Source organism: Streptomyces bugieae (assembly GCF_036352915.1).
GTDB classification, from domain to species: Bacteria; Actinomycetota; Actinomycetes; order Streptomycetales; family Streptomycetaceae; genus Streptomyces; species Streptomyces endophytica.
Window position 1 is genome coordinate 114,462 of sequence record NZ_JAZBJP010000004.1, and the last position, 56,306, is coordinate 170,767.

51 protein-coding genes (2 of these 51 cut by a window edge) are annotated in these 56,306 nt (G+C 73.8%); 29 read left to right on the top strand and 22 right to left on the bottom strand.

The annotated features are described in order from the left end of the window. Nucleotides 1-1,388, top strand: the end of a protein-coding gene (locus V2J85_RS12300; RefSeq protein ID WP_330821588.1) for a cytochrome P450. The gene continues 1,801 nt to the left of window position 1, outside the view; 1,388 of the gene's 3,189 nt are visible here — the last part of the coding sequence; its start codon lies off the left edge, out of view; its stop codon occupies nt 1,386-1,388. A 72-nt stretch (nt 1,389-1,460) separates the two neighbouring features. Further along, nucleotides 1,461-2,699, top strand: a complete 1,239-nt coding sequence (locus tag V2J85_RS12305) for an FAD-dependent monooxygenase (protein WP_330821589.1) — start codon at nt 1,461-1,463, stop codon at nt 2,697-2,699. Between the two features lie 30 nt (nt 2,700-2,729). On the opposite strand, the gene V2J85_RS12310 is transcribed toward V2J85_RS12305, so the two are convergent. Next, on the bottom strand, nt 2,730-3,248 hold the full coding sequence (locus V2J85_RS12310) for a DUF2165 domain-containing protein (protein WP_261954649.1): 519 nt from the start codon (nt 3,246-3,248) through the stop codon (nt 2,730-2,732). Between the two features lie 174 nt (nt 3,249-3,422). Here V2J85_RS12310 and V2J85_RS12315 point away from each other — a divergent pair, with 174 nt between their 5' ends. Next, a complete protein-coding gene (locus V2J85_RS12315; RefSeq protein WP_330821590.1) occupies nt 3,423-4,457 on the top strand; it encodes a phosphatidylinositol-specific phospholipase C domain-containing protein in 1,035 nt (344 codons plus the stop codon). Here V2J85_RS12315 and V2J85_RS12320 read toward each other — a convergent pair. From V2J85_RS12320 to V2J85_RS12350, 7 genes are all read right to left on the bottom strand, one after another. Further along, nucleotides 4,429-5,427 (bottom strand): trypsin-like serine peptidase, encoded by a 999-nt coding sequence (locus V2J85_RS12320; RefSeq protein ID WP_330821591.1) that lies wholly within the window; start codon nt 5,425-5,427, stop codon nt 4,429-4,431. The genes V2J85_RS12315 and V2J85_RS12320 overlap by 29 nt on opposite strands. Nucleotides 5,428-5,463: 36 nt before the next feature. Further along, nucleotides 5,464-6,405: a phosphatidylinositol-specific phospholipase C gene (locus tag V2J85_RS12325; RefSeq protein ID WP_330821592.1), complete on the bottom strand. Its 942-nt coding sequence runs from the start codon at nt 6,403-6,405 to the stop codon at nt 5,464-5,466. A 141-nt stretch (nt 6,406-6,546) separates the two neighbouring features. Further along, nucleotides 6,547-7,509 carry an L-histidine N(alpha)-methyltransferase gene (egtD, locus tag V2J85_RS12330; protein ID WP_261954645.1) on the bottom strand — a complete coding sequence of 321 codons (963 nt, stop codon included), beginning with the start codon at nt 7,507-7,509 and terminating at the stop codon, nt 6,547-6,549. Continuing rightward, entirely contained in the window at nt 7,506-8,261 is a 756-nt protein-coding gene (gene egtC, locus V2J85_RS12335) for an ergothioneine biosynthesis protein EgtC (RefSeq protein WP_330821593.1), read from the bottom strand. The genes egtD and egtC overlap by 4 nt, the downstream gene beginning before the upstream one ends. Before the next feature lie 37 nt (nt 8,262-8,298). After that, a complete protein-coding gene (egtB, locus tag V2J85_RS12340) occupies nt 8,299-9,618 on the bottom strand; it encodes an ergothioneine biosynthesis protein EgtB (protein WP_261954643.1) in 1,320 nt (439 codons plus the stop codon). Next, a complete protein-coding gene (gene egtA, locus V2J85_RS12345) occupies nt 9,615-10,895 on the bottom strand; it encodes an ergothioneine biosynthesis glutamate--cysteine ligase EgtA (RefSeq protein WP_261954642.1) in 1,281 nt (426 codons plus the stop codon). The genes egtB and egtA overlap by 4 nt, the downstream gene beginning before the upstream one ends. Before the next feature lie 303 nt (nt 10,896-11,198). After that, nucleotides 11,199-12,410, bottom strand: a complete 1,212-nt coding sequence (locus V2J85_RS12350) for a pyridoxal phosphate-dependent aminotransferase (RefSeq protein ID WP_261954641.1) — start codon at nt 12,408-12,410, stop codon at nt 11,199-11,201. Between the two features lie 118 nt (nt 12,411-12,528). Here V2J85_RS12350 and V2J85_RS12355 point away from each other — a divergent pair, with 118 nt between their 5' ends. From V2J85_RS12355 to V2J85_RS12365, 3 genes are all read left to right on the top strand, one after another. Further along, nucleotides 12,529-13,191 (top strand): winged helix-turn-helix transcriptional regulator, encoded by a 663-nt coding sequence (locus V2J85_RS12355; RefSeq protein ID WP_261954640.1) that lies wholly within the window; start codon nt 12,529-12,531, stop codon nt 13,189-13,191. Then, on the top strand, nt 13,188-13,670 hold the full coding sequence (locus tag V2J85_RS12360; RefSeq protein ID WP_261954639.1) for a phosphatase domain-containing protein: 483 nt from the start codon (nt 13,188-13,190) through the stop codon (nt 13,668-13,670). Before V2J85_RS12355 ends, V2J85_RS12360 begins: the two co-directional genes overlap by 4 nt. A 147-nt stretch (nt 13,671-13,817) precedes the next feature. After that, entirely contained in the window at nt 13,818-14,891 is a 1,074-nt protein-coding gene (locus tag V2J85_RS12365; RefSeq protein WP_330821594.1) for a glycosyl hydrolase family 18 protein, read from the top strand. Here V2J85_RS12365 and V2J85_RS12370 read toward each other — a convergent pair. After that, a complete protein-coding gene (locus V2J85_RS12370) occupies nt 14,835-15,746 on the bottom strand; it encodes a helix-turn-helix transcriptional regulator (RefSeq protein ID WP_410011235.1) in 912 nt (303 codons plus the stop codon). The genes V2J85_RS12365 and V2J85_RS12370 overlap by 57 nt on opposite strands. Nucleotides 15,747-15,931: 185 nt before the next feature. Here V2J85_RS12370 and V2J85_RS12375 point away from each other — a divergent pair, with 185 nt between their 5' ends. From V2J85_RS12375 to V2J85_RS12385, 3 genes are read left to right on the top strand one after another with little or no spacing between them, the layout of a single operon-like run. Beyond that, complete coding sequence (locus tag V2J85_RS12375) at nt 15,932-16,930, top strand: NADPH:quinone oxidoreductase family protein (protein ID WP_330821595.1); 999 nt, start codon at nt 15,932-15,934, stop codon at nt 16,928-16,930. Continuing rightward, nucleotides 16,927-18,108 (top strand): acyl-CoA dehydrogenase family protein, encoded by a 1,182-nt coding sequence (locus tag V2J85_RS12380; RefSeq protein ID WP_330821596.1) that lies wholly within the window; start codon nt 16,927-16,929, stop codon nt 18,106-18,108. Before V2J85_RS12375 ends, V2J85_RS12380 begins: the two co-directional genes overlap by 4 nt. Next, on the top strand, nt 18,105-19,301 hold the full coding sequence (locus V2J85_RS12385) for an acyl-CoA dehydrogenase family protein (protein WP_330821597.1): 1,197 nt from the start codon (nt 18,105-18,107) through the stop codon (nt 19,299-19,301). The genes V2J85_RS12380 and V2J85_RS12385 overlap by 4 nt, the downstream gene beginning before the upstream one ends. Before the next feature lie 241 nt (nt 19,302-19,542). Here V2J85_RS12385 and V2J85_RS12390 read toward each other — a convergent pair whose 3' ends face one another. Next, a complete protein-coding gene (locus V2J85_RS12390; RefSeq protein WP_261954634.1) occupies nt 19,543-20,154 on the bottom strand; it encodes a hypothetical protein in 612 nt (203 codons plus the stop codon). Nucleotides 20,155-20,392: 238 nt separating this feature from the next. On the opposite strand from V2J85_RS12390, the gene V2J85_RS12395 reads away from it, so the two are divergent. Then, nucleotides 20,393-20,548, top strand: coding sequence for a hypothetical protein (locus tag V2J85_RS12395; protein ID WP_261954633.1), 156 nt, complete (start codon nt 20,393-20,395; stop codon nt 20,546-20,548). A 10-nt stretch (nt 20,549-20,558) separates the two neighbouring features. Next, nucleotides 20,559-21,911 (top strand): hypothetical protein, encoded by a 1,353-nt coding sequence (locus tag V2J85_RS12400; RefSeq protein ID WP_330821598.1) that lies wholly within the window; start codon nt 20,559-20,561, stop codon nt 21,909-21,911. 99 nt (nt 21,912-22,010) lie between these two features. Here V2J85_RS12400 and V2J85_RS12405 read toward each other — a convergent pair whose 3' ends face one another. Continuing rightward, nucleotides 22,011-22,583 (bottom strand): cell wall hydrolase, encoded by a 573-nt coding sequence (locus tag V2J85_RS12405; RefSeq protein WP_330821599.1) that lies wholly within the window; start codon nt 22,581-22,583, stop codon nt 22,011-22,013. A gap of 102 nt (nt 22,584-22,685) precedes the next feature. On the opposite strand from V2J85_RS12405, the gene V2J85_RS12410 reads away from it, so the two are divergent. The 8 genes from V2J85_RS12410 to V2J85_RS12445 all read left to right on the top strand — a co-directional run bounded on the left by V2J85_RS12410 (nt 22,686) and on the right by V2J85_RS12445 (nt 30,860). Beyond that, the gene (locus V2J85_RS12410; protein WP_261954630.1) at nt 22,686-23,915 is read left to right on the top strand and encodes a S1 family peptidase; all 1,230 of its coding nucleotides are present in this window, start codon (nt 22,686-22,688) and stop codon (nt 23,913-23,915) included. Between the two features lie 141 nt (nt 23,916-24,056). Then, a complete protein-coding gene (locus tag V2J85_RS12415; RefSeq protein ID WP_330821600.1) occupies nt 24,057-24,575 on the top strand; it encodes an acyl-CoA thioesterase in 519 nt (172 codons plus the stop codon). An 80-nt stretch (nt 24,576-24,655) separates the two neighbouring features. Further along, complete coding sequence (locus V2J85_RS12420) at nt 24,656-25,561, top strand: LysR family transcriptional regulator (protein WP_261957328.1); 906 nt, start codon at nt 24,656-24,658, stop codon at nt 25,559-25,561. A 194-nt stretch (nt 25,562-25,755) separates the two neighbouring features. Beyond that, nucleotides 25,756-26,925: a CaiB/BaiF CoA transferase family protein gene (locus tag V2J85_RS12425; protein WP_330821601.1), complete on the top strand. Its 1,170-nt coding sequence runs from the start codon at nt 25,756-25,758 to the stop codon at nt 26,923-26,925. 106 nt (nt 26,926-27,031) lie between these two features. Then, nucleotides 27,032-27,817, top strand: coding sequence for a crotonase/enoyl-CoA hydratase family protein (locus V2J85_RS12430; protein ID WP_330821602.1), 786 nt, complete (start codon nt 27,032-27,034; stop codon nt 27,815-27,817). A 37-nt stretch (nt 27,818-27,854) separates the two neighbouring features. Next, a complete protein-coding gene (locus tag V2J85_RS12435; RefSeq protein WP_261954626.1) occupies nt 27,855-28,592 on the top strand; it encodes an acetoacetate decarboxylase in 738 nt (245 codons plus the stop codon). Nucleotides 28,593-28,713: 121 nt separating this feature from the next. Beyond that, entirely contained in the window at nt 28,714-29,682 is a 969-nt protein-coding gene (locus V2J85_RS12440; RefSeq protein ID WP_261954625.1) for a 3-hydroxyacyl-CoA dehydrogenase NAD-binding domain-containing protein, read from the top strand. Continuing rightward, nucleotides 29,679-30,860, top strand: a complete 1,182-nt coding sequence (locus tag V2J85_RS12445) for an acyl-CoA dehydrogenase family protein (RefSeq protein ID WP_261954624.1) — start codon at nt 29,679-29,681, stop codon at nt 30,858-30,860. The genes V2J85_RS12440 and V2J85_RS12445 overlap by 4 nt, the downstream gene beginning before the upstream one ends. An 83-nt stretch (nt 30,861-30,943) precedes the next feature. Here the strand turns inward: V2J85_RS12445 and V2J85_RS12450 are convergent, their stop codons facing one another. Then, nucleotides 30,944-31,726: a DeoR/GlpR family DNA-binding transcription regulator gene (locus V2J85_RS12450; protein ID WP_261954623.1), complete on the bottom strand. Its 783-nt coding sequence runs from the start codon at nt 31,724-31,726 to the stop codon at nt 30,944-30,946. Nucleotides 31,727-31,983: 257 nt separating this feature from the next. On the opposite strand from V2J85_RS12450, the gene V2J85_RS12455 reads away from it, so the two are divergent. From V2J85_RS12455 to V2J85_RS12475, 5 genes are all read left to right on the top strand, one after another. Next, on the top strand, nt 31,984-33,282 hold the full coding sequence (locus V2J85_RS12455) for an MFS transporter (protein WP_261954622.1): 1,299 nt from the start codon (nt 31,984-31,986) through the stop codon (nt 33,280-33,282). Between the two features lie 13 nt (nt 33,283-33,295). Then, nucleotides 33,296-34,879, top strand: coding sequence for an FGGY-family carbohydrate kinase (locus V2J85_RS12460; RefSeq protein ID WP_261954621.1), 1,584 nt, complete (start codon nt 33,296-33,298; stop codon nt 34,877-34,879). After that, nucleotides 34,872-36,401 (top strand): FGGY-family carbohydrate kinase, encoded by a 1,530-nt coding sequence (locus tag V2J85_RS12465; RefSeq protein WP_330821603.1) that lies wholly within the window; start codon nt 34,872-34,874, stop codon nt 36,399-36,401. Before V2J85_RS12460 ends, V2J85_RS12465 begins: the two co-directional genes overlap by 8 nt. After that, on the top strand, nt 36,398-37,024 hold the full coding sequence (locus tag V2J85_RS12470) for a histidine phosphatase family protein (RefSeq protein WP_261954619.1): 627 nt from the start codon (nt 36,398-36,400) through the stop codon (nt 37,022-37,024). The genes V2J85_RS12465 and V2J85_RS12470 overlap by 4 nt, the downstream gene beginning before the upstream one ends. Before the next feature lie 71 nt (nt 37,025-37,095). Next, on the top strand, nt 37,096-38,139 hold the full coding sequence (locus tag V2J85_RS12475) for a 2-hydroxyacid dehydrogenase (protein WP_261954618.1): 1,044 nt from the start codon (nt 37,096-37,098) through the stop codon (nt 38,137-38,139). 77 nt (nt 38,140-38,216) lie between these two features. Here V2J85_RS12475 and lysX read toward each other — a convergent pair whose 3' ends face one another. Beyond that, nucleotides 38,217-41,534 (bottom strand): bifunctional lysylphosphatidylglycerol synthetase/lysine--tRNA ligase LysX, encoded by a 3,318-nt coding sequence (lysX, locus tag V2J85_RS12480; protein WP_261954617.1) that lies wholly within the window; start codon nt 41,532-41,534, stop codon nt 38,217-38,219. A 4-nt stretch (nt 41,535-41,538) separates the two neighbouring features. Further along, nucleotides 41,539-42,231, bottom strand: a complete 693-nt coding sequence (locus V2J85_RS12485; RefSeq protein ID WP_330821604.1) for an Ig-like domain-containing protein — start codon at nt 42,229-42,231, stop codon at nt 41,539-41,541. Nucleotides 42,232-42,471: 240 nt separating this feature from the next. Here V2J85_RS12485 and V2J85_RS12490 point away from each other — a divergent pair, with 240 nt between their 5' ends. Next, on the top strand, nt 42,472-42,666 hold the full coding sequence (locus tag V2J85_RS12490; protein WP_261954615.1) for a hypothetical protein: 195 nt from the start codon (nt 42,472-42,474) through the stop codon (nt 42,664-42,666). Next, complete coding sequence (locus V2J85_RS12495; RefSeq protein WP_330821605.1) at nt 42,663-43,844, top strand: MFS transporter; 1,182 nt, start codon at nt 42,663-42,665, stop codon at nt 43,842-43,844. Before V2J85_RS12490 ends, V2J85_RS12495 begins: the two co-directional genes overlap by 4 nt. A 27-nt stretch (nt 43,845-43,871) precedes the next feature. On the opposite strand, the gene V2J85_RS12500 is transcribed toward V2J85_RS12495, so the two are convergent. After that, nucleotides 43,872-45,110: a phosphodiester glycosidase family protein gene (locus V2J85_RS12500; RefSeq protein ID WP_330821606.1), complete on the bottom strand. Its 1,239-nt coding sequence runs from the start codon at nt 45,108-45,110 to the stop codon at nt 43,872-43,874. 108 nt (nt 45,111-45,218) lie between these two features. On the opposite strand from V2J85_RS12500, the gene V2J85_RS12505 reads away from it, so the two are divergent. Continuing rightward, nucleotides 45,219-46,088 carry a phosphatidylinositol-specific phospholipase C/glycerophosphodiester phosphodiesterase family protein gene (locus V2J85_RS12505; protein WP_261954612.1) on the top strand — a complete coding sequence of 290 codons (870 nt, stop codon included), beginning with the start codon at nt 45,219-45,221 and terminating at the stop codon, nt 46,086-46,088. Nucleotides 46,089-46,099: 11 nt separating this feature from the next. Here V2J85_RS12505 and V2J85_RS12510 read toward each other — a convergent pair whose 3' ends face one another. The 5 genes from V2J85_RS12510 to xylB all read right to left on the bottom strand — a co-directional run bounded on the left by V2J85_RS12510 (nt 46,100) and on the right by xylB (nt 52,893). Next, on the bottom strand, nt 46,100-46,741 hold the full coding sequence (locus V2J85_RS12510) for an N-acetylmuramoyl-L-alanine amidase (RefSeq protein ID WP_261954611.1): 642 nt from the start codon (nt 46,739-46,741) through the stop codon (nt 46,100-46,102). A 241-nt stretch (nt 46,742-46,982) separates the two neighbouring features. Beyond that, nucleotides 46,983-48,398 carry a family 2B encapsulin nanocompartment shell protein gene (locus V2J85_RS12515; protein ID WP_261954610.1) on the bottom strand — a complete coding sequence of 472 codons (1,416 nt, stop codon included), beginning with the start codon at nt 48,396-48,398 and terminating at the stop codon, nt 46,983-46,985. A gap of 96 nt (nt 48,399-48,494) precedes the next feature. Further along, a complete protein-coding gene (locus tag V2J85_RS12520) occupies nt 48,495-49,907 on the bottom strand; it encodes a family 2B encapsulin nanocompartment shell protein (RefSeq protein WP_261957327.1) in 1,413 nt (470 codons plus the stop codon). A 154-nt stretch (nt 49,908-50,061) separates the two neighbouring features. Further along, on the bottom strand, nt 50,062-51,333 hold the full coding sequence (locus V2J85_RS12525) for an ROK family transcriptional regulator (RefSeq protein ID WP_330821607.1): 1,272 nt from the start codon (nt 51,331-51,333) through the stop codon (nt 50,062-50,064). 129 nt (nt 51,334-51,462) lie between these two features. Beyond that, a complete protein-coding gene (gene xylB, locus V2J85_RS12530) occupies nt 51,463-52,893 on the bottom strand; it encodes a xylulokinase (protein WP_261954608.1) in 1,431 nt (476 codons plus the stop codon). A gap of 152 nt (nt 52,894-53,045) precedes the next feature. Here xylB and xylA point away from each other — a divergent pair, with 152 nt between their 5' ends. Next, nucleotides 53,046-54,209, top strand: a complete 1,164-nt coding sequence (gene xylA / locus V2J85_RS12535; RefSeq protein ID WP_330821608.1) for a xylose isomerase — start codon at nt 53,046-53,048, stop codon at nt 54,207-54,209. A gap of 12 nt (nt 54,210-54,221) precedes the next feature. Here the strand turns inward: xylA and V2J85_RS12540 are convergent, their stop codons facing one another. Beyond that, nucleotides 54,222-55,187, bottom strand: a complete 966-nt coding sequence (locus tag V2J85_RS12540; protein WP_330821609.1) for an acetylxylan esterase — start codon at nt 55,185-55,187, stop codon at nt 54,222-54,224. 135 nt (nt 55,188-55,322) lie between these two features. Here V2J85_RS12540 and V2J85_RS12545 point away from each other — a divergent pair, with 135 nt between their 5' ends. After that, entirely contained in the window at nt 55,323-56,165 is an 843-nt protein-coding gene (locus V2J85_RS12545) for a septum formation family protein (RefSeq protein WP_261954605.1), read from the top strand. Between the two features lie 21 nt (nt 56,166-56,186). Here V2J85_RS12545 and mmuM read toward each other — a convergent pair whose 3' ends face one another. Next, nucleotides 56,187-56,306: the end of a homocysteine S-methyltransferase gene (mmuM, locus tag V2J85_RS12550; protein WP_330821610.1), read on the bottom strand. Its footprint extends 801 nt past the window's final position; 120 of the gene's 921 nt are visible here — the last part of the coding sequence; the start codon falls outside the window, past its right edge; the stop codon is at nt 56,187-56,189.

Genomic DNA, 56,306 nt, shown 5'->3' on the forward strand with positions numbered 1-56,306 from the left:
ACTGGGCCGCCACCTACCAGCACGTCCCCACCCTCATCGACGACCGGCTGGCCGCGCTCGGCGGTGACCGGATGCTGCCGCGCGCCGAGGCCGACGCCTCCGGCGATCTCAGCGGCACCGTCAAGGAGTTCACTGCCGCGCTGCGCACCGAACTGCTGGCCCGCTACGGCGACCCCGCCAGCATCGGCGCGGGCGCCCCGGCCGCCGAGGACACCGGCTACACCGTCACCGAGCTCACCGGCGGACCGCTCGACGCCCTCGCCGCCCGGCACGAGCTGACCGAACTGACCGTCACCGAGGCGCACGACCTCACCGCGGCGGGCTGGCCGCGCCCCAAGCGGTTCCTGCGGCTCGCCCTGCCGGACGGCGTCAGCTACCGCACCGCCGACCACCTCGCCGTGCTGCCGGCCAACGCCCCGGCCGCCGTCGAGCGGGCCGCCCGCGCCCTCGGCGCCGACCTCGACACCGTGCTCGCCCTGCACCCCGGCCGCCGCCCGGCCCGCGACACCCTGCCCGTCGACCGGCCCCTGACCGTACGCCAACTCCTCACCCACCACGTGGAGTTGGGGACCCGGCCGACCTCCGGGCAACTCGCGGTGCTGGCCGCGCACAACCCGTGCCCGCCCGAGCGGCAGGCCCTGGAACACCTCGCCGAGGACGACCCGCGCACCCTGATCGAGCTGATCGAGGCCCACCCCGCGCTGCGCGGCCGGCTGCCCTGGCCGGTGGTCCTCGACCTGCTGCCGGCGCTGCGCACCCGGCACTACTCGATCTCGTCCTCGCCCGCCGCCGACGCCCGGCACGCCGAGCTGATGGTCTCGCTGCTGCCCGGCGGCACCGGCTCGACGTATCTGCACGGCCTGCGCCCCGGCGACACGGTCCTGGCCCGGGTCCAGCCCTGCCGGGAGGCCTTCCGCCTCGACCCGGCCGACGGCACCCCGGTCATCCTGGTCGCCGCCGGCACCGGCCTCGCCCCCTTCCGGGGTGCCGTGGCCGACCGGGTCGCGGCCGGCCAAACGGCGCCCGCCCGGCTGTACTTCGGCTGCGACGATCCCACGGCCGACTTCCTGCACGCCGCGGAGTTCGCCGCCGCCGAAGCGGCCGGGGCGCTCTCGGTACGACCCGTCTTCAGCGAGCGCCCCGAGAACGGCCACCGCTTCGTCCAGCACCGCATCGCCGCCGAGGCCGCCGAGGTCTGGGAACTCCTCCAGGCCGGCGCCCGGGTGTACGTCTGCGGCGACGGCAGCCGGATGGCCCCCGGCGTACGGGCCGCCTTCCGCGAGGTGCACGCCGTGCACACCGGCGCCTCGGCCCAGGAGTCCGAGGCCTGGCTGCGCGAACTCACCGCCTCCGGCCGGTACATCGAGGACGTGTACGCGGCGGGCTGAGAACGCCCGGCGGCACGGCCGTACGTCCCCCGGCGGGCTGGATCTTCCGGCCCGCCGGAGGCAAGGTGGACGGTGCGGCCACAGGGCCGCACCGCCGGCCACGACCCGGCCGGCGGCACCGAGCGGGGGCACACCCGGGGGGACCACGGCATGAGCAAGGCCCTGATCATCGGCGGCGGCATCGCGGGCACGGTGACCGCCATGGCGCTGCACAAGGCGGGCATCGAGGCGGAGGTCTTCGAGGCGTACCCGACCGGCGCGGACGACGTCGGCGCCTTCCTCGTCGTCTTCGCCAACGGCCTCGAAGCGCTCCGGGTTGTCGACGCCCACGACCCGGTCGCCGCACACTCCTTCCCGGCCCGGCGGATCGCGGTGTTCGGCCACGACGGCACCAAGGTCGCCGAGCGGCCCATCGCCGGCAGCGGCACCGGGCCCGGCCCGCGCACCCTCCGGCGAGCCACCCTCTACCAGGTGCTGCACGCCGAGGCCGCCCGCCGGGGGATCCCCGTGCACCACGGGAAACGGCTGGTCGGCGCCGAGACGGTGGCCTCGGCCGGCGGGAAGCGGGTGGTCGCCGCGTTCGCCGACGGCAGCCGCGCCGAGGGAGACCTGCTGATCGGCGCGGACGGACTGCACTCCGTCACCCGCACCCTCATCGACCCGGCCGCGCCCCGGCCACGCCACACCGGCCAGCACACGGTCTGCGGCTACACCCGCGCCACCGGCGCCGAGCCGGCCGCGGAGACCTACACCATGATCCGCGGCGACCGCGCCGTCTTCGGCTGCACCCGCGCCCCCGACGATGAGATCTGGTGGTTCGCCAACATCCCCGGCGCCGAGAGCGACCGCACCGCCCTGCAGGCCGTCGGCCCCGGCGAGTGGCGCGACCGGGTCGCCGCGCGGTTCCCCGGCGACGCCACCCCGGCCGCCGCCCTCGTCCGCGCCACCGGCGACCGGGTCATCGTCTCCAGCGCCTACGACATCGCCACCACGCCCACCTGGTACGACGACACCAAGGTCGTCCTCGGCGACGCCGCCCACGCGGCCGCGCCCAACGCCGCCCAGGGCGCCTCGATGGCCATCGAGGACGGCATCGTGCTGGCCCGCTGCCTGCGCGACCACACCGACCCGCGCACCGCCTTCGCGGCCTACGAGAAGCTGCGCCGGGAACGGGTGGAGAAGGTCGTCGCGGCCAGCGCCGGCCTCGCCGCCCGCACCGGCCCGCAAGGCCCCGGCCGCCCCGCCACCGGCCCCGCGGGCGGCGGCGCGGACGGCAGCGACTGGCTCACGGACTACCGGATCGAGTGGTGACCCACCGGCGTCCGCCGCGCGCGGGACGGCTCAGGGCGCCGACGGCAGCCGGACGGCCAGCAGCGCGACTCCCGCGAGCGTGACGTTGCGGGTCGCCGCCTCCAGGCCGTTCCAGGTCTTCGACTGCCACATCGAGAACCACTCCCCGCCGATCGCCAGGAAGCCCGCGCCGAACAGCAGCAGCATCATCAGCAGACCGACGGTGCTCAGCATCCGCGCGCGGGCCACGTCGCCGCGCCGCAGACCGAGCGGCCAGAGCACGGTGGCCACTATCAGCACCAGCGCGGTGACGCTCTCCCAGGCGATGATCGCCACGTACGCGGCGTCCTGGAGCCCCTGCGAGGTGATGGCCCGCCACATCAGGTCCGGGTCCTTGAAGGTGGTGTCCATCGCCAGGACGTGCCGGACGAACTGCTGATTGGTGCCGAAGTCGGTGATGTTGCCGAAGGCGACGAGCGCCAGATAGAGCGCGACCGTGCCCGTGAGCACCGTCGCGACGAGTGGCTGTCCGGTACGCGGCAGCCGGCCGGTTGCGTGATTGTCGGCCATGGGCCCTCCCCAAGTCGGTCAAGTAAGGGGAGTTTCCCCTATCGTCACCGACCCCGTGGTCCCCACCCGTCCCAACTCCCCGTACGCTGCTCCCCGATCGACCGGCCGCCCGGCCGGCCGAACGGCGTCCGGGCTGACCGGCCGGGCGCCGCGGGACCACGGAAAGCGGGGAACATGAACGGGAAGCGGTGTGTGGGGACGGTCGCCGCGGCGGCGGCCGCGGTGGTGGCGGTGTCCGCGCCGGCGGGCGCCGAGCCGGCCGGTCTGACGTACGGCACCAGCACGTCCGTGGGCGTCCACAACGCCTACGACAAGGAGAAGTACCCCTACTTCGCGGACGCGTTGGACTCCGGCGCCGCACTGGTCGAACTCGACCTCTGGACCAACGGGCTGGGCCGGTCCTGGCGGGTCAGCCACAGCAACCCGTTCGGCAGCAACAGCAACTGCGAGGGCGCGGCCAGCGCTTCCGAGCTGCGGACCAAGGACGTCAACAAGGACTTCGCCGGCTGCCTCGCGGACATGAAGGCCTGGCACGACGCGCACCCCGGCCACCGCCCCATCCTCGTCAAGGTCGAGCTGAAGGACGGCTTCAACGCCAAGGGCGGGCGCGGCCCGGCCGAGTTCGACGCGCTGGTGCGGCAGAAGCTCGGCGACGCCGTCTACGGCCCCGGCGACCTCACCGCGGGCCACGCCACGCCCGACGAGGCGGTCCGGGCCGGCGGCTGGCCCGCGCGCGCCGCCCTGGCCGGAAAGTTCCTGTTCGAGCTGATACCGGGCACCGTCGAGGAGAACAACCCGCTCGACAAGCTCTGGACCGACGTCGAGTACGCCGGCCACCTCAAGGACCTCGCCGCGCAGGGGAAGCTCGCGCAGTCGGTGGCCTTCCCCGCGGTGCACGGCGCGGCCGCCGGCGACCCCCGCGACCGCTACCAGGACCCGGCGCTGCGCCCCTGGTTCGTGGTCTTCGACGGTGACGCCGCGACCTACCTGAACGGCACCATCGACACCGCCTGGTACGACCGCCGGCACTACCTCCTCATCATGACCGACGCGCACAACGTGCCGCCGGCCATCGACGCCACCCACCCCACCGAGGCACAGGCGCTCGCCCGGGTCGGCCAACTCGCCGCCGCGCACGCCAGTTTCGCCACCGCCGACTGGTACCCGCTGCCGTCCGTCCTCAAGACCGTGGTGTCGCGCGGGGCCTGACGCCCGGCGTCGGACCCGGCTCCGCGGTGGCCCGCCGGTACAGCGCGGCCACGTCCGCACCGAACCGGCTGCTGTACGAGACGAAGTCGTCACCGCCCTCGTCGAGCCCGCCGATCACCCCGATCAGCGCCCCGGTGCCGGTGGCCGGATCGACATCGGTGAGCAGCGGGCCACCGCTGGTGCCGTTCGGGAACCCGGGGCAGTCGAAGCGCAGTTGGGACGGGCCCTGGGCCGTCGCGGTGTGCCGGCAGCTGACCGGGGCGTCCCGGTCGGCGGGGTAGCCGGTCAGTAGCGCCGGGCGCCCGGCCGGCGCGCCGAACCGGATCCGTTCGGCGCCGGTGAGGTCCGCTATCCGGCCGCCGCCCTGCCCGGCCCTGCGCACCCGCAGGAACGCCACGTCGTGGTCCGGGTCCCGGTCGCTGATCCACCGCGGATCGACGTGGATGCGGGTGGGCACCCACAGCCCGTACGGCGCGATCCCGTCGTGCAGGCCGGGCACGAACACCAGCCGGGTGCGGAACCCGCCGTCGTGCACGCAGTGCGCGGCGGTGACGACCAGGTCGGCGGCGGGGGAGCGCACCACGCTCGCCGTGCAGTGGTGAGCCGGGTCTCCGTCGTCGCCGGGCGAGAAGAGCGCGCCGATCGCCGGGGACGGGGCCGCCGGGGCGGCCACCAGCGGCCGGGACTCCGGCAGCGCGGCCGTCGCCCCGCCGCCGGTCCGGCCGCCGCGCGGTAGGGCCGCCGGCGGGCCCGGCCGCTCCCGGTACGGACCGGCGAGCAGCGCGGCGGCGGCCAGGTCCCCGTCCGCGCGGGTGGCCAGGTACGAGCCGGTGGCGCTGTCCCCCGCGGCCAGATACGGATCGCGGGCGGGCAGGCCCAGCGTCAGCGCCGTACTGCCCACGACCACGGTGAGCAGCCCGAGAGCCACCGGCAGCCGCTGCGGGACACCGGGCAGTCCGGAACGGGGCATGCACCCCAGTCTGCGGCAGGACCGCCGGCCGGACGCCTACCGCGGGGCCGGTCGGGTGAACCGCGGGCCCGGGTTGTGCCGGATCAGCGTTTCGGCCAGGCCGAACTCGTTCGGGAAGTCCATCGGGACGATGCCCAGGCCCGTCCAGCCGCTGCCCTCCGTACCCTCCAGCAGCGTCTTGACCTGCGGGTTGAGGCGGTCGGCGTTGGAGCGCGGCGGGAGCAGCGCGGCGGTGCTGACGTAGTTGACGAAGAGCTTGCCGGGCTGCGCGACGGCCTTGCGGAACTGCGCCTCGATCTTCGGGTACTTCCCGAACGGCTCGGCCATGTAGTCGTCCTGGATGTCGAAGACCTGGGGGTCGCCGTAGCGGACCCCGCCGAGGCCGTCGGAGTCCGCCAGCAGGACGACCCTGCCCCGTGCCTCGCCCAGCGCGGGCAGCGCGGCGTCCAGCCGGAACAGCGGGCGGTAGCCCTTGTCGTCCAGGTAGCTGCCGAAGATCCGGCGGAACTCCTCGGCGGAGACCTCCGAGTACTCCTGCTTGACCCGCATCAGCACCGTCTCGGACGGGTGGGCCGTGAGGAAGGCCCGGCAGGCGTTGAGCACGTCGCCGAACATCAGCTGCTGGTAGAACGCGCCGTGATGGATCGCGAAGACGTTGTCGACCGCCCGGCAGCGGACGTCCAGGAAGCGGATCCCGGCGGCCAGCTGGGCGTCGACCGCGGTGTTCTGGCAGGCCACCCAGGGGCCGCCGATCCGGGCCCCGGAGTCGTGCGTGCCCGGGATCGTCAGGCGCGTCAGGGGAGTGGCGTCGGGGAGCGCGGACATCCAGTCCTGCACGGAGAACGCACGGCTCCTGGCCGGCCTCCGCTCGGCCGCCCCGGCCGTGAACCGTCCGCTGCCGGCGCCCGCCAGGACCCCGGCGGCCGACAGCCCGGCCGCGCCCCTGAGAAACCCCCGCCGATCGAGCCCCAGCCCCATGCCGCCACCCCTGCCCGTCGAATACGCACGTGCGTCCGGGGCATGGAACCACACCGCCCGCGCGGACGGCACCCGGCCGGCGCGCCCAGGGGCACACCGGCCGGATGTGTCCTCGTACGTATCCGTCCCTACCGGGCGGTATCAGGCACGGAACGCGAGCGACAGCGCGAAGCGATCCGCGCTGTCCGTCCACCAGTTGGTCAACTCCAGCCGGGCGGCGGCGAGTTCGGCCCGCACCCCCTCCTGGCGGAACTTGGCCGAGATCTCGGTGCGGATGTCCTCACCGGCCGCGAACGGCACGGCCAGGTCCACGCCGGGGATCTTCACGGTCACGTCCCGGCGCGCCCGCAGCCGCATCTCGATCCACTCCTCCGCGGCGTTCCACACCGCGACGTGGTCGAAGTCCGCCGGATCGAAGTCGCCGTCGAGCTCGCGGTTGATGACCTGGAGGACGTTCTTGTTGAACGCGGCCGTGACGCCCTGCGGATCGTCGTACGCGGCGACCAGCGTCGCCTCGTCCTTGACCAGGTCGGTGCCGAGCAGCAGGGCGTCGCCCGGGGACAGCAGGTCGTGCACGGAGGTGAGGAACGCGGCCCGCTCCTCGGGGAGGAGGTTGCCGATGGTGCCGCCGAGGAACGCCAGCAGCCGCGGGCCGGGCGTCTCGGGCAGCGTCATGTCCTGCTGGAAGTCGGCGACCAGGGCGTGCACGGTCAGGCCGGGGTGCCCGGCGAGCAGCGCCTCGCCGGCCGCGGTCAGCGCCGACTCGCTGACGTCGATCGGCACGTAGGTGTGCAGGCCGGTCAGCGCTCCGATCAGGTGGCGGGTCTTGTCGGACGACCCGGAGCCCAGCTCGATCAGGGTGCGGGCGTTGGTGGCCGCGGCGATGTGGTCGGCGCGGGTGAGCAGGATCTCCCGTTCGGCGCGGGTCGGGTAGTAGTCGGGCAGGGTGGTGATCTCTTCGAAGAGTTCGCTGCCGCGGGCGTCGTAGAACCACTTGGGCGGCAGCGCTTTGGGCGTGGCGGACAGGCCCTGGGCGACATCGGCGCGCAGCGCGGCCGTGGTGGCGTCGGCAGGGAGGTTGCGGGTGATGCGATGCGGGCTCACGTGGCGGGCTCCTTGAGCGGGGTGAGGTGGACGTCGGTCCGGGTGGCGCGCAGCAGGGTGCGGTCGGGGACCTCGGTCCAGTGGGGGGAATCGTCGTAGGGTTCGGCGGCGACCACCCGGCCGCCGCCCGGAAGGGCCAGGTGGTAGAGGGTGTCGCCCCAGGAGGTGGCGGCGATGGTGGTGCCGTCGGTCAGCAGCAGGTTGAGCCGGGAGCCGGGCGCGGCCCCGGCGACGGCCGTGACGGTGTCGGCCAGCGCGTCCCCGAGTTCGTCGCCGCGGGTCAGCCGGTGCCGCACCAGCGCCCAGACGAACGCCGCGTCACAGCGGGCCTGGAGGCGCAGCAGCTCCTCCGGCGGCAGCGCGGCGGCGAGCGGCGCGAGCGAGTCCGGCCAGCCGGCCACCGCGCCGTTGTGGCTGAACAGATGGCCCTCCCCGGCGAACGGCGCGGCCGCCGCCTCGGCGTCCGGCCCGGCCACGGTGGCGTCGCGTACCGCCGCCAGCAGCGCGCCGGTGCGCACCACCCGGGCCAGGTCGGGCAGTTGGTCGTCGGCCCAGATCGGCCCGGCCCGGCGGTAGCGCGCCGGGACCGGGTCGTCCGGTGCGTACCAGCCGACGCCGAAGCCGTCCGCGTTGACCGTGCCGTGCTTCTGGTGGCGCGGCGCCCACGACTGCCGGTACAGGCCGTGCGGCGGTTCCAGCACGATCTGCCCGAAGGGCACCGGCGGCCCCACGTAAGCGATATGACGGCACATCAGGCGTTCGCCTCCCCGGCCGTTCGCGGTGCCGGCCTCATGCGTCCCCCTCCGGGCCGGCGTCCCGGGCGGTGCGGAACCCGGAGAAGATCTGCCGCCGGACCGGCAGGTCCCAGTTGCGGAAGGTGCCCCGGCAGGCGACCGGGTCGACGGCGAAGGAACCGCCGCGCAGCACCTTGTGCCCGTCGCCGAAGAACACCTCCGAGTACTCCCGGTAGGGGAAGGCGGCGAAGCCCGGGTACGGCAGGAAGTCGCTCGCCGTCCACTCCCACACGTCGCCGATCAACTGCCGCACGCCGAGCGGGGACGCGCCCTCGGGATAGCTGCCGATGGCCGCGGGGCGCAGATGCCGCTGGCCGAGGTTGGCGCGCTCCGGCGTGGGGTCCTCGTCGCCCCACGGGTAGCGCATCGACCGGCCGGTGGCCGGGTCGAACCGGGCGGCCTTCTCCCACTCCGCCTCGGTCGGCAGCCGCCGGCCGGCCCAGCGGGCGTAGGCGTCCGCCTCGTACCAGCTGACGTGCAGCACCGGCTCGTCCGGCGGGACCGGTTCGGTCACCCCGAACCTGCGGCGCAGCCACTGGCCGCCGTCCCGCTTCCAGAACAGCGGGGCCCGCAGCTTGTGCTGCTGGACCTGCGCCCAGCCCTCGGCGGCCCACCAGCGCGGCTCCTGATAGCCGCCGTCCTCGATGAACCGCTGGTAGGCGCCGTTGCTGACCGGTGTGGTGTCGATCAGGAACGCCGGCACGAGGCGGCGGTGCGCGGGCCGCTCGTTGTCCAGCGCCCAGGGTTCGGCGGAGGTCCCCATGCTGAACGGCCCGCCGGGCACCAGGACTTCGGACGGCAGCAGGTCATCGGGGGCGGGCGGCGGTTCGGGCGCGGTGAGCACGGCGGGGCCGCGCCGCAGCTGGTGCGTGATCAGCATGGTCTCGTCGTGCTGCTGCTCGTGCTGGGCGATCATGCCGAATGCGAAACCCGCGTCCAGCAGCGGACCGCCGTGCAGCGGGGTGCGCTCCAGGACGTCCAGCACCCGGCCGCGGACCTCGGCGACATAGCCGTGCGCCTCGTCGGGCGGCAGCAGCGGCAGGGAGGGGCGTTCGGCCCGCGGATGCTCGAAGGCGTCGTAGACGGAGTCGATGTCCGGGCGCAGCGCCTCCCGGCCGCCGACGGTGCGCAGCAGCCACTGCTCCTCCTGGTTGCCGATGTGGGCCAGGTCCCACACCAGCGGGGACATCAGCGGGGAGTGCTGGGCGACGAGGTCGGGGTGCTCGACGCAGGTGGTGAGCAGACGGGTGCGGTCGCGGGCGGCGAGCAGCGCCGCGGCCGCGCGTTCACGAAGGAGCTCCGGATCGGTGGTCACTGCTGGCCTTCCTTCCCCAGGAGGAGTTCGCCCTCCGCGGCGTACAGGGCGTCGAGATGGTCGTCCGCGGGGCACCGTCCGCGTGCCACGTACCGCTCGGTGAACGCCGCGACCGCGGCGCACACCTCGGGCGGGGCGCCGATCCGGGGCAGCGCCTCCTGCGCGGCGGCGAAGCAGGCCACCGCCGCGGCGTGCAGCTCCGGGTCGGTCAGTCCCGCGCGGGCGGCCCGCCGCCACAGCGGATTGCGCGGCGCGGGCCGCGAACCGGCCGTCTCGGCCAGTGGTTTGACGATGCGGTAGGCGCGCTCGGCGGCCTCCGGGTCGTCGAACAGCGCGACCGTGACGGCCAGCGGGACGGTCCACCCGGTCTCCCCGGGCTGGGCGTCGATCATGCGCAGCTCCAGATGGCCGCGCGGCCGGACGGGCGGGAAGAGGGTGGTGACGTGGTAGTCGAGGTCCTCCTGTGTCGGGGGTCTGGGGACCCCGGTGCGGACCCATTCGCGGAAGGTGAGCCCCGCCGGTGCGTCCCAGGGCCCGTGCTCGGCGCGGATGCACATCACCGGCGCGTCCAGGACGTACGCCGCCCACGCGGTGCGCGGGTCGGGGCCCGGCGGCGGGGCGAGGGTGCGGGCCGGGTCGAGCTGGGACCACACGACCTGGCGGGTGGTGCGGTAGCCCGTGGGACACCCTTCGCTGGTCGGCGAGTTGGCGAACGCCGCGGTGAGCACGGCGCCCAGCAGATGGGCCAGCAGCCAGCGCCGGCCGAGCCCCAGCGGGCCCGGCTCCTCGTGGCCGGCGTCCACGCACACCTGCACGGAGGCGGTGCCGCACATCATCGAGCGCCCGGCCGGGCCCCAGCGGTCGAAGTACGCCTCCATGGCGTTGTAGCGGGGGTCGGTCAGGATCCGGCGCGGGGGGTGCCAGGGGTTGTGGCCGTGGCCGGCCAGCCCCAGGCCCAGGGCCCGCACGGCCGGGCGGACCAGCGCGAGATCGGCCGACACGGCCTCGATGCAGGCGCGCAGGGAGGTGGCGGGCAGCGAGCTGAGCTCCAGCTGGCCGCCGGGTTCGAAGGTCAGGAGCGAGGAGAGGGGGAGTTGGCGCAGGACGGTGGCCGCGTGCCGCAGCCGGTCGGGTTCGACCGGACATCGGGGGTGGTACGCGTCGTGGACCAGCCACTCCAGCTCCACGCCTATCCGGCGAGGTGGACCCGTCTTGAAGCAAATGCCGTGCAGATGCGCTTCAAGCTCCGCTTCCGAGAGTGCGGGCCGAACGGGCATGGAATCCCCTCCCTTGTCGGGTGGCGGCGTGATTGCCGCCCTCCACCTAATCGGCTGCGGCCGACGGGCTCAAGGGCGCGTTCGATTCCGTGCGGTGGTCCCGCGGGGCAGGACGGCCCGTCGCCGGGCGTCCGGGCCGTCCGGACCGAGGGGCCGTCGGACGGTGCCGGGCCGCCCGGGGGGCGCCGGGAGGCCCTTCCTGCCGCTGGCCACGGCCGCGCGCCGGACCGGCGGGCGGTGGACGGCGGCGGGGGAGGGGTGCCGCCGTTCGGGTGAACCGGGGGCCGCTGCCGGCCCCGGGCGTCACTGGCGGTATCCGGCCAGGAATCGGCCGATCCGGCGGATCGCGGCGTCGAGGTCGTCGGCGTGCGGCAGGGTGAGGATGCGGAAGTGGTCCGGGCGCGGCCAGTTGAAGCCGGTGCCCTGGACGACCTGGATCTTCTCCCGCAGCAGGAGGTCCAGCACGAACTTCTCGTCGTCGTGGATCTTGTGGACGGCCGGGTCGAGGCGCGGGAAGGCGTAGAGCGCGCCCCGGGGCTTGACGCAGGAGACGCCCGGGATCTCGTTGAGCCGCTCCCAGGCCACGTCGCGCTGCTCGCGCAGCCGGCCGCCCGGCAGCACCAGGTCCTTGATGGACTGCCGGCCGCCCAGCGCCGCCTGGATGGCGTACTGCGCGGGCGCGTTCGGGCACAGCCGCATCGAGGCGAGGGTGCCCAGGCCCTCCAGGTAGTCGGCGGCGTGCTGCTTGGGGCCGGAGACCACCAGCCAGCCGGAGCGGAAGCCGGCCACCCGGTAGGACTTGGACAGACCGCTGAAGGTCAGGCAGACCAGGTCGGGGGCGAGCACCGCGGCGTGGTGGTGGACCTCGTCGTCGTAGAGGATCCGGTCGTAGATCTCGTCGGCGAAGACCATCAGCTGGTGGCGCCGGGCGAGGTCGAGCATGCCCTCCAGCAGCTCGCGCGGATAGACCGCGCCGGTCGGGTTGTTGGGGTTGATGATGACCATCGCCCGGGTCCGGTCGGTGATCTTCGAGGCGAGGTCGTCGAGGTCCGGCAGCCAGTCCGCGGACTCGTCGCAGAGGTAGTGCACGGCCTTGCCGCCGGCGAGGGTGGTGACGGCCGTCCAGAGCGGGAAGTCGGGGGCCGGGATGAGGACCTCGTCACCGTCGTCGAGCAGCGCCTGGACCGCCATCGAGACGAGCTCGGAGACGCCGTTGCCGAGGTAGATGTCGTCGACGTCGACGTCCGGCAGGCCGTTCTGCTGGTAGTGCTGGGCCACCGCGCGGCGGGCCGAGAGGATGCCCCGGGACTCGGTGTAGCCGTGTGCGCGGGAGAGGTTGCGCATCACGTCCTGCAGGATCTCCTCGGGGCACTCGAAGCCGAACAGCGCCGGATTGCCGGTGTTCAGCCGCAGCACGCTGTGCCCGGCCTCCTCCAGCGCGTCCGCGTGCTCGATCACCGGTCCGCGGATCTCGTAGCAGACGTCGGCCATCTTGCTGGACTGCTTGAACTGCATGCGGCGGCCTCCCGGTCCTCGCCCGCCGCGCGGCGCGGCAGCACTCGTCGTCATCACACCGTACTTGGTTTTACCAAGTCGCGACTTGGAAAGTCCAACCTCTGTCTATGCTGGAGCCATGCCGCGCCGAAGCTATGACCAGTACTGTGCCGTCGCCCGGGCCCTGGACGCCGTGGGCGACCGCTGGACGCTCCTGATCGTCCGGGAACTCCTGGGCGGCTCCCGGCGCTACACCGACCTGCACGCCGACCTGCCCGGCGTCAGCACGGACATGCTCGCCTCCCGCCTGAAGGACATGGAACGCGACGGCCTGGTCACCCGCCGCCGGCTCGCCCCGCCCGGCGCCGCCTCCGTCTACGCCCTCACCGACCGCGGTCGCGCCCTGCTGCCCGCCCTCACCGCCCTCGCCGACTGGGGCGCCCCCGCCCTCGACGAGAAGCGGCCCACCGACGCGGTCCGCGCCCACTGGTTCGCGGTCCCCCTCCTGGCCCGGCTCGCCGCACACTTCACCGACGGCACCGACGTCGTCGACATCACCCTCGACGAGGGCCGGTTCCATGTCCTGCTCTCCGGCGACACCGGCCCCGGCTACGCCGACGGCCCCGCCGAGCACCCCGACGTCCGGCTCCGGACGGACGCCGCGACCTGCGCCGACCTCGCCCACGACCGCCTCTCCGTCGCCCAGGCCATCGCCGCCGGCCGGATCGCGGTCACCCGCCCCGAAACCGGCGAAACCCACGGGACCGCCGCGGCCCACCGACCGAAGGCACCGACGGCATGACGCATCGCCCCCTGGCCCTCTTCGACCTCGACAACACTCTCGCCGACACCGCCCACCGCCAGCACTGGCTGCGGCGCACCCCGCGCGACTGGCCGGCCTTCTTCGCCGCGGCCACCGACGACCCGCCGCTCGGCGAGGGCGTGGCGCTGGCGCTGCGCAGCGCCGAGGACGGCGACGTCGGCTACCTCACCGGCCGCCCCGAGCGCTGCCGCCGCGACACCCTGGACTGGCTGGCCCGGCACGGCCTGCCGCCGGGCGAGGTGTGGATGCGGCCCGACCACGACCGTCGCCCGGCCCGGCACACCAAGCTGGAGACCCTGCGCCGGATCGCCCGGCACCGCGAGATCCGCCATGTCGTCGACGACGACGAGCAGGTCTGCGACGCCTTCGAAGCGGCCGGCTTCACGGTCGTCCGGGCCCGGTGGGCCACCCCGTCCGCCACCCTCCGCGACGCCCAGCAGCGCGCGGGACGCACCTGACCGGCGGCGGGGCCGCGCGTCACGACAGCGGGGCGGACCCAACCCGGCCCCGCCCCGCTCCCGTTCGCCACCCGGCCGGGCCCCGCCCCGCTCCCGTTCGGCCGCGCTGACGGTGCGTCAGCAGTCCCGCGGGGTGACGCTCGGGGCATGGACCATGTCTCCGGAAACCGGGCGCGCGGCTGGCTCGCGCTCCTGCTCGCGGCGGTGACGCTCACCGGCCCGCTCACCCCCGCGGCCGCCGCCACCCCGGACACCACCGAGGCCCGCCGCCGCACCGTCTCGGCCTGGCTGCCCTACTGGGGCGACACCGACGCCGCCTACCGCGACGCCCTCCGGCACGCCTCCCAGCTCCACACCGTCAGCCCCTTCTGGTACCAGGCGTCCGACGACACCACCCTCACCGGACACCACGGCGCCGGCCGCCGCCGCATCATCGACGGACTGCACCGCGCCGGCATCAAGGTCGTACCCACGGTCACCGAAACCCTCGGCGCCGACCGGATGGCCGCCCTGCTGCACGACCCCGAGCGGCGGCGGGCACACCTCGACACCCTGCTCGACCTCGTGGCGAGCCGTTCGTACGACGGGATCGACCTGGACTACGAGGCCATGGCGGTCACCGGCGACCGGCACGCCCGGGACCGGGTGCGCACCGGATACCGCACCCTGGTCCGGGAGTTGTGCGCGCGGCTGCACGCCAGCGACAAGGAATGCGTGGTCACCGTCCTCGCCCGGGCCCGCGGCACCGGCACCGCCTTCGACTACGCGCACCTCGGCCGCTCCGCCGACCGCATCCGCATCATGGGCTACGACCTGCACTGGTCGGGCGGCGACGCGGGACCGCTGTCCTCCACCGACTGGTACGACGAGTTCCTGCGCTACGCCACCGACACCATCCCGCCCCACAAGATCGAGGTGGCCTTCCCCGGCTACGGCTGGGACTGGGTCACCGGCACCACCGGCCACGCCGCCCACCTGACCTGGAAGGAGGCCGAGGCGCTGCGCGCACGCGAGGGTGCCGACTACCTCTTCGACACCGCCTCCGGCACCCCGCACTTCACCTACCGCAAGGACGGCGAGGAACACCAGGTCTGGTACCAGGACGCCCGCGGCGTCCGCGCCCACCTGCCGCTCCTGCGCGCCTACGGGGTGCGGGGCACCGGCCTATGGGCGCTCGGGTTCGAGGACCCGGACGTCTGGGCCGCACTCCGCGGCGAGTAGCCGCAGCGCCGCCTCGGACGGCGACCCCTCCTCGGCCGTGTACATCAGCACGCCCTGCCCGGAACCGTCCGGCGTCTGCATCATCTCGAAGTCCAGCACCAGCTCACCCACCAGCGGATGGTGGAACCGCTTGGTGCCGAAGGTGCAGTTGCCCACGCCGTGCCGGGACCACAGCGCACTGAACTCCGTGCTCTTCATCGACAACTCACCGATCAGCGCGGTCAGTTGCGGATCGTCCGGTCGCTGCCCGGCGGCCACCCGCAGCGAGGACACCGCGTGCCGCAGCGCCTCCTCGCGGTCCGGGTACAGCTCACGGGTGTGCGGGTCGAGGAAGAGCATCCGCTGCGCGTTGGGGCGGTCCAGCGGGCGGTCGGGGCTGTCGACGTCCAGATGCCCGGCGATCAGTGCGTGCCCGAGGCGGTTCCAGGCCAGGATCTCGAAGCGCGGGCCGAGCGCCACCGCCGGCACGTCCGCCACGGCCGCGAGCAGCCGCCGCACCCCCGGACGGACCTTGTCGTGGCGGACCGCCGGCCGCCGGCGCACCCGGGCCGGCCGGGCCAGCTCCCGCAGATACGCCTGCTCGTCGGCGGACAGCCGCAGCGCACGGGCCAGCGCGTCCAGCACCCCCTCCGAGGCCTGATGGCTCTGCCCCTGCTCCAGCCGCGTGTAGTACGCCACGCTGACACCGGCCAGCTGCGCCAGCTCCTCACGGCGCAGCCCCGGCACCCGGCGCCGCCCTCCGTAGGACACCAGGCCGACGTCCTCCGGGCGGAGCCGGGCGCGGCGGGTGCGCAGGAAACCGCCCAACTCGGCGGGCTGGTCCATCGCGGGGGTGTCGCTCGCGGGTATGTCCATGCCCGCCAGTCTCCGCCCTCGCACGGGCCGCAGCCTGACCCTGCGAGTACCAGGCTGAGACCGTTCCCTCACCGGGCCGATTTCCTGTTCCCCCGGCGTATACCGACCGCTTAGTATGCCCGTGGCGAGGGGGCCGGTGCGTTCCCCCGCCCCACCCGCGTACCCACATCTTTCGGAGGCACCAGGTGAAGGCATGGCGCGTACACGCGAACGGCGAGCCGCGTGAAGTGATGCGGCTGGAGGAAGTGCCGGACCCCCAACCGGGACCGGGGCAGCTGCTGCTGCGGGTACGGGCCGCCAACGTCAACTTCCCCGACGCACTGCTCTGCCGGGGCCGCTACCAGGTGCGGCCGCCGCTGCCGTTCACCCCCGGCGTGGAGATCTGCGGCGAGGTGCTCGCCGCCGGCGAGGGGGCCGAGGCGGAACCCGGCACGCGGGTGCTGGCCCAGCCGCCGCTGCCGGCCGGCGGCTTCGCCGAACTCGCGGTGGCCGACGCCGCGAGCGTACGCCCCGCACCCGAGGCACTGGACGACGCCGAGGCCGCCGCACTGCACATCGGCTACCAGACCGGCTGGTTCGGCCTGCACCGCCGCGCCCGCCTCCAGGCCGGCGAAACCCTGCTGGTGCACGCCGCGGCCGGCGGCGTCGGCAGCGCCGCCGTACAGCTCGGCAAGGCCGCCGGCGCCCGGGTCATCGGCGTGGTCGGTGGCGCCGACAAGGCCCGCACCGCCCGGGAACTCGGCTGCGACCTGGTCCTCGACCGGCACACGGACGACATCGTCGCCGCCGTGAAGGACGCCACCGGAGGCCGCGGCGCCGACGTCGTCTACGACCCCGTCGGCGGCGACGCCTACACCAAGTCCACCAAGTGCATCGCCTTCGAGGGCCGCATCCTCGTCGTCGGCTTCGCCGGCGGCACCATCCCCTCCCCGGCCCTCAACCACGCCCTGGTCAAGAACTACGCCATCCTCGGCCTGCACTGGGGCCTCTACAACACCAAAGACCCGGCCGCCGTCGACGCCTGCCACAAGGAACTCACCGAACTCGCCGCCCAGGGCGCCGTCAAGCCGCTGATCGGCGACCGGGTCCCGCTGGCGGACGCCGCCGACGCCGTCCAGCGGGTCGCCGACGGCACCTCCGTCGGCCGCCTCGTCGTCGTCCCCACCACCGAGGAGGCACGATGACCGACGCCGCAGACCTCCGCCGCCGCACCGCCGACCTCCTCGCCGCGCACCCGCCCGCCACCACCGACCGGCTGGACTTCCTGCGCGCCCGCTTCGACGCCGGACTCGCCTGGGTGCACTTCCCCGAGGGCCTCGGCGGCCTGGACGCGCCCCGCTCGCTGCAGGCCGTCGTGGACGCCGAACTCGCCGCCGCCGGCGCCCCCGGCAACGACCCCGGCCGGATCGGCATCGGCCTGGGCATGGCCGCCCCGACCATCCTCCGCTTCGGCACCGACGAACAGAAACAGCGCTTCCTGCGCCCCCTGTGGACCGGCGAAGAGGTCTGGTGCCAGCTGTTCAGCGAACCCGGAGCCGGCTCCGACCTCGCGGCACTCGCCACCCGCGCGGTACGGGACGGCGAGGACTGGGTGGTCGACGGCCAGAAGGTGTGGACCTCCAGCGCCCACCTGGCCCGCTGGGCGATCCTCATCGCCCGCACCGACCCCGACCTGCCCAAACACCGCGGCATCACATACTTCGTCTGCGACATGACCGACCCCGGCGTCGAGGTGCGGCCGCTGCGCCAGATCACCGGCGAGGCCGAATTCAACGAGGTCTTCCTCACCGGCGTCCGCATCCCCGACGCCCACCGCCTCGGCGAGGTGGGCGAGGGCTGGAAGGTCGCCCAGACCACGCTGATGAACGAACGGGTCGCCATCGGCGGCAACCGCATCCCCCGCGAGGGTGGCATGATCGGCGTCGCCGCCGCCGACTGGCGCGCCCGCCCCGAACTGCGCACCCACGACCTGCACCAGCGGCTGCTGACCCTGTGGGTGGACGCCGAGGTCGCCCGGCTCACCGGCGAACGGCTGCGCCAGCAGCTCACCAAGGGCCAGCCCGGCCCCGAGGGCAGCGGCATGAAACTGGCCTTCGCCCGGCTCGCCCAGGACATCAGCGGCTGGGAGGTGGAGTTCCTCGGCGAGGACGGACTGACCTACGACGACTGGACGATGCGCCGCCCCGACGGCGTCGACTTCACCGGACGCGAGGCCGGCTACCGCTATCTGCGCGCCAAGGGGAACTCCATCGAAGGAGGCACCTCGGAAGTGCTGCTCAACATCGTCGCCGAACGCGTACTGGGGCTGCCGCCCGAGCCGCGCACCGACAAGGACGTCGCGTGGAAGGACCTCCCCCGATGACCACCGAGACCCGCTCCACCCCCACCCCGGCGCCCGACCCCGACCTCCTCTACTCCGAGGACGAGGAAGCCCTGCGCGACGCCGTACGGGCCCTGCTCACCGACCGCAGCGATCCGGCCACCGTGCTCGCCGCCGTCGAGTCGGACGTGCCGTACTCCCCCACCCTCGGCTCCGCTCGGGCGGGAGGTGCCCCCAGCGCGCTGTGGCGGTCGCTCGCCACCGAGATCGGCACCGCCGGGCTGCTGGTCCCCGAGAAGCTCGGCGGCGCGGGCGCAAGCACCCGGGAGACCGCCGTCGTCCTGGAGGAACTGGGCCGCGCCGTCGCGCCCGTCCCCTACCTGACCAGCGCGGTCCTCGCGGTGACCGCCCTGCTCGGCTGCGACCACGAGGACGCCGAGGTCGCCGGGGCACTGACCGCGCTCGCCGCCGGCACCACCGTCGGCGCGCTCGCCGTCCCCCTGACCACCGCACCGGGCGGCCCGCCCGAGCCGACCGTACGGGCCGCCGCGGACGGCACGCTCACCGGCCGGGTGACCTCGGTCGCCGACGCCGCGGCCGCCGATCTGCTGCTGGTGCCCGCCCAGGGCCCCGACGGTCCGGCCCTGTTCGCGGTCGAGGCCGCGGCGGACGGCGTACGCACCGAGCGCGTCACCCCGCTCGACCTCACCCGCCCGCTGGCACACCTCACCCTCGACGGCGCCCGCGGCCGCCTGCTGGCCACCGGCGACCGGGCCCGGGAAGCCGTCGACCGGGCCCTGCTCACCGGGGCCGGGCTGCTCGCCTCCGAACAACTCGGCGTCGCCGAGTGGTGCCTGGCCGAAACCGTGCGCCACACGGCCGAGCGCACCCAGTTCGGCCGCCCGATCGGCTCGTTCCAGGCGCTGAAGCACCGGATGGCCGCCCTCTGGCTGGAGGTCGCCTCGGCCCGCGCCGCGGCCCGCAACGCCGCGGACGCGCTGGCCATCGGCAGCCCGGACGCCCCGGTGGCGGTGGCCGTCGCCCAGGCGTACTGCGCGCCGGTCGCGGTCCGCGCCGCCGAGGAATGCGTCCAGCTGCACGGCGGGATCGGCATGACCTGGGAACACCCGGCCCACCTCTACCTCAAGCGGGCCAAGGCCGACGAGCTCACCCTGGGCACCCCGGGCCGCCACCGCGAGGCCCTGGCGGGACTGGTGGATCTGGGGGCGCCGTAGAGGGGGACGTGGGGGCGCGGGGGCGTGGCGTGGGACCCGCGCGGTGCGCGCGGCGCGGGGCCCGTAGGTTTGCGCGGCGCGGGGCCCGTAGGGGGTGGGCGAACAGATCCCGTAGGGGAGGGGCGCCCCCCTTTGGGGCCCGCAACGCCGGGCAGGCGGGGGGTATTCCCGGGTCAGCCGGTGGCTCCAGTCAGCCGGTGGCCCCGCTCAGCCGGTGGCCCCGGTCGGCCGGTGGCCCCGGTCAGCCGGTGATGGCGAAGGTCTTGCTGAAGGCGTGGACCGTGCCGTCGCCGGCGGTGGCCACCTCCAGGAAGTAGTGCGGCCCCGGCGGCACCTGTGGCAGCGTCACCAGGGCCTCGCCCGTCGGCCCGTCGCCCGCCTTGGGCGCCACCACGGCCAGCCGCTGCGGCGGCCGGCCGTGGCCCATACCGGCGTTGAGCCAGACGTCCACCTGCTGCCCGGTGCTGTTCCTCCAGGCGACCGGGAGGCTGCCGTGCGGGCGGTAGCTGAGACCGGCCGGCGGCGCGGTCACCTCGATCCGCCCGCCCATGGTCTCCGCATCCGGTTCGGCCTCCGAGTCCGGTTCGGTCACCGCGTCCGGTTCGGCCACCGCGTCCGGTCCGGCCGGACCGGAGGTGCCCGGGCGGCCGGAGCGGATGCCGAGGGCGGAGGTGGCGGCCCGCGCCGCCGAACCGTCCGGCCCGGCCGCCGCGGCCGGGGTGCTCGCGGCCCGGAACCGGCTCGTCCCGTCGTCCGGGTTCCCCGGCGCCAGGGTGACCACCGTCATGCAACCGACGGCGGTGGCGGCAACGGCGACGGCGAGGTTCGTGGCTATCGAGATCGCCCTGGACATCGTCTCCTCGTTTCCTCGGGGGAGGGACGAGCCGGAGCATCCCCGGCACTCCGACCGCCAAAAACGACGCGCGGAGCGACCACCCCGATGGCCATTTCCGGCGCGACAGACCCCCGGCGACGCAGGAAAATCCCCCCGACCGGCCCCCGCTCACGGCACCTCGACCGGCGATGCCCGGGCCCGGCCGACGACATCTCCGACCCGGGCCGGAGATGTCGTACCGGGCCCGGTCGGCGACGTGCCGAACCCGCTCGGCGATGTCGTGCCGGACCCGGCCGGCGATGTCGTCCCGGACCCGATCCGCGAGGTCCCGGGCCCGACCGGCGGGGTACCGAACCCGACCGACGATGTCCCGAAGCTGACCGGTGATGTCCTGAAAGTGTGGTTCGGGTAGCGTCGAACCCATGAACACCGCAACTCGTCGTGCGCTGATCGGACCCGTTCTGCTGCTGGTGGCCGCGCTGCTGGCGGTGGCCGCCGTGCTGGCGCCCGGCGCGCACGCCGCGGGCGGTCTGGACGATGCCGCGAGCGCCCTGAAGAAGGGCCCGGTCTACGTCGATCCGCGCGCCGCGGGGCAGTTCTCCACGGCCGACGCGGACGCCCTGGCCAAGAAGATCAAGGACGCCGACAAGCCGGTCTTCGTGGCCGTGCTGCCGCGCACCGCGGACTACCCGCCCAGCACCCTGCTCCGCGATCTGCGGACCAAGGTCGGCATCGCCGGGGTCTACGCCGTCGAGCTCGGCAACGGCTTCAACGCCGGCGCCGACCCGCGGGTGATGTCCCGCAGCGCGGTGCAGAACCTGGTCGGCTCGGTGAAGCGCACCACCTACCCGACCGTCGGCGAGCGGCTGAACAGCTTCGTCGACACCGCCAACCAGTCGGCCCGCGGCCACGCCCCCGACTCCTGGGGCGGCACCGGCGGCTCCGGCTTCGACTCGGGCACCGCGATCGGCCTCGGCGTGCTGCTGGTCGTCGGCGGCGGCGGCGCGTACGCCATCTCCCGCCGCAACCGCCGGCGGCGCCAGGAGGAGGAGCGGGCCGCGCTGGAGCAGCTGCGGACCGTCGTCGACGAGGACATCACCGCCTTCGGCGAGGAACTGGACCGGCTCGACTTCCGGCCCGACGAGCCCGGTGCCGACGACGCGATGCGCGCCGACTACAGCCATGCGCTGGACGCCTACGAGAACGCGAAGTCGGCGATGGCGGCGGCCCAGCACCCCGGCGACGTGCAGGCGGTGACCAAGGCGCTGGAGGACGGCCGGTTCTCGCTGGCCACGCTCGCCGCGCGCCGCGAGGGCCGGCCGCTGCCCGAGCGCCGGCTGCCCTGCTTCTTCGACCCGCGGCACGGCCCGTCCGTCGTCGACGCCGCCTGGGCCCCGCCCGGCGGCGCCGAGCGCGTCGTCCCGGTCTGCGCCGCGGACAAGAGCCGGCTGGACGACGGCCGCGAGCCGCTGACCCGCACGGTCCGCACCGAGAGCGGCGACCGCCCGTACTGGGACGCGGGCCCGGCCTACGCCCCCTGGGCCGGCGGCTACTTCGGCGGCGGCCTGCTGCCCGGTCTGCTCGTGGGCACGCTGCTCGGCAACGTCATGATGTCGTCCCCCGCCTACGGCGCCGACTTCGGCGGGCCCGCGGGCGTCGAGGGCGGCGACTACTCCGGCGCCGACTTCAACCCCGACGACTTCAGCGGCGGCTTCGGGGACGGCGGCGGGTTCGACGGCGGTGGCTTCGGCGGCGGGGGCGACGGCGGGTTCTGACGGGCCGGGGGAGGGGCCTCTTCCCGGCCGGTCCTGATCCGCATCGTCGGGTGCCGGTCCGGGCGGGCGGGACCGGCCCCGCCCGGCGCCCCCGGGCCCTCACCGGTCCGGCGTCGCGCCCCGCACCCGCTTGGCCCCGAGGAACCGCGCGTACCGCGCCCGCGCCGCGAAGTCCGCATAGCGCCAGACCGCGGGCCGGCCCACCTCGCGGCAGAGGTGCAGCACGGCGTCGGGTCCCAGATGCACGCCCACATGGGCGCCGTACCCCTCGGGCCGGTCCTGGTCCGGCCCCGCGTCGAAGAGGACCAGGTCCAGCGGCCGTGGACGCCCGGCCCGCCCGGTGGTCCGGGTGTCCGCCCACAACTCCGCCGAGCGCAACGGCGGCACCCACAGCCCGAAGTGGCGCAGCACGGCGTAGGCGTAGCGCTGGCAGTTGGCGCCCCCGGCCAGATCGGCGAAACCGTCCGAGCCGCCACGGCCGTCGAAACCACCCGGGCCGCCCGCCGCGCTCCCTCCGCCCGCCCCGGACCCCGCGCCTGACGGGCATTCAGGTGCCGTCGCTCCCGGATGGCGGGCGCCCGAGTAGGTCACGTTGCGCAGCGCGGGCGGCAGGTCTCCGCACGCCACCGGGCCGTGAACAGCGGGGACTTGGCGGCGGGGATCGGTGGTCATCCCACCATGATGCGGGCGATCTCCTCGTGCCGCCCGCGCCGGTGTCCCGCACGCTCGCCCCATCGGATCCGACGTGCACCCGACACCGCGAGGAGATCCCCGATGGAACCCCGCCTCCGCAAGGCAGCACTACGGTGCGCGGCCGTCGCCGCCGTCATGGCGACCGTCGGCCCGCTCGGCCCTGCGCACTCCGTACCGCTCCCCACGCCCGCGCCCCAGCCCGCCCCGCGCGGTCTGCTCGACGCGATGCGCCGGGACCTCCGGCTGACCGCGGAACAGGTGCGCACCCGGCTCGCGCAGGAGGCCGACGCGCACCGTGCCGCCGCCGCGGTCCGCCGGGCGCTCGCCACGCCGCCGGCCGGGATGTGGTTCGACAAGGCGAGCGGCAAGCTCGTCGTCGCGGTGACCGGCCCCGCCGACGCCCAGCGGGTGAAGGCGGTCGGCGCGATCCCCAAGACGGTGCGGCACAGTCGCGCGGTGCTGACCGCGCTGGTGCGGAAGGTCGCGGTCCGGGTCGGCAAGGGCGTCCCCGGGGTCACCGGCTGGGGCGTGGACGAGCGGGCCAACGGTCTCGTGATCCGTATCGACCGCACCAAGCACACGGCCCGGACGGACGCGTTCGAGAAGGGCATCCGCGGCCTCGGCACCCGCGCGAAGGTGAGGGTCACCGTCGAACGCAGCAACCAGACGCCGCGCCAGCAGGGCGGCACGGTCGTCGGCGGCGAGCGCTGGATGCCCGGCAACGAGGGCATCTGCTCGATCGGCTTCTCGGTGACCGGTCCGCAGGGGTTCGAGGGCTTCCTGACGGCCGGCCACTGCACCCTGACGCCTGATCAGGCCGCGTACGGCAAGGACGGCACCCGGATGGGCACCTCCAATCCGGGCGGCAACCACAGCGTCAACGGCCACGAGGGCGACTTCGGGCTGGTCCAGGTCGACCAGCCGGGGTGGACCGTCGGCTCGGCGGTGGCCGGTCAGGGCGGCACGCCCGTCGCCGTCACCGGCGCGCAGGAGGGCCTGGCCGGCATGTCGATCTGCCGCTCGGGGCAGTCCAGCGGCTGGCACTGCGGGGAGATCACCCGGGTCGACCAGACCGTGGACTACGGCACCACGATCATCGACGGGCTCGCCTACACCAACGCCTGTTCCGCGGCCGGGGATTCGGGCGGCTCGTACGTCACCCAGCCCAACGCCCCGATGGCGGTCGGCGTGCACTCCGGCGGCGGCGCCGCGACCTGCGGCAACTTCGGCGGCGACACCGTCACCATCTTCCAGCCCATCACCAAGCCCCTGGCCAAATGGAACCTCCGCCTGAAGACGGGGAGCCCCTGACGGATCGCCGTCGGCGCGGGAGGCGTCTCCCGGCGTCCGCCGGTGGGCTGGTGCTGCCGGTGCGATCGGTGCCGGCGGTGCCGCAGGTGCCGGAGAGAAAAGCCCCCCGTGCCGATCACCCGCGCCTACGATGGGACACCGATGGCCATGGCCATGGCCAAGGGATCGCGGGGAGTGGCAGTGGGAGTGACGGTGGCGGGAGCGGGGGAGCCGGTGGGCGAGGTGGAGACGGCGGAGCCGTTCGCCGTGCGGGTCACCGTACGGGGATACGAGACGGACACCCAGGGCCATCTCAACCAGAGCGTCTACCTCCAGTACGCCGAGCACGCCCGCTGGTCGCTGCTCCAGGCGAGCGGCATCCGGCAGAGCGCCATGGTGGACCGGCGCATCGGGCCGGTGACCCTGGAGACCACCATCCGCTACCGGCGCGAGCTGCGGGCCGGCGACGAGGTCGAGGTGAGCTGCGCGTTCGTTTGGAGCGAGGGCCGGACCTTCCGCATCGAGCAGACCGTCCGCAAGACGGACGGGACGGTGGCCGCCGAGGTGAGCGCGGTCTGCGGAGTGCTGGACCTCGCCGAGCGCAAGCTGCTGCCGGACCCGCGGGCGGCCCTGCGCGAGCTGGCCGAGGACCCGGCGCCGTTGGGCCTGACCGGGCAGTGAGCCGTGGGCCGTCCACCGGCCGGGCGGTGCTCCGGTCCGCCGGGGGCGGCCCGCCGCGCGGGTAGGGTGACCGTGTGGACATGCTGCACCTGCGCTACTTCGTAGCCGTGGCCGAAGAGCTGAACTTCTCCCAGGCGGCACGCAAGTTGCACATGGCGGCCTCTCCCTTGAGCCAGCGCATCAAGGACCTCGAACGCGAGCTGGGCCAGCCGCTGTTCGAGCGGACCACCCATCGCGTCGCGCTGACCCCGGCCGGTGCGGCCCTGCTGCCGATGGCCCGGGACGTGCTCGACCGCGTCAACTCCATTCCCTGGCGGCTGCGCGAGGCCGTCCGCCCGCAGCGCGCCACCCTGCTGATCGGGATGCCGTCCGGGGTGCACCCGGCGCTGCGCGACCGGGTCCGGCAGCTGGCGGACGCCGGCCGGGAGGCGTACGAACTCAAGCGCTGGCCCGGCAGGTCGACCGGGCTGGCCGAGGCGGTCCGGGACGGCCGGCTGGCGCTGGCGCTGGTCCGGCTGCCGGTCGCCGATCCGGCGCTCGGGATCATCGAGGTGATGCGGGAACGGCTCGGCGCGGCCGTGCCCGCCGACCGGTTCGCCGGCCGGGAGTCGCTCACCCTCGACGACCTGCGGGACCTCCCCTATGTGGCCACCGCCCCCGAAGCCCTCCCCGCATATTTCGACGAAATCGACGCCCGGCTGAATTCCGCGGGCGTGCGGAAAAGAATTCGCCTCAACAGTTCCGATTATGCGGGGGCCTCGGAACTCGTTTCCGGCGGTCTCGCCTTCTCCCTGACGATGCTCTCCACCGAAAGCCCGATGCACAATTACCGGCTGGAGAACGTGATCGTGCTGCCCGTGGCGGATTTCCCGGCCGAGCTGGTCACCGGGCTGCTGTTCCGCAAGGACCGGGCGGAATCCGGCGGCGACCTGGCGGGCCTGGTGGCCGAGGCCCGCCGCGTTTTCGCCGAGGAGCTTTCCGCCTGAGCGCCGATTCGGCGCACCGGCCTGCACGCCGATAAGCGGCACTCCGACCTGCCCTTCGACAATCAGTCATGTCAGGGGTATGACCGCTGTGGTCATACCCTTCTTCGTTTCTTGATCGTTCTCATTTCGTGGCGTCTCACCTACCGTCGACAACGGAAACATTCGCAGTACACCTACTTTCCGCGGGAGCGACAATGGACGCCACGACCGAGACCGCCGGAGGACCGCTCGCCGGCGTGCGGGTGATCGACCTGTCCACGGTGGTGATGGGCCCCTACGCCGCCCAGATCATGGGCGACCTCGGTGCCGATGTCATCAAGATCGAGTCGCCGTCGGACACCATCCGGGCGGGCCGGTACCGCACCACCCCCGGAATGACCCCGCTCCACCTGAACGTCAACCGCAACAAGCGCAGCGTCTCGCTCAACCTGAAGGACGACGCCGACCACGCACGGGCCCTCGCCCTCATCGGCACCGCCGACGTCCTCATCACCAACATGCGCCCCGGCCCGCTGGCCCGCCTCGGCCTCACCTACGCCGACCTCGCCGCACACCACCCCGGCCTGGTCTACGCCCACGCCCAGGGCTTCCGCAGCGACTCCGAACGGGCCGGCCACGCCGCCTACGACGAAACCGTGCAGGCATCCTCCGGCCTGGTCGACATCGCCCACCGCGCCCTCGGCCGGCCGGTCTACCTGCCGACCATCATCGGCGACAAGGTCGCCGGACTGACCATCGTCCACTCGGTCCTCGCCGCCCTGCTGCACCGCGACCGCACCGGACAGGGCCAGCACATCGAGATCCCGATGACCGACACCCTCCTCGCCTTCAACCTCGTCGAGCACCTCTCCGGCCACGTCTACGAGCCGCCCACCGGCGCCACCGGATTCCCGCTCTCCATGAAGCGCGGCCACCGCGCCGTCACCACGGCCGACGGACTCGCCTGCATCGTGCCGTACAACGCCGCGAACTTCCGGGACTTCTTCGCCGCGGCCGGCCGTCCCGACCTCGCCGAGGACCCGCGGGTGGCCGGCACGGTCATCGACGACGCGGACGTCGACCCGCTGATGGACCTCGTCGCCGACTGCGCACCCGCCCTGACCACGCAGGAATGGGAAGAGATCTGCGCCAAGCACAGCATCCCCATGGCACCGGTGCTCGAACTGGACCGGGCCGCCGACGACCCGTACGTCCAAGACGGCCACCTCCTCGACGTGGTCGAGCACCCGAGCGAGGGCCCGATCCGCTCCATCGGCCTGCCCGTGCGCTTCTCCGCCACCCCCGGCACGGTCCGCCGGCTCGCCCCGCTGCCCGGCCAGCACACCACCGAGGTCTTCGACGAACTCGCCGCCGGCGGACGGTGACGAACCCGCCGCCGGGCGGCGCGGCGACCGGCCACCGCGCCGCCCCACCTCCTCCCGGTGAATGCCTCTCCCTCTCCCTCCCTCTCCGCACCCGAAAGGCCCCGTCATGCCCCCCACCACGCACGACCCCGCCCCCGTCGTACGCACCGAACGCATCGGCCGCACCCTGCTCATCACCCTCGACCGGCCTGCGGCCAGGAACGCCGTCAACGCCGCTGTGGCCTCCCAACTCGCCGCCGCGATCGACCAGTTGGAAGGTGACGCGGAACTACGGGCCGGCGTCCTCACCGGTGCCCAGGGCACCTTCAGCGCCGGGATGGACCTCAAGGCCGCCCTCGCCGGTGAATCGCCCGAGATCGCCGGCCGCGGCTTCGGCGGACTCGCCGAAGCCGTCACCACCAAACCGCTGATCGCCGCCGTCGAGGGCTGGGCCATGGGCGGCGGCTTCGAACTCGCCCTCGCCTGCGACCTCATCGTGGCCGCCGAGGACGCCCACTTCGGCCTGCCGGAGGTCACGCGCGGGCTCATCGCGGCCGGCGGCGGCGCCGTACGACTGCCCAAGCGGATCCCGTACCACCTGGCCATGGAACTCCTGCTGACCGGCGAGCCGGTGACCGGAGCAGGCGCCGGTGCGCTCGGCATCGCCAACCGGGTCGTACCGGCCGGCCGGGCCACCCCCGTGGCACTGGAACTCGCCGCACGACTCGCGGCGAACGCCCCGCTCGCCCTCGCCGCCGTGAAGAAGATCGCCCGCGTCGCCGACGGCACCCCCGAACCGGCCGCCTTCGCCGCCCAGCGCGAGGAGATGACCGCGCTGGCCGCCTCCGCCGACGTCCGCGAGGGCATGACGGCCTTCGCCGAGCGCCGCGCGCCCGTCTGGCAGGGCAAGTAGCGGCACCACAGAGGCAGAAAGGAAACGACGAAACGCCATGGAACAGCACGACATCGGCCGGCGCCTCGCCACCCCGCTGATGAATCCCGCCTACCCGCCCGTCGTCCCGCGCTTCACCGACCGCGAGTACCTCACCATCGTCTACCGCACCGACCGCGACGCGCTGCGCGCCGTCGTCCCCGAACCACTGGAGATCGACGAACCCCTGGTCCGCTTCGAGGTGATGCGGATGGGCGACGTCACCGGATACGGGCCGTACACCGAAGCCGGCCAGGCCATCCCGGTCCGCCACCGGGGGGAGCGGGGCGAATACCTGCACGCGATGTACCTGGACAACTTCCCGGCCACCGCGTCCGGCAGAGAAGCCGGTGCCTACCCCAAGACCATCGGGGCGCCCGCACTGTACGTGGACCACGGCGCGCTGGTCGGCGTCCTCGACCACGGCACGCTGCGGGTGGCCACCGCGACGATGGGCTACAAGCACCACGAGCTCGACCCCGACGAGGCGGCCGCACAGATCACCGTGCCGACCTTCATGCTCAAGCTCGTCCCCGGATACGACGGCACGCCGCGGACCGCCCAACTGGTGCGCACCGAAATCAGCGACGTGGTGGTCAAGGGCGCCTGGACCGGCCCCGCCCGGCTCCAGCTCTTCGCCCACGTCCTCGCGCCCCTGGCCGACCTGCCGGTCCGTGAGGTCGTCTCCGCGAGCCACGTCGTCACCGACCTCACGCTGTCACCGGTCACACCGGTGCACGACTACCTGGCGCACTGACCCCGGGCCGGGCGCCGGCCGAGGGCCGACCACCGTCCGACCGCCGGCCGACCGCGCGCCGGATACCGGGCGGAGCGACGGCCGACAGCCAGCTGACGAAGAGAAACGGACACAAGCAGTCATGACCACAACCCACCCCACCGTGGCGGTGATCGGAGCCGGGACCATCGGGCTCTCCTGGGCCGCCCTGTTCGCCGGCCACGGCATGCGGGTACGCGTCAGCGATCCGCGCCCCGACCTCGCGGCCGCCCTGGACGGCGCACTGACCGAGGCCGCCCCGCACCTGGCCCGGCAGGGCCTGGACGTCGGGAACCTCGCCGAACGGGTCGAGCCGGTCGGCGACCTCGCCGCGGCCGTGCGCGACGCCGACGTCGTGCAGGAGAACGGCCCCGAGAACACCGCCTTCAAGCAGGAACTCTTCACCACCCTGGTGCGCGAGGCACCGCCGCACGCGCTCCTGCTGAGCTCGTCGTCCGCCATCCCGTCCAGCGCGTTCACCGGGGACCTCGACGACGCCGGCGCCGGACGCGTACTGATCGGCCATCCGTTCAACCCGCCGCACCTCGTACCGCTGGTCGAGGTGGTGCCCGGCGCGCGTACGTCGAAGGACGCGGTGAGCCGTGCGGTCGCGTTCTACCGGTCGGTGGGCCGGGTGCCGGTGGTCGAACGCAAGGAGATCCCCGGGTTCGTCGGCAACCGCCTCCAGAACGCGCTCAGCCGCGAGGCGATCCACCTCGTCGAACAGGGCGTGGTCGGCCCCGCCGAGCTGGACACGATCGTGGTCAACTCGCTCGGCCTGCGCTGGTCGACGGTGGGCCCGTTCCTCGGCGCCCACCTCGGCGGCGGCCCCGGCGGCTACCGGCACATGGCCGAGCACATCGGCCCCTCGATGCGGCGGATGTGGGACTCCCTGGGCAGCCCCGGGCAGAGCCCCGAGCAGACCGAACGACTCATCGCCGCGGTCGAAGGCGCCTACGGCTCCCGCCCGTACGGCGAACTCACCCGGGAACGCGACCGCAGACAACTCGCCGTCCTCGCCGCACTGAACACCGACACCACCACCGCACCGAACCAGGAGACCCGGTCATGACCGACCAACTCGCCGCCGACTTCTACGGCTACGAGGACCTGCTGCCCGACGACGAGCGCAAGCTGCTGCTGCACGCCCGCGACTTCCTCGGCCGCGAGGTGAAGCCGCTGGTCAACGACGCCTGGGCGAAGGGCGAGTTCCCCCGCGAACTGATCGGCAAGTTCCGCGAGTTGGGCCTCGCCGGGATCGCGTACGAGGGCTACGGCGACCCGCTGCCCGCGGCCAGCCATCTGCTGGTCGGCATGCTCGCGATGGAGTACACCCGCACCGACGCCTCGTCCGCGACCTTCTACGGGGTCCACAACGGACTGGCCATGTACAGCATCTTCCGCGGCGGCGACCAGGAGCAGCGGGACCGCTGGCTCCCCTCGATGGCGGCCCTGGACACCATCGGCGCGTTCGCCATGACCGAGCCGCTCGGCGGCTCCGACGTGGCCGGCGGGATGCGCACCACCGCCCGGCGGGACGGCGACCACTGGATCCTCAACGGCGCCAAGCGGTGGATCGGCAACGGCACCTTCGCCGACCTGGTGATCGTCTGGGCGCGCGACGAGGCCGACAACCACGTCAAGGGCTTCGTGGTGGAGAAGGGCACGCCCGGCTTCACCGCCACCAAGATCCGGAACAAGACCGCGTTCCGCATCGTCGAGAACGCCGACATCACCCTCACCGACGTACGGGTCCCGGAGGCCAACCGGCTCCAGCGGATCGACGGTTTCCGCGACGTCGCGGAGATCCTGCGGGCCACCCGCAGCGGGGTCGCCTGGCAGGCGCTGGGCGTGATGACCGGCGCGTACGAACTCGCGCTCGCCTACGCCAAGGAGCGCGAGCAGTTCGGCCGGCCGATCGCCCGCTTCCAGATGGTGCAGGACCTGCTCGTGAAGAGCCTCGGGAACATCACCGCCTCCTGGGGGATGCTCGTCCAGCTCGCCCGCCTCCAGGAAGCGGGCATCTTCCGGGACGAACACTCCTCGCTGGCCAAGGCGTTCGTCACCAGCCGGATGAGGGAGGTGGTGGCCTGGAGCCGGGAGATCTTCGGCGGCAACGGCATCGTGCTCGACTACGACGTCGCCCGCTTCTTCGCCGACGCCGAGGCCATCTACTCGTTCGAGGGCACCCGCGAGATGAACACCCTCATCGTGGGCAAGGCCATCACCGGCCAGAGCGCCTTCGTGTGACCCTCGCGCCCCCGCGCGACCCCGTGACCGCCCCTCCTCCTGCCTTACGGCGGGGGAGGGGCGGAAGGCGTGCGGGGGGTCGGCTACCCCCTCCCCTCCACCACCATCACCTCCGTGCCCGCCGCCCGCACATGCCGGATCTGGTCCGCCGGGAGGCCGTCGTCGACGATCAGGAGGTCGAAGTCGGTCAGTGGGGCGAGGGCGTACAGGCCGCCCTTGGCGAACTTGGTGTGGTCGGCGACCAGGATGCGGCGGCCGGCGCTCTCCATCATGGCGCGCTTGACCTGCACGGTCTCCGGTGAGGTGTGGTAGCAGCGGCCGTTGGTGACCGCCGTGGTCGACAGGAAGAGCACATCGGCGCGGAAGGCCCGTACCGCGTCGGCGGTGTACGGGCCCATGAACGCGTCGTAGGCGGGGAAGTAGGCGCCGCCCAGTGTGATCAGGGAGATCCCGGGTTCCTTCGCCAGGGTGGTGATGGCCGGCAGCGAGTTGGTGATCACGGTCAGCGGGGTGTGCTCGGCGACCTGGTGGGCCAGCAGCAGACAGGTCGTGCTGTCGTCGAGCAGCACCGTCTGCCCGGGCACCAGCAGCGTCGCGGCGGCCCGCGCCAGCTGCTGCTTGGTCTGCGCCATGGTCGCCATCCGTTCCGCGACGCTGCCGTGGAACTGCGCGGACGGCAGCCCGGTCGCCCCGCCGCGCACCTTGCGCAGCCAGCCCTGCGCCTGCAGCGCGTCCAGATCGCGGTGCGCGGTCATCAGGCTGATGCCGTACTCCTCGGCCAGGTCCGCGGTGCGCACGAACCCGCGGGCGATGACGGTGTCGCGCATCCGGCGGCGCCGCTCCTCCTGGGCCTCGACCCGGTCCATGGCTCCGCTCCCTCCGTGCCGGCTGCGTCCCCGCGGGCACCCGCCGGGTGAATTCGCCGCGTTATGTTCGCACGGATTTCACACTGCACGCGCGCCCGGCACGGTGTCCACATGCGGTTCCGCAAGGACGCAACACGGCTGGTCGGAGCGGTGATGCGAAGATTCCGGCGGCCATTGACGACCCTTTCCGCACGGCGGTTCCATCGCTGCGTCCACCCCCCTTCGCCCTTCTGAGCCGCCGCAGAAAGGGAGATTCGATGACGAACTCTCCGCCGCGTTCACTGATCACCCGCCTGGGCATTCCGCCGACCCTCGCCTGGGGCTACCTCGGGCTGCTGCTCTTCATGATCGGAGACGGGGTCGAGTCCGGGTACCTCTCGCCGTACCTCCTGGACCAGCACCTCTCCGAGTCCCGGGTGGCCCTGCTGTTCACCGTCTACGGGATCGCCGCCGGCATCGCCGCCTGGCTCTCCGGAGTGCTCTCCGACCTGTGGGGCCCACGCCGTGTGATGTGGGCCGGCCTGGGCATCTGGGCGGTCTTCCAGCTGGTCTTCCTCGCCGTCGCCCTCCCGCTGGGCAGCTACCCGCTGATGATGGCCGGCTACGGCCTGCGCGGGCTGGGCTATCCGCTGTTCGCCTACGGCTTCCTGGTCTGGATCGCCGGGGTGGCGCCGCGGGCCCGGCTCGGCACCGCCATGGGCTGGTTCTGGTTCGCCTTCACCGGCGGGCTGCCCACCCTCGGGTCGCTCGTCGCCAGCGGTCTCATCCCGCACATCGGCTCCTACGCCACGCTGTGGGCCGCGCTGGCGCTGGTCGCCGCGGGCGGGCTGATCGCGCTGCTGCTGGTCCGGGACGACCACGGCGGCAGACGGCCGCGCGGGGACGGCGAGGGGCCGGTGGCCACCCTCGTCGGCAGCGTCACGATCCTGTGGCGCAACCCCCGGGTCGGGGTCGGTTCGGTCGTCCGGGTCATCAACACCGCGTCCCAGTTCGGCTTCTTCGTGATCCTGCCGATCCACTTCACCCGGACCGTCGGCTTCACCCTCACCCAGTGGCTGCACCTGCTCAGCGCGATGTTCGCCACCAACATCTTCGCCAACCTGCTGTTCGGCGTGGTCGGGGACCGCTTCGGCTGGCGCCGCACCATCGCCTGGTTCGGCGGCGCCGGCTGCACGCTCAGCACCCTGCTGCTCTTCTACGTCCCGCACGCCGCGGGCGCGAACTTCCCGCTGGCCCTCCTGGTCGCCGCGTTCTACGGCGCTACGCTGGCGGGTTATGTACCGCTTTCGGCGCTCGTGCCCACTCTGGAGCCGCGGCACCAGGGCCAGGCACTGGCCGCCCTGAACCTCGGCGCCGGCGCCAGCACCTTCGTCGGCCCGGCGGTCGTCGCGATCTTCGTCGGCCCGCTCGGCGTCGAAGGAGTGGTCTGGATCTTCGCGGGGATGTACGCGGTGAGCTGGGCGCTGGCCCACTTCCTGAAGCTGACGGACGAGCCGGATTCCGCCGACGCCGCGCGGCGGGGCCCCGAGCCCGCCGCCGCCTCGGCCCCGGCATGAGAGGGACGCACTGATGTCCGTACTGACCATCGACGTCGGGACCACGGTGATCAAGTCCGTGGTCTTCGACGACCAGGGCACCGAGATCGCCGTCGCCCGCCGCGCCACCGAGGTCCTCCGCCCGCACCCCGGCTGGGCCGAACAGGACATGGACGGCGTCTGGAGCGCGGTCGTCGACACCGTCCGCACCGTGCTGGACGGCCTGGCCGACCCGGTCCGGCTGGTGTCCTTCACCGCGCAGGGCGACGGCGCCTGGCTCGTCGACGACCGCGGCCGCCCCACCGGACCCGCCGTCCTGTGGTCCGACGGCCGCGCCGGGGACCAGCTCACCGCCTGGCAGCGGGACGGCGTCCTGGAGGCCGCGTTCCGCCGCAACGGCTCGCTGACCTGCGCGGGCATGCCCAACGCGATCTTCAGCTGGCTCGCCGCCCACGACCCGGACCGGCTGGCCCGCTCGGCCACCTCGCTCACCGCCGCCGGCTGGCTCTTCCTCCGCTTCACCGGCGTCCGCGCCAGCGACGAGTCCGACGCCTCCGCCCCCTTCCTCGACCACGCCACCGGCACCTACGACCCGCAGATCATCGACCTGTTCGGCCTCGGCGCGTACGAACGGCTGCTGCCCACCGTGCTCGCCGAGGACCGGCGGATCGCCGAACTCACCACCACGGCCGCGGACGAGCTCGGGCTGCCGGCCGGCCTCCCGGTCGTGATGGCGCCGTACGACATCGCCGCCACCGCCCGCGGGGTCGGCGTGGTCAACCCCGGCCAGGCCTGCAGCATCCTCGGCACGACCCTGTGCACCGAGATCGTCACCACCGGAATCGACACCACCGGAGAGCCGTCCGGCATCCACATCGCCTACCGCGGCCGGGAGCGGGTGCTGCGCGCCTTCCCCACCCTCAACGGCGCCGAGGTCCTCGGCTGGGCGGCCCGGCTGCTGCACCTGCCGGGCCCGCCGGAACTGGCCCAGCTCGCCTTCGAGTCGGAGCCGGGGGCGCGCGGGCTGATGTTCCTGCCGTACCTGTCCCCGGCGGGCGAGCGCGCCCCGTTCCTCGACCCGGGCGCCCGCGGCTCGTTCTGGGGCCTGTCCCTGGAACACACCCCCGCCGACCTGGCCCGCGCGGTCTTCGACGGGCTCTCGCTGGTCCTACGGGACTCGCTCGCCGCCGCCCGCACGGACGTCCAAGAACTGCGACTGTGCGGCGGCGGCGCCAACAGCGACGCCTGGTGCGCCCTGATCGCCGACGCCACCGGCGTGCCCACCGCCCGCTCCGGCGACACCGAACTCGGCGCCAAGGGCGCCTTCCTCACCGGCCTGGTCCGCACCGGCGCCGAGAGCAGCATGCACAGCGCCGCCGCCAAGTACGTCCGGATGCAACGGAGTTGGCAGCCCGAGCCGGCGCGCGCGGAGTTCTACGCCGGGCTGTACGAGGACTTCCTGCGCTGGCGCGACCTGGCCCGCGAGGCCGGCTGGCGCGGCACCGCGGCCTGGCACGGCGGCGCCACCCGCCCCGCCGAGGCCCCCGGCCGCCCGACCGAGGCCCCCGCCCGCCCCGCCGGCCGGACCGACGCCGCCCCTGGAGGAACCCTTGTCTGACCCGCATCACCCCGGCCAGGTCCCGGCCGCGGCCCCCGACCCCGACGGCGTCTGGCTCGGCCTCGACCTCGGCACCCAGAGCGCCCGCTGCGCCGCCGTCGACGGCACCGGACGGGTCCTCGCCACCGCCGCCCGCCCGCTGACCAGCCGGCGCGACGGCAACCGGCACGAACAGGACCCCGAGGAGTGGTGGCAGGCGCTCGCCGCGGCCTGCCGGGAGGCGCTGACCGGCCTCGACCCCCGCCGGATCCGCGGCCTGGCGATCGACGGCACCTCGGGCACCGTCCTGCTCGCCGACGCCCACGGCACCCCGCTCACCCCGGGGCTGATGTACGACGACGGCCGCGCCGCCGACCGGGTCGCCGCCGTCAACACCGCCGGCGCCGCGGTCTGGCAGGAACTCGGGTACCGCAGCATGCAGCCCTCCTGGGCCCTGCCCAAACTCGTCGCGCTGCTGGCGGACGGTCCCGAACCGCCGCCCGGCGCCCGGCTGCTGCACCAGGTCGACCTGATCACCTGGCGGCTGGCCGGCCACCAGGTCGCCAGCGACGCCAGTCACGCCCTGAAGACCGGCTACCACCTCGTCGAGGAACGCTGGCCGGACCGCGTCATGCAGCAACTCGGCGTGCCCGCCGGGCTGTTGCCCCGGGTCGTCCGCCCCGGCACGGTGCTCGGCACGGTCTGCGCCCGGGCCGCCGCGGCCACCGGCATCCCCGAAGGCGTCCCGCTCGTCGCCGGGATGACCGACGGCTGCGCCGCACAGATCGGCGCCGGGGCGCTGGCACCGGGCGCCTGGAACTCGGTGCTGGGCACCACCCTCGTTCTCAAGGGCACCAGCCCGCACCTCGTCCGCGACCCGGCCGGCGTCGTCTACTGCCACCGCGGCCCGGACGACACCTGGCTGCCGGGCGGCGCCTCCAGCAGCGGCGCCGGCGTCCTCAGCCGGCACTTCCCCGGCGAGGACCTCGACGCCCTCACCACGCGGGCCGCCGTCCTGGCCCCGGACGCCGCGGACGCGGTCGCCTACCCCCTGGTCTCCACCGGCGGCGAGCGCTTCCCCTTCCGCGCACCGGACGCCCGGCCCTTCCTCCTCGGCCACCCCGCCACCCGGGCCGAGGAGTTCCACGCCCACCTGCTCGGCGTGGCCTGCCTGGAACGGCTCTGCTTCGACTACCTCGACCACCTCGGCGCGCCGGTCGACGGGCCGCTCACCCTCACCGGCGGCGGCGCCCGCAACGCCTACTGGTGCCAACTGCGCGCCGACGTCCTGGGCCGTCCCGTACGACTGCCGGAGCAGGCCGAGGGAGCCGTCGGGATGGCCGTCCTCGCCGCCACCGCCGACGGCACCCGCCTGGTGGACGCGGCCGCCGCGATGGTCCGGATCGACCACGAGCTCCGCCCGGACCCGGCCCGCACCACCCGCCACCTCCCCGTCTACCTCCGCTTCGTCGACGAACTCACCCGCCGTGGCTGGCTCGGCCAGACCGTGGCCGACCATGCCCGCAGGAGGGCCGCACCGTGACCCACTTCATCCTCGTACGCCACGGCGAAACCGTCTGGCACGCGGAGAACCGCTACGCCGGCCGCACCGACGTGCCGCTCACCGCCCTCGGCCGCGAACAGGCCGCCACCCTCGCCACCTGGGCCACCACCGCCCACCTGACCGGCATCTGGAGCTCCCCGCTCTCCCGCGCCCGGCTGACCGCCGCCCCCGCCGCCGCGGCCTGCGGGCTCACCCCGCACGTCGACGAGCGGCTCTACGAGCTCGACTTCGGCCGGGGCGAGGGCCTGACCCGGGACGAGATGCGCACCCGCTTCCCGGAGCGGGTCGCCGCCTTCCTCGCCGACCCGGTCGCGCACCACCTGCCCGACGGGGAACACCCGCGGCACGCCGCCGAACGCGCCGCCGACTGCCTGGCCGACCTCGCCCGGGCCCACCCCGACGGCCGCATCCTGGTCGTCGCCCACTCCACCCTGCTGCGGATCCTCCTCTGCCACCTGCTCGGCATCCCGCTCGCCGACTACCGCCGGGTCTTCCCCCGGCTCCACAACGGCGCCCTCACCGAGATCCGCCACGGCCACGGACGCACCGCGCTGCTCAGCCTCAACACCCCGGCGCTCGCCCAGGCCCCCGCCCTCCCCTGACCACCCGCCGTACGCACACCGCCCGTGCACACACCGTCCGTACGCACACCGCTCCAGGAGAAGAAGACCCCATGAGCACCACCGTCCTCGCCGCCGGCAACCACTTCATCCGCCCGGGCCTGTTCGCCGAGGCCGTGCGCGCGGCCGCCGGGGACACCCCGCTGGACATCCGCGAACTCCGCTACGACTGGCCGCACACCCCCTTCGGCCCGGTCGGTGAGGTCATCGAGGCCTCCGGCACCGAGGACGAGATGATCGAGGCGCTGCGCGGCGTCGAGATCTGCGTCACCGAGCACGGCCCGCTCACCGAGCGGATCCTCGCCCACTGCCCCGACCTCAAGCTGTTCTGCACCAGCCGCGGCGGCCCGGTCAACGTCAACCTCGAAGCCGCCACCCGGCACGGCGTCCCGGTCTGCTACGCCCCGGGCCGCAACGCCACCGCCACCGCGGAGCACACCCTCACCCTGATGCTGGCCGCTGCCCGCGGCGTCGGCGACACCCACACCGATCTGCGCCGCGGCGTCTGGCGCGGCGACTACTACGACTACGACCGCTGCGGCATCGAGATCGACGGCGCCACCGTCGGCCTGATCGGCTACGGCGCCATCGGCAGCCGGGTCGCCAAGGTCCTGGCCGCGATGGGCGCCCACGTCCTGGTCCACGACCCGTACGTCCGTCCGGAGGCCCTCGCCGGCGTCGCCGAGCAGGTCACCCTCGACGAACTGCTCGGCCGCTCCCGCATCGTCTCGCTGCACGCCCGGGTCACCGACGAGACCCGCGGCATGATCGGCCGCGAGCAGCTCGCTGCGATGCGCCGCGGCGCGATCCTGGTCAATTGCGCCCGCGGCGCGCTCCTCGACTACGACGCGGTGTGCGACGCCCTGGACGCCGGGCAGCTGGCCGGCGCGGCCTTCGACGTCTTCCCCGAGGAGCCGCTGCCGGCCGGCTCCCGGCTGCTGACCGCCCCCGGCGTGGTCCTCACCCCGCACATCGCGGGCGGCAGCCAGGAGGTCGCGCACAAGGCGGCCCGGATCGTCGCCGAGGAGGTCGGCCGCCACCTGCGCGGCGAGGCGCTGGTGCACTGCGCCAACCCCGAGGTATTCCAGGGGAGTTGAGCACACCCGCGGTATGCGAGAAGGCCACCACCCGAGGGTGGTGGCCTTCTCACGGTCCGTCCCGCGCCGGGTCCGGCTCAGCGCCGCCGGACCAGCGGGAACGGCAGCGTCTCGCGGATCGACAGACCGGTCAGGAACATCACCAGCCGGTCCACGCCGATGCCCAGACCACCGGTCGGCGGCATCGCGTACTCCAGCGCCTGGAGGAAGTCCTCGTCCAGTTCCATCGCCTCCGGGTCACCGCCGGCCGCCAGCAGCGACTGCGCGGTCAGCCGCCGCCGCTGCTCGACCGGGTCGGTCAACTCCGAATAGGCGGTGCCCAGTTCGGTGCCGAACGCGACCAGGTCCCAGCGCTCGGCGAGCCGCGGGTCCTTGCGGTGCTGCCGGGTCAGCGGCGAGACGTCGGTGGGGAAGTCCTTGTAGAACGTGGGGAGCTGGGTCTTCTCCTCCACCAGGCGCTCGTACATCTCCAGCACGATGTCGCCGCGGCCCATCTCCGGCTTCACCGGTACCGCCGCGGCACCGCACAGCCGGCGCAGCCGGTCCACCTCGGTGTCCGCGTCGACCTCCTCGCCGAGTGCCTCGGAGATCGCGCCGTAGACCGTCTTGACCGGCCAGATCCCCGAGATGTCGTGTTCGACGAGCTTGCCGTGGGCGTCCGCCTTGCGGGCGGTGGCGCTGCCGAACGCGGCGATCGCGGCGCCCTGGATCAGCTCCCGGGTCAGGTCGAGCATCACGTCGTAGTCGGCGAACGCCTGGTACGCCTCCAGCATCGTGAACTCGGGGTTGTGCTTGTACGAGATGCCCTCGTTGCGGAACGTCCGCCCCATCTCGAAGACCTTCTCCATACCGCCCACGCACAGCCGCTTCAGATACAGCTCCGGTGCGATGCGCAGGTACAGGTCGAGGTCGTAGGCGTTGATGTGGGTGTGGAACGGTCGGGCGTTGGCGCCGCCGTGGATCTGCTGGAGCATCGGCGTCTCGACCTCCAGGTAACCCCGGTCGATCAGCCCCTGGCGCAGTGCCTGCACGGCCGTGCTGCGGGCCCGTACGGTCTCCCGGGCGTCCGGCGAGACGACCAGGTCCACATAGCGCTGGCGGACCTTGGCCTCCGGGTCGGACAGTCCGCGCCGCTTGTCGGGCAGCGGCCGCAGGCACTTGGCGGTCAGCCGCCACTGCGTGACGAACACGGTCAGCTCACCGCGGTCGCTGGCGCCGATCTCGCCCTCGGCCTCGACGTGGTCGCCCAGGTCGATGTCCGAACCGAACCGGTTCAGCAGCTCCTTGCCGGCGCCGTCCCGGGTCAGCGCGATCTGCAGATCGCCGGACCAGTCGCGCAGCTCCGCGAAGAGCACACCGCCGTGGTCGCGGGTGCGCAGCACCCGGCCGGCGATGCTGACGGACTTGCCGGTCCGGACCCCGGCCGCGAGCTCCGGGTACTCGGCGCGGACCTCGCCCAGGGTGTGCGTGCGCGTCACGCCCACCGGGTACGGGTCGGTGCCGTCCGCCCGCAGCCGCTCCAGCTTGCGGTGGCGCACCCGCACCTGCTCGGGCAGCGCGGCCAGTTCCCGCTCGTGCAGCTCCTCCTCGGTGGCCGGCGGCGTCTGCACCAGACCGAGCTCGTCCAGCGACGGCAGGCCGGCGGTGCTCGCCGGGGCCAGCATCCGCTTCTTGTGGCCCTTGCCCCACAGCTTGCCCAGGCTCGGTACGGCCACGAAGCCCTCGGCGATACCGGAGGCCAGGCCGATCCGGGCCAGCGCGCCGGCGTCCGCGTAGCACAGGAACCGCGGGTACCACTCGGGGTTGTACTTGGCGTTGGAGCGGTAGAGCGCCTCCAGCTGCCACCACTTGGAGAAGAACAGCAGCAGCCGGCGCCAGAACTTCAGCACCGGGCCGGCACCGATCCGCGCGCCCTCCTCGAAGGCGGAACGGAACACCGCGAAGTTCAGCGAGATCCGGCGCACCCCGAACGACCCGGCCTGGGCGCACAGCCGGGCCACCATGAATTCCATGACGCCGTTGGGCGCGGTGCGGTCGCGGCGCATCACGTCCAGCGAGATGCCGTCCGGCCCCCAGGGGACGAAGGACAGCAGCGCGATCATGTTGCCGTCGCCGTCGAACGCCTCGGCCAGCAGGCAGTCCCCGTCCTCCGGGTCGCCGAGCCGGTCCAGCGCCATCGAGAAGCCGCGCTCGGTCTCGGTGTCCCGCCAGGCGTCCGCCCGGTGGATGACCTCCTGCATCTCCGCGTCGGTCAGCGCGGAGTGCCGGCGCACCCGGAAGGTCGCGCCGGTCCGCTCGACGCGGTTGACGGCCTGGCGGGTCACCCGCATCTCCCGGCCGTCCAGGTCGAAGTCCTTCACGTGCAGGATCGCCTCGTCGCCGAGCTGGAGCGCGCCCAGCCCGCTGCGGGCGAACGCCTTGGCGCCGCTCTCGCTCGCGCCCATCACGGCCGGCTGCCAGCCGTACCGCCCGGCGACCTCCAGCCAGGCCTCGATCGCCTGCGTCCACGCCTCCCGGTCACCGACCGGGTCACCGCTGGCCAGGCAGACGCCGGCCTCGACGCGGTAGGTGACGGCGGCCTTGCCGCTGGGGGAGAAGACCACGGCCTTGTCGCGGCGGCTGGCGAAGTAGCCGAGCGAGTCCTGGCTGCCGTAACGGTCCAGCAGCGCCCGGATCCGGGCCTCCTCGTCGCCGTGCAGCGCGGCCTCCATGCGCTGCGAACGGAACAGCGCGGCCGCGGCGTTCAGCAGCGCCAGCGCGCCGAGCAGTCCCAGGACCGTGCTGGTCCAGTGCGGCGGATGGCCCTCGACCAGCCGGCCGCCGACCAGCCCGCCGCAGACCCGGTTCGCGGCCCACAGCAGGCGGTTGCCGCCGCCCGTCTCCAGCGTGCCGGGCGCCAGGGTCACCAGGCCCCAGCCGAGCAGCACCGCCACCACGAGCCCGCCGATCAGCACCCCGATCGCGCGCAGGAACGCACCGCGCCGGGTGATCGCGTAGAACTCGCGGTGCGAGACCAGCAGCAGCACCAGGGCGCCGGCGCACAGCACCAGCGAGATGGCGAACTCCCAGTAGCCCGCGGCCAGGAACAGGGCGTCGGCGAGGGTGACCAGCACCATGTACGCGACGACGAACCACAGCGCCACGCGTTTGCGCGCGGTCATCGCCGCGCCCAGGAGGAAGAGGAACGCCGCATAGGCGAAGTTCGGCGCCACCGGGATCGTGAGCGTGTCCAGCCAGTAGATCACCGGATGGAGTCCGCGCCGGAGGGGCCCGATCAGCGCCGTCAGGGCGCAGAAGAGCCCCAGCACGCTGAAGATGATGGCGAAGCCGTTCGGGACGCGGCGCCGGAAGCGCCGCCATCCCGTGAGTTGATCCTGGTCCTGCACGGTGCTCATTCCGTCACACTAGGCTCTGAAAGGGGTCAGCTGCTCGACGCGAGGGTGCGGTTTCCCGCCCACCGGGCACGGGCTCGGCATTCCAGTCTCCGATCCCGATGGTCGTATCGTCTTTCCCTCGTACGGAGGATGCGGTGACTGTACTGGGTTCACCCACCCGGACCTTGCCACAATCCCGCCCCGGAGCCGAGTCGGTGCATGTCCGGCCGATCGTGAGGTTCGGGTCATCGGCCTTCGCGAGGTGACGGCCGCCGCCCGGGGCCACCCCGTCCGGCGCGACCGCCGGTTCGTCGAGCCGGGCCGCCGTCGCCGTGGTCAGCGACTCCTTGGCCACGCCCTCGCCGCCCCGGTCGTCCTTCGTCCGGGCGAGGACGGAGTACCGGGTGTCCGGCGCGGCCGGCGCGCTGGCGGTCCATACGGTTCCGCCGCCGCCGAGACCGCCGGGCAGCCGCCGCCCCCGGGGGTCGGCGACCGTCACCTCGGTCAGCACCCCGCCCTGTGCGGTCACCCGCAGCCGGTCGCCGGCCTGGACGGTCCGGGTCCCGTTCGCCGCGCCCAGCGTCACCCGCACCGGTGTGCCCTGGGCGCCCGGCGCCGCGCCGCCCCCGCACGCGGTGAGCGTGCCCGCGCCGACCACCCCGGCCAGGGCGAGTGCGGTGCGCCAGGGCCTGCGGCGGGGGGAGGGGCGAAGGGGCATGGGGTCCGTCTGAGGTCAGGGAGGGGCGGCGATGTTCGGCCGCTAAGACGGGCAATGCCGCGACTCCGTTGCGGGGAGTGAGGTGATCCACGTCACTGTCCCGGGCGTCCTTCCTGGTCGGTGACCCGTAGTGAACACCCGGATGGAGTATCGGGCCTCGAACCGGACATACCCCGAAATACGCCAAACTGGCCACCCCTTGCCGTCCGTTCGGGCGGCGGTTGAGGAGGTGTGCGTGCCATGGCGATTTCCATCTCGGTCGTACTGCTGCTGCTGACCCTGACCGTGATCTTCCTGCGCAGCGGAAAGCTCAAGTTCTCGCACGCCCTCGTGTGCGCACTGCTCGGCTTCTACCTCGCGAGCAGCAGCCTGGCCCCGGACATCCACCAGGGGCTGGCCGGCGCCGCCGACGTGGTGAGCAGCGTGCGCCCGTGACCCTGGCGGCCTACCGGAACCTCGCGGTCGCCACCCTCGGCTTCACCGTCACCTTCTGGGCGTGGAACCTCATCTCCCCGCTCGGCAACACCTTCAAGAGCAGCCTCGGCCTGACCGACGTCCAGGTGTCGGCCCTGGTGGCGGTGCCGGTGCTGGTCGGCTCCCTGGGGCAGGTCCCGGTCGGCGCGCTCACCGACCGCTATGGGGCCCGGGTGATGTTCCCGCTGGTCTCAACGCTGACCATCGTGCCCGTGCTGCTGCTGATCCCCGCCAAGCACTCCTACGGCGCGATGCTCGGCACCGGCTTCCTGCTCGGCCTGGGCGGCACCACCTTCGCCATCGGCATCCCGCTCGTCAACGCCTGGTTCCCGCCCCGCAAGCGGGGGCTGGCCCTGGGGATCTACGGGATGGGCATGGGCGGCGTCGCCCTCTCCGGCTATCTGACCCCCCGCATCCACCGCTACGACGAGAACCTGCCCTACCTCGTCGTCGCCGTGGGCCTCGTCCTCTTCGCCGTCGTCGGCGCCCTGATGATCAGCGACCACCCGAGCCGGCCGGTGCCCGAGACCTCGCTCGCCACCCGGCTCGGCCGGGCCGGCCGGCTGCGCGCCACCTGGGAGCTGGCCGCGCTGTACGCGATCGGCTTCGGCGGCATCGTCGCGTTCGGCGTCTACCTCCCGACGTACCTGCAGACCTGGTACCACCTCGACGCCACCGACGCGGGCACCAAGGCGGCCGGCTTCGCGCTGGTCACGGTGGCCTTCCGGCCGATCGGCGGCTGGTGCTCGGACCGGGTGCACCCGGCCGTCGTCACCGCCGGGGCGCTCGGCACGGTCGCCGTGCTCGCCGTCGTCCAGGCCTTCGACCCGCCGCTGGACCCGGTCGGCACCTTCGACTTCCTGGTCATGGCGGCCGGCCTCGGCGCGGCCAGCGGCTCGGTCTTCGCGCTGGTCCCCCGGGTGGCGCCGCAGGCCGGGGTCGGCAGCGTCACCGGCATCGTCGGCGCCACCGGCGGCCTCGGCGGCTTCGTCCCGCCGCTGGTCATGGGCGCCGTCCACAGCGCCAAGGGCAGCTACGCGATCGGCTTCATGCTGCTCTCCGACCTGGCGCTGGCCGGCTGTGTGTACGCCGTCGGCCGGATGCGCGCCACGGGAGCCGGGCGCGCCGGGAGGACGTGACCACCGGGCGGGCCCGGGCGCCGCCGCTCATCCGAGGGAGAAGATCCCCACGCCGTTCGCCACCGGGCGCTCCGCCCCGCCCGACGGATGGTTGCGCACCACGACCCCGTCACCGGTGCCGTCATCGGTCACCAGCGTCGAGGACCCCCCGCCGTCCAGGTTCATCGCCTCCTCGGACCCCAACTGCGCCATCAGATCGCCGAGTTCACTCACCGTCAGGCCGGTCTGGCCGCGCGCGCCGTCCAGCGCCAGCAGATACAGCACCCGCCCGCCGGGCGCGATCCCCACGGCGGTCCGCACCGCCACCGCGACGGTGTCCAGCCCGGCCACCGGCCGCGCGTCCCGGACGATCGGGAAACCGCCCACCGCGAACCGCAGCGGCACCGGCCCCTCGCCGGCCAGCCGGTAGCCCACCCGCAACGGCTCCCCGAGGTGCAGCTTGCGCAACTGCCGCGCGCCCTCCTCCCGGCCCACCAGCACCACGCTCCCCGCGGCCACCCCGCCGGCGCCCGGATCGTCCTCGATCGCCGTCACCCGGCCGTACCGGACCGTGACCTCCGCGGTGTCCGTGCTGCACGGCGCGGCCCGCTCGGTGTCCGTCCCGCAGACGGCCCGCTCCCGGGACGCCGGGCCCCACTGCGGGGTGTACGCGCCGATGCCGTCCTCCGGCAGCGCGTACTGGTTGAGCCCGCGCAGCGGCAGCCCGCCCTCGGGGGTCAGCACCACGCCGCGCAGGGTGAGCCGGTCCAGCCGCGCCCGGCGGTCGTAGCCCACGCCGAGGACGTCCTCGGTGCTGGCGCCCGGCGGCAGTACGGGCCCGAAGCGCTGCCCGTCGGGGACCGCCGCCTTCAGCTGCCGGCCGGAGACCACGGCCGGTCCGTCCGGGGCGCCGGTCGCCTCCACACCCGGATGCTGGGTCTCGGTGATGTGGAAGAAGTCCCCGTTGACGGCCGCCACCGCACCCCGCGCCGCGGCCAGCCGGGACACCGGCGCCCGGGCTCCGACCGCGCCCGGGTACAGCAGGTCGACCGACACCCGCGGATCGCCCAGATCGACCGTCAGCAGATGCCCGTGCACCACCCCGCGCGGCACCGTCATCCGGAATTCGCCGTACGCCACACCGGGCGCCACCGACAGGGCACCGGAGCGGCGCAGGCTGGGGCCCGCTGCGGTGGCCGGGGCCCCGCCCGCCATTCCGCCGGCCAGCACGCCCCACACCGCCAGCACCGTCAGTACCGCGCGAACCCGACCGAATCGCTGCTCCACGATTGCCCCTGACGTCACGTCAACTGCACCGGGTACCAGAGACGTTCACCGCGCCACGCGCACGCGGCACGCCCCACTATGGACCGCTCACTATGACCTGGAGATGTCATGAATCCGTACACCCGCAGAACGGCCGTCGTGTCGCTGGGCGCCGCCCTGGTGGCGGGTCTGACCGCACCGGCCGCCGCCCGTGACACCACCGCCCGCGGTCCCGCCGTACGTCCGGCCGCCCCGGTGCCGCTGCCGCGCGCCCACGCCCACAACGACTACGCGCATCCGCGGCCGCTCCTCGACGCCCTGGACCACGGTTTCGGCAGCGTGGAGGCGGACATCTGGCTGGTCGACGGGCGGCTGCTGGTCGGGCACGAGGAGGGCGACCTCGACCCGGCCCGCACCCTCCAGTCGCTCTACCTCGACCCGCTGCGCCGGCGGATCCGCGCCCAGGGCGGCACGGTCTACCGCGGGTCGCGGCTGTCCCTCCAGCTGCTCATCGACATCAAGACCGCCGGCGACCCCACCTACCGCGCGCTGTCCCCCGTGCTGCGCCGCTACCGGGACCTGCTGAGCGTGTGCCGGGCCGGCCGGGTGCGGCGCGGCCCGGTCACCGCGGTGATCTCCGGGGACCGCGCCGCCCGGGCGCCCATGGAGGCCGAACGGGAGCGCCACGCCTTCTACGACGGGCGCCCCGAGGACCTCGGCACCCCCGCCCCGGCGTCCTTCGCCCCGCTGGTCTCCGCCTCCTGGACGGACACCTTCGGCTGGCAGGGCGTGGGGCCGATGCCCGGTCACGAGCGGGAGCTGTTGCGGCGGTTGGTGGCCGCGGCGCACGCCGAGCGGCGCCGGCTGCGCTTCTGGGCCACGCCGGACGCGCCCGGACCGGCGCGCGAGGCGGTCTGGACGGCGCTGCTGCGGGCCGGCGTGGACCACCTCAACTCGGACGACCTCGCCGGACTGGAGCGCTTCCTGCGGACCGCGTGACGCGCGCCGGGTCATCTCCCGTGCCGCCAGGATGCCTCGCTGACCAGCTGCAGGTAGCGCGCCCAGTCCCAGTACTCGCCCGGGTCGGTGTGGTCGGAGCCGGGGACCTCGACGTGGCCGATGATGTGCTCGCGGTCCTTGGGGATCCCGTAGCGGTCGCAGACGGCGGCGGTGAGCCGGGCGGAGTGCTCGTAGAGGGTGTCGGTGAACCACGTCGGGTCGTCGATCCAGCCCTCGTGCTCGATGCCGATGCTGCGGGTGTTGTAGTCCCAGTTGCCGGCGTGCCAGGCGACGTTGCGTTCGCTGACGCACCGGGCGAGGTGACCGTCGGAGGAGCGGACGACGTAGTGGGCGGCGGCCTTGTGCGTGGGGTCCTGGAACAGCCGGAGGGTGTCCTCGTAGGTCTCCTGCGTCACGTGGATCACGACCATCTCGATCGGGTACTGGGTGGGGCGGTCCGCGGCGGTGAAGTTGGACTTGCTGGCCGGGATCCATTCGACCGGGGGGTAGCCGTCGCCGCCGCGCGGTGTCCGGCGGTGCGGGGCGGCCAGGGCGGCGGACGCGGTGAGCGGGGCGAGGGCGGCGGACGCGGCGAGTGCGGCCGCGCCGGTGATCAGACGCCGGCGGGCGGGGCGGGGGTGGCGGGGCTCCATGTGAACTCCTGACAAGGACCGAGGGTGGTCGCGTACATGTCACGCACATGCGATGCGTTCATCATGCGCAACCGGACAGGTCCTGCCAAGGGCATGGCCGGGCCGCCAATGGCTCGACCAAAGGCGGCAACGGCGCAGGTCACGTGCCGGGGTCACACCTGATCGGCCGTCACCCGGGTGCCGCGCCCGGGCCCCTGAAGGGACGGGCCCGGACGCGGCACGTCCGGCGGTGTGCCGCCGGTCAGTGGCCGATCTCGACGTCCTCCAGGATGCCCAGCGCGTCCGGCACCAGCACGGCCGCCGAGAAGTACGCGCTGACCAGGTAGTTGATGACCGCCTGGTCGTTGATGCCCATGAAGCGCACCGACAGGCCGGGCTTGTACTCGTCCGGGATGCCGGTCTGGTGCAGCCCGATCACGCCCTGGTTCTCCTCGCCGACCCGCAGCGCCAGGATCGAGCTGGTCTGGTCCGGGGTGATCGGGATCTTGTTGCAGGGCAGCAGCGGAATGCCCCGCCAGGCCCGCACCTCCCCGCCCTCGAACGGGACGGTGCTGGGGTAGATCCCCCGGGCGTTCCACTCCCGCCCGATGGCGGCGATGGTGCGCGGATGCGCCAGCAGGAACTGCGTCTTGCGGCGCCGGGAGATCAGCTCGTCGAGGTCGTCGGGGGTGGGCGGTCCGCTGTGGGTGTGGATGCGCTGCTTGAGGTCGGCGTTGTGCAGCAGCCCGAACTCGCGGTTGTTGACCATCTCGTGTTCCTGGCGCTCGCGCAGCGCCTCCACGGTCAGCCGCAGCTGCTGGTCCAGCTGGTTCATCGGCCCGTTGTAGAGGTCGGCGACCCGCGAGTGCACCTTCAACACCGTCTGCGCCACGCCGAGTTCGTACTCCCGCGGCGTCAGTTCGTAGTCCGCGAAGGTGCCCGGCAGGACCGGCTCGCCGACATGGCCGGCGGCCAGCTCGATGGCCGCCTCACCGTGCTTGTTCTGCGCGGGCACCAGCGCGGTACGGAACGCCTCGATGTGTGCCCGCAGCGAGTCGGAATCGCCCAGCACCGCCTCGAAGTCGCTGCGGTAGAGGGTCAGTGCCGTCACCCGGGTCACCGCGCGCACGGAGTGCTCCCACTCCGCGTCCCCGGAGAGCAGTGCCGCCGCGCCGATGGCGTCGCCGTCGGCCAGCGTGCCCAGGGACGTCTCGTCGCCGTACTTGCCGGCGCCGAGCCGGTCCAGCTTGCCGTGCGCGATCAGGATGACCCGGTCGGTCGGGCCGCCCCTGCGGGCCAGCACGTCGCCCGGGGCGAACTCCCGCTGGACGAAGCGGCCGGCCAGCGCCTCCAGGGTGGGGGCGTCGTCATAGCCGCGCAGCGGCGCCAGTTCGCGCAGCTCGGCCGGGATCACCCGGACATCGGTGCCGGTCGAGACGAACTCGATCCGCCCGTCGCCGAGGGTGTGCGTCAGTCGGCGGTTGACGCGGTAGGTGCCGCCGGAGACCTGCGTCCACGGCAGGATGCGCAGCAGCCAGCGGGACGAGATCCCCTGCATCTGCGGCACGGTCTTGGTCGTGGTCGCCAGATTGCGGGCCGCGGCGGTGCCCAGGCTGGAGGGACTCTGCTCGACCTCGGAGGGCTGCGGGCCGGACGTCGGGTCCACCGATGTGGTCATGGAAGAAGCTCACCTGTTCTGTCGGTGCTGCGCTGTGCCGGTGCTACCGGGTGCGTGCGGATACGCGTGCTGCCGTGCTTTTCCTGCGGCGGCCGTTCACTGGCCGATCTGCACGTCCTCCAGCACGCCCAGCGCATCGGGCACGAGAATGGCCGCGGAATAGTAGGCGCTGACCAGATACTTGAGGACCGCCCGGTCGTCGATGCCCATATAACGCACCGACAGCCCCGGCTCGTATTCATCGGGAATTCCGGTCTGGTGCAGGCCGACCACACCCTGCTTTTCCTCACCGGTGCGCAGTACCAGAATCGAGCTGGTGCGTTCCTTGGTGACCGGAATCTTGTTGCACGGGAAGATCGGCACCCCGCGCCAGGACGGCAGTGAATGCCCCATGAAATCCACCGCGGTCGGATACAGCCCGCGGGCGCTGCACTCCCGGCCGAAGGCGGCGATGGCCTGCGGATGGGCGAGCACGAAGCCCGGGTCCTTCCAGACCGTGGCGAGCAGTTCGTCGAGGTCGTCGGGGGTGGGCGGTCCGGTGCGGGTGTGGATGCGCTGCTTGAGGTCGGCGTTGTGCAGCAGCCCGAACTCGCGGTTGTTGATCATCTCGTGCTCCTGGCGCTCGCGCAGCGCCTGGATCGTGAGCTTCAGCTGCTCCTCGACCTGGTTCATCGGGTCGCTGTAGAGGTCGCCGACCCGGCTGTGCGTGCGCAGCACCGTCTGGGCCACGCTGAGTTCGTACTCCCGCGGCGCCGCGTCGTAGTCGACGAAGGTGCCGGGCAGGGCCGGCTCGCCCTGGTGCCCGGACGCCACGGACACCGCCGACTCGCCGCTGTCGTTCGCCGGCCGGGAGGCGGACCGCTCGGCCGTCGCCAGGTGCTCGCGCAGCCCGGGGGAGCGGCCGATCACCTCCTGGCCCGCCTGCCGCGGCAGTGCCATGACCGTCACCCGGGTCACCGCGCGGTAGCTGAACTCCCAGGTCGCCTCGTCGGCGTCGAGCGGGCCGGTGCCGAAATGGTCACCCCCCGCGAGCGCTTCCAGCACCGTCGAGTCGCCGTATTTGCCGGTGCCGATGCGGTCCACCCGGCCGTGCGCGATCAGCACCAGCCGGTCGTCCGGCGTGCCGGCCTCGGCGATCAGCTCGCCGGGCGCGTACTCGACCTGCGTGAACCGCTCGCCGAGCGCCGCCAGCACCTCCTGGTCGGTGAAGTCCCGCAGGGCGGGCAGTTCCCGCAGTTCCTCCGGGATGATCGAGACGTCGCCGCCGTTGATGTCGAAGTCGATGCGCCCGTCGCCGACGGTGTAGGTCAGCCGGCGGTTCACGCGGTACGTGCCACCCGACACCTGCACCCAGGGCAGCAGCCGCAGCAGCCAGCGGGAAGTGATTCCCTGCATCTGCGGCGCGGTTTTGGTGGTGGTCGCCAAATTCCGTGCGGCAGTGGTACTCAGACTGGAATTCTGGGATTCTTCCGCACTGCTGGGAAGCGATTCGTCGGCAATCGTCACAATGCCACCTGTCTCCTGGGAGGGTGCGATGCGGGACTGCCCCGGAACCGATTCGCAGCGGTTTCGCGGCAGCCCGCCGAACCGACGGTAGTCGTGCGCTTTTTATCGGCACAATCGCTCGATGGGGTGGCATGGAAATCTGTTTCCATGGAAAGGTTTAGTCGGTTCGGACCGGGGGAGAGTCAGCCGGGGCGCAGGAATGGAGGGGGTCGTCCAGGACGCCCCGCAACGCCGCGTGCGCCGCCCCCAGCAAAGGCCCGTCCGCCCCCAGGCGCGACACCGTCACCAACGGCCCGCCGGCCCGCGCCGGATCCGCCGCCACGGCCGTCCGCAGCGTCAACTCCCGTTCCAGCGACGGCAGGACCCAGGGCGCGAGCCCGGCCAGCGCACCCCCCAGGACGACCGCCCGGGGGTCGAGCAGATTCACCGCCCCGGCGAGCGCGATACCGAGCGCCGTCCCGGCTTCTTCCAGGGCCCGTACGGTGGCCGGGTCGCCGTCGGCCGCGCGGCGCGCGCGCAGTGCGATCCGGGCCCCCGGCCCCGCCCGGCCGGGTGCCGCCCCGCTCGCCCGCAGCACGGCCGCTTCCCCCGCGTACTGCTCCAGGCACCCGCGGCCGCCGCAGTCGCACCGGCGGCCGTCCGGATACACCGGCACATGACCCAGCTCGCCGGCGAACCCCCGTGCACCACGCAGCAGTTGGCCGTCCACCACGACCGCCGCGCCGATCCCGGCCTCGGCCGAGACGTGGACGAAGTCCGGCGGCGGCCCCGGCCGCCCGCCGTCCGCACCGGCCGGCCGCAGTTCGGCCAGCGCCCCCAGGTTCGCCTCGTTCTCCACGGTCAGCGGCACGGCCGGGGAGCCCGCCGGGGCGGTCACCGGGGCCAGGCCCGGCGCCAGGTCCGCCGCCCGCCAGCCGAGGTTGGGCGCGTGCACCACGGTCGTCCCGCCGCGGGCCACCAGCCCCGGCACCGCCACCGCGAGCCCGGCGGGCCGCAGCCCCTCCGCGGCGATCCGCCCGGTCACCTCCGCGAGGAGCTCCCCGAGCCGTTCCAGTACGGGCCCGGGCGTGCTGTTCCGGTTCGCCGCGCCGACCGCCGCACGCGCCCGTATCCGGCCGCGCAGATCGATCGCGCACACCGCGAGGTGGTCCACGCCTATCTCCGCCCCGAGCCCCGCCGGGCCGCGGTCGCTGACCACCAGTTCGCTCCCCGGCCGGCCCCGGCCGCGCGGTGCCGCCGGCCCCGACTCGACCAGCAGCCCGGCCCGCAGCAGCTCGTCCACCAGCGGCGCCACGCCCGCCCGGGTCAGCCCGATCCGCGCCGCCACCGCCGGCCGGGACAGCGGCCCGTGCGCCGCCACGGCCTGCAGCACCCGGGCGAGATTGCGCCGCCGGATGCCGGCTTGGGTGTCGTTGCCGGGCGGGGTCACGGGGCTCCTCCGGGGTGTCGGGGCCAGGGGCGCTTCCCCTGGTGGGGCTGTCTCCCGGGCGCGGGCGGCGCCGGGGTACGTAGGGCGGCCGGGCGGGGGCCGTGCGGGCGGGTGCGTACGGACGGCGGCTCAGTGTCGCAGCAGCGTGTCCGCGTCGGTGAGGGTCGTGGTCAGGCGGTCCAGGGCGGCGTCGTCCCGCGGCCGGGCCTCGTACTCCGTGCCGCGTGCGGTGCCCCACCGGCGGGCCACCGCCGCCGGGTCCTCGCCCAGCAGCAGCCCGGCCGCCTGGGCCGCCGCGCCGAGCGCGACCAGCTCCTGCGCCGCGGGCACCACCACGGGGCGGCCGGAGAGCCGGCGGACCGTCTCCCGCCAGGCCCGGCCCTTCGCGCCGCCGCCGATCAGCAGCAGCGGCGCCCCGGCCGCGGCGTCCGCGTCCAGCACCTGCTCCAGCGCCCGCAGCAGCGCGAACACCGCGCCGTCGTAGGCCGCCTGGAGCAGCTGGCCGGCCGTGGTGTCGTGTCGCAGCCCGTGCACCAGGCCCGACGCCCCGGGCAGGTTCGGCGTGCGCTCCCCGTCCAGGAACGGCAGCACCACCACCTCGCCGCCCGCCTCCACGGCCTCCCGGTCGCGGCCCAGCAGCGCCGCCACCCGGTCCACGGCCAGCGTGCAGTTCAGGGTGCAGGCCAGCGGCAGCCAGTCGCCCCGGGCGTCGGCGAAACCCGCGACGGTGCCGGTCGGATCGGCCGGGCGGTGGGTGGAAACCGCATAGACCGTCCCCGAGGTGCCCAGGCTCAGCACCGGCTGTCCGGGGCGCAGGCCGAGGCCGAGCGCGGCCGCCATGTTGTCGCCGGTGCCCGCGGCCACCAGGGCGCCCCGCGGCAGCGGCAGTTCCCCGGCGTGCACCGTCCCGGCGGCCTCACCCGGCTGCGCCACCCGGGGCAGCGCCTCCGGCGGCAGCCCGACGTGCGCCAGGATCTCGGTGTCGTACGCCCCGGTGGCGGAGGCCCACCAGCCCGTGCCGGAGGCGTCCCCGCGGTCGGTGACCGCCTCGCCGGTCAGCCGTCCGGTGAGGTAGTCGTGCGGCAGCCGCACCGCGGCGGTGGCGGCCGCCGCGGCCGGTTCGGTCTCCCGCAGCCAGGCCCACTTGGCCACCGTGAACGCCGGTCCCGGCACGCTCCCCACCCGGTCCGCCCAGGCCCGTGCGCCGCCCCGCTCGGCGATCAGCCGCTCGCTGTGGCCCGCGGCGCGGACGTCGTTCCACAGCAGGGCCGGGCGGACCGGCTCGCCGGCCGCGTCCAGTGTGACCAGCCCGTGCTGCTGCCCGGCGACCGACACCGCGGAGACCTGCCGGGCGGCGTCGCCGCACTGCGCCAGCGCCTCGCCCAGCGCCTCCCACCACTGCCGGGGGTCGCTCTCCTTGCCGGGGCCGCCGCCGACCGTGTGCGGCGCCTGCCCGCGCGCGACGACCACACCGGTCTCCGCGTCCACGACCAGCGTCTTCGTGGACTGCGTCGAGCTGTCCACGCCGAGGACGAGCGGTCCCGCTGCCTGTGCGCCCATCGTGCTCTCTCCCTTGACGGCCCGCTGCCCCACAGGTGCGGCGCCTTCTCGCACGGTCTGCTTCCAGGGGGTTCCCCGGTGTGCCGCCGCATATTAGTTTGGCCGCCGCGGAATTTGTAAAGCGCCTTGACGAAATGGCCGAGGGAGATGCGATGCGCTACCAGCCGGTGCCCGAGGACAGGTTCAGTTTCGGTCTGTGGACCGTCGGCTGGCAGGGCCGCGACCCGTTCGGGGACGCCACCCGCCGCGCCCTGGACCCGGTCGAGACCGTGCACCGCCTCGCCGAGCTCGGTGCGTACGGCGTCACCTTCCACGACGACGACCTGATCCCGTTCGGCGCCGACGACATCGAGCGGGAGACGGCCGTCAAACGCTTCCGCCGGGCGCTGGAGGCCACCGGCCTGGTCGTCCCGATGGCGACGACCAACCTCTTCACCCACCCGGTCTTCAAGGACGGCGCCTTCACCGCCAACGACCGCGACGTCCGCCGCTTCGCGCTGCGCAAGACGCTCCGCAACATCGACCTCGCCGCCGAACTGGGCGCCCGCACCTATGTGGCCTGGGGCGGCCGGGAGGGCGCCGAGTCCGGCGCCGCCAAGGACGTCCGCACCGCCCTCGACCGGCTCAAGGAGGCCTTCGACCTGCTCGGCCAGTACGTCGTCGAGCAGGGCTACGACCTGCGGTTCGCCGTCGAGCCCAAGCCCAACGAGCCGCGCGGCGACATCCTGCTGCCCACCGTCGGCCACGCCCTGGCCTTCATCGAGCGCCTCGAACGCCCCGGCCTCTTCGGCGTCAACCCGGAGGTCGGCCACGAGCAGATGGCCGGCCTCAACGTCCCGCACGGCATCGCCCAGGCCCTCTGGCAGGGCAAGCTCTTCCACATCGACCTCAACGGCCAGAGCGGCATCAAGTACGACCAGGACCTGCGCTTCGGCGCCGGCGATCTGCGCGCCGCGTTCTGGCTCGTGGACCTGCTGGAGACGGCCGGCTACGACGGTCCCCGGCACTTCGACTTCAAACCGCCGCGCACCGAGGACCTCGACGGCGTCTGGGCCTCCGCGGCCGGCTGCATGCGTACCTACCTCATCCTCAAGGAGCGCGCCGCGGCCTTCCGGGCCGACCCGGCCGTCCAGGACGCGCTGCGCGCCGCCCGCCTGCACGAGCTGGCCCGCCCCACCGCCGAGGACGGCCTGGCCGGGCTGCTCGCCGACCCCACCGCCTACGAGACCTTCCGCCCGGAGGTGGCCGCCGCCCGCGGGATGGCCTTCGAGCAGCTGGACCAGCTGGCCATGGACCACGTGCTCGGCGCGTCCTGAACCGGCCGGGGGTCAGCCGAAGAGCCCGCGGACGAAGCCGAGTTCGGCGGCGCGCTGGTCGGTGCCGCCGGTTTCGTGGGCGTTGAACCGCCACACCTTCAGCTCCTTCTCGCCCGCGTAGTGGTGGTACGCGGCGAAGCCGGTGGACGGCGGCACCACGTCGTCGCGCAGCGCGGTCGCGAAGAGCGCCGGGGCGGTGGCCCGGACCGCGAAGTTCAGCCCGTCGAAGTGGTCCAGGGTGTCCAGGGCGGTGTCGACGTGGTCCCGGGCGCCCGCGAAGTAGCGGCCGAGCTCGCCGTACGGGCCGGCGTCGGTGATCTCGACCGCGCGGCGGATATGGGTCAGGAACGGCGCGTCGATCAGCGCCCCGGCCAGGCCCGGGACCAGGCCGGTCATCGCCAGGGCGAGCGCCCCGCCCTGGCTGTGGCCGGCGACCACTATCCGCTCCTCGTCCACCTCGTCGTGGTCGCGCGCGGTCTCCACGGCCCGTACGGCATCGGTGAACAGCCGCCGGTAGTAGTAGTCGTCGGGGGCGAGCAGGCCCTGGGTCAGCCGGCCGGGGACGCCCGGGTTGCGGTAGCCGGCCGGGTCGGGGGTGTCACCGGGGCGGTCCGGGCCGCTCTGCCCGCGGGCGTCCATGACCAGGGTGGCGTACCCCGCCGCGGGCCACAGCAGCCAGTCGTGCGGCCGCAGCCGGCCACCGCCGTAACCGAGGTACTGCACGACGCACGGCAGTGGCCCGGCGGCCGCCCGCGGGATCAGGAACCAGCCGCGGATCGGGTGCCCGCCGAAGCCGGCGAACGTCACGTCGTAGGTGCGCAGCAGGGCCAGCCCGGTGTCGAGTGCGGTGAACCGCGCGGCCAGGTCATGGGCTCGGGCCTCGGTCAGGGTGCGCTCCCAGAACGCGTCAAATCCGGGCGGCTCGGGCAACGGGGGGCGATAGGTGCGCAGTTCGTCCAGGGGCAGGTCGGTGAACACGCGGAACCTCCGGGCCGTAGGGTGGCTTGCTGCCTGTCGCCAACGGTGCCCAGCGGACGGACATGTCAGACCCGACGTGTTCCAGCTTGGTCACCGCCTCCCGTGAAACCCAGTAAAGAAGCGATCCTTTCCGTTATGAGCTTTCCGCCTCCGCCGCCCGGCCAGCCGCACCCGCCGAACCAGCCGCCCCCCGACAACCCGGGCGGGTTCGGACCGCCGGCCGGCGGCTACGGCCCCGCCGGGCAGGGCGGATACGGCTCCGGAGGCTACGGCCCGCCGCCCGGCGGCAATCAGGCCCCCGGTGGCTTCGGCCCGCCCTCCGGCGGCTACGGTCCTCCGGGACCGGGCGGCCCGGGTGGCCCCGGCGGCTGGCAGCAGCCGCCCGGCCCGCCCAACGGCGGCGGCAACGGCAAGCTCATCGCCGCCATCATCGGCGGTGGTGTGGTCGTGCTGGCCGCCGTCATCGCCGTCATCGTGATCGCCAACAGCGACGACGGCGGCAACAACCGCGCCCAGTCGTCGGCCAGTTCGAGCGCCTCCGCCACCCCGTCCGAGAGCGCCTCCGCCACGCCCTCCGACGACCCCTACGCCTCGCCCAGCAGCGACACCTCGCCCGCACCCTCCGGTGGCCCGGTCCCCTTCTACCTGCTGAAGGTCGGCGACTGCTACGACCTGGGCCCGGACGGCAACGGCATGAACGAGACGGCCTCCTGCAACGGCCCGCACGACGCCGAGGTCGTCACCACCCACCGCCTCGGCGCGGGCCTGACCAGCGAATCCGACATCAAGGACAAGGCGTCGTCGCTCTGCCGGGACGAGCTGGAGCGCAAGGCGTCCCGGCAGCCCGCCGGCACCGCCGAGGGCACCTACGTGCAGTACCCCAACCTCAAGGGCTACAAGCTCGGCTACAAGAACGTCAGCTGCAGCCTGATGGGCAACAGCAGCAACACCAGGAAGCTCACCAAGCCGCTGTCCTGAGCATCCTCTGACGGTGGGGTGTCAGTGGCCGAGGCCGGCCGCCAGCTCCGCGATGGCGTCCGGCCCGACCCGGCAGCAGCCGCCGATCAGCCGGGCGCCGTCCGCGACCCAGCCGGCGACCCGGTCGGCGGCGAACTCCGG

Bases quoted from the DNA above. Each gene is read 5' to 3' on its own strand.
- V2J85_RS12450 (WP_261954623.1), bottom strand. From the start codon at position 31,726: ATGGACCGGGTCGAGGCCCAGGAGGAGCGGCGCCGCCGGATGCGCGAC.
- V2J85_RS12380 (WP_330821596.1), top strand. From the start codon at position 16,927: ATGACCGACGCCGCAGACCTCCGCCGCCGCACCGCCGACCTCCTCGCC.
- V2J85_RS12460 (WP_261954621.1), top strand. From the start codon at position 33,296: ATGTCCGTACTGACCATCGACGTCGGGACCACGGTGATCAAGTCCGTG.
- V2J85_RS12475 (WP_261954618.1), top strand. From the start codon at position 37,096: ATGAGCACCACCGTCCTCGCCGCCGGCAACCACTTCATCCGCCCGGGC.
- egtC (WP_330821593.1), bottom strand. From the start codon at position 8,261: ATGTGCCGTCATATCGCTTACGTGGGGCCGCCGGTGCCCTTCGGGCAG.
- V2J85_RS12315 (WP_330821590.1), top strand. From the start codon at position 3,423: ATGAACGGGAAGCGGTGTGTGGGGACGGTCGCCGCGGCGGCGGCCGCG.
- lysX (WP_261954617.1), bottom strand. From the start codon at position 41,534: ATGAGCACCGTGCAGGACCAGGATCAACTCACGGGATGGCGGCGCTTC.
- V2J85_RS12490 (WP_261954615.1), top strand. From the start codon at position 42,472: ATGGCGATTTCCATCTCGGTCGTACTGCTGCTGCTGACCCTGACCGTG.
- V2J85_RS12405 (WP_330821599.1), bottom strand. From the start codon at position 22,583: ATGACCACCGATCCCCGCCGCCAAGTCCCCGCTGTTCACGGCCCGGTG.
- V2J85_RS12445 (WP_261954624.1), top strand. From the start codon at position 29,679: ATGACCGACCAACTCGCCGCCGACTTCTACGGCTACGAGGACCTGCTG.
- V2J85_RS12425 (WP_330821601.1), top strand. From the start codon at position 25,756: ATGGACGCCACGACCGAGACCGCCGGAGGACCGCTCGCCGGCGTGCGG.
- V2J85_RS12365 (WP_330821594.1), top strand. From the start codon at position 13,818: ATGGACCATGTCTCCGGAAACCGGGCGCGCGGCTGGCTCGCGCTCCTG.
- xylA (WP_330821608.1), top strand. From the start codon at position 53,046: ATGCGCTACCAGCCGGTGCCCGAGGACAGGTTCAGTTTCGGTCTGTGG.
- V2J85_RS12430 (WP_330821602.1), top strand. From the start codon at position 27,032: ATGCCCCCCACCACGCACGACCCCGCCCCCGTCGTACGCACCGAACGC.
- V2J85_RS12435 (WP_261954626.1), top strand. From the start codon at position 27,855: ATGGAACAGCACGACATCGGCCGGCGCCTCGCCACCCCGCTGATGAAT.
- V2J85_RS12515 (WP_261954610.1), bottom strand. From the start codon at position 48,398: ATGACCACATCGGTGGACCCGACGTCCGGCCCGCAGCCCTCCGAGGTC.
- V2J85_RS12320 (WP_330821591.1), bottom strand. From the start codon at position 5,427: ATGCCCCGTTCCGGACTGCCCGGTGTCCCGCAGCGGCTGCCGGTGGCT.
- V2J85_RS12485 (WP_330821604.1), bottom strand. From the start codon at position 42,231: ATGCCCCTTCGCCCCTCCCCCCGCCGCAGGCCCTGGCGCACCGCACTC.
- xylB (WP_261954608.1), bottom strand. From the start codon at position 52,893: ATGGGCGCACAGGCAGCGGGACCGCTCGTCCTCGGCGTGGACAGCTCG.
- V2J85_RS12360 (WP_261954639.1), top strand. From the start codon at position 13,188: ATGACGCATCGCCCCCTGGCCCTCTTCGACCTCGACAACACTCTCGCC.
- V2J85_RS12355 (WP_261954640.1), top strand. From the start codon at position 12,529: ATGCCGCGCCGAAGCTATGACCAGTACTGTGCCGTCGCCCGGGCCCTG.
- V2J85_RS12370 (WP_410011235.1), bottom strand. From the start codon at position 15,746: ATGGACATACCCGCGAGCGACACCCCCGCGATGGACCAGCCCGCCGAG.
- V2J85_RS12440 (WP_261954625.1), top strand. From the start codon at position 28,714: ATGACCACAACCCACCCCACCGTGGCGGTGATCGGAGCCGGGACCATC.
- V2J85_RS12415 (WP_330821600.1), top strand. From the start codon at position 24,057: ATGGCCATGGCCATGGCCAAGGGATCGCGGGGAGTGGCAGTGGGAGTG.
- V2J85_RS12505 (WP_261954612.1), top strand. From the start codon at position 45,219: ATGAATCCGTACACCCGCAGAACGGCCGTCGTGTCGCTGGGCGCCGCC.
- V2J85_RS12390 (WP_261954634.1), bottom strand. From the start codon at position 20,154: ATGTCCAGGGCGATCTCGATAGCCACGAACCTCGCCGTCGCCGTTGCC.
- V2J85_RS12510 (WP_261954611.1), bottom strand. From the start codon at position 46,741: ATGGAGCCCCGCCACCCCCGCCCCGCCCGCCGGCGTCTGATCACCGGC.
- V2J85_RS12325 (WP_330821592.1), bottom strand. From the start codon at position 6,405: ATGGGGCTGGGGCTCGATCGGCGGGGGTTTCTCAGGGGCGCGGCCGGG.
- V2J85_RS12400 (WP_330821598.1), top strand. From the start codon at position 20,559: ATGAACACCGCAACTCGTCGTGCGCTGATCGGACCCGTTCTGCTGCTG.
- V2J85_RS12310 (WP_261954649.1), bottom strand. From the start codon at position 3,248: ATGGCCGACAATCACGCAACCGGCCGGCTGCCGCGTACCGGACAGCCA.
- V2J85_RS12410 (WP_261954630.1), top strand. From the start codon at position 22,686: ATGGAACCCCGCCTCCGCAAGGCAGCACTACGGTGCGCGGCCGTCGCC.
- V2J85_RS12385 (WP_330821597.1), top strand. From the start codon at position 18,105: ATGACCACCGAGACCCGCTCCACCCCCACCCCGGCGCCCGACCCCGAC.
- V2J85_RS12420 (WP_261957328.1), top strand. From the start codon at position 24,656: ATGCTGCACCTGCGCTACTTCGTAGCCGTGGCCGAAGAGCTGAACTTC.
- V2J85_RS12455 (WP_261954622.1), top strand. From the start codon at position 31,984: ATGACGAACTCTCCGCCGCGTTCACTGATCACCCGCCTGGGCATTCCG.
- V2J85_RS12545 (WP_261954605.1), top strand. From the start codon at position 55,323: ATGAGCTTTCCGCCTCCGCCGCCCGGCCAGCCGCACCCGCCGAACCAG.
- V2J85_RS12350 (WP_261954641.1), bottom strand. From the start codon at position 12,410: ATGCAGTTCAAGCAGTCCAGCAAGATGGCCGACGTCTGCTACGAGATC.
- egtA (WP_261954642.1), bottom strand. From the start codon at position 10,895: ATGCCCGTTCGGCCCGCACTCTCGGAAGCGGAGCTTGAAGCGCATCTG.